General features: G+C 62.9%; 53 protein-coding genes and 1 pseudogene (1 of these 54 only partly in view). 25 read left to right on the top strand and 29 right to left on the bottom strand.

Annotated features, from left to right (window positions below):
* Positions 1–18, bottom strand: partial view of a GntR family transcriptional regulator gene (locus tag ACQ5BM_RS03430; protein ID WP_057250651.1) — the start only. The gene continues 651 nt to the left of window position 1, outside the view; 18 of the gene's 669 nt are visible here — the first part of the coding sequence; its start codon is at positions 16–18; its stop codon lies beyond the left edge, outside the window.
* 180 nt (positions 19–198) lie between these two features.
* Between ACQ5BM_RS03430 and ACQ5BM_RS03425 the strand changes: the two genes are divergently transcribed.
* On the top strand, positions 199–894 hold the full coding sequence (locus ACQ5BM_RS03425; RefSeq protein ID WP_429807810.1) for an HAD family hydrolase: 696 nt from the start codon (positions 199–201) through the stop codon (positions 892–894).
* Between the two features lie 326 nt (positions 895–1,220).
* Positions 1,221–2,327, top strand: a complete 1,107-nt coding sequence (locus tag ACQ5BM_RS03420) for an ABC transporter substrate-binding protein (RefSeq protein WP_429807807.1) — start codon at positions 1,221–1,223, stop codon at positions 2,325–2,327.
* 179 nt (positions 2,328–2,506) lie between these two features.
* Here ACQ5BM_RS03420 and ACQ5BM_RS03415 read toward each other — a convergent pair whose 3' ends face one another.
* Positions 2,507–3,058, bottom strand: a complete 552-nt coding sequence (locus tag ACQ5BM_RS03415) for a hypothetical protein (protein ID WP_429808912.1) — start codon at positions 3,056–3,058, stop codon at positions 2,507–2,509.
* 282 nt (positions 3,059–3,340) lie between these two features.
* On the opposite strand from ACQ5BM_RS03415, the gene thrC reads away from it, so the two are divergent.
* The 4 genes from thrC to ACQ5BM_RS03395 all read left to right on the top strand — a co-directional run bounded on the left by thrC (position 3,341) and on the right by ACQ5BM_RS03395 (position 9,970).
* Positions 3,341–4,741: a threonine synthase gene (gene thrC, locus ACQ5BM_RS03410; protein ID WP_429807804.1), complete on the top strand. Its 1,401-nt coding sequence runs from the start codon at positions 3,341–3,343 to the stop codon at positions 4,739–4,741.
* Between the two features lie 16 nt (positions 4,742–4,757).
* Entirely contained in the window at positions 4,758–6,059 is a 1,302-nt protein-coding gene (locus ACQ5BM_RS03405) for a M16 family metallopeptidase (RefSeq protein WP_429807802.1), read from the top strand.
* A 390-nt stretch (positions 6,060–6,449) separates the two neighbouring features.
* On the top strand, positions 6,450–7,061 hold the full coding sequence (locus tag ACQ5BM_RS03400) for a GNAT family N-acetyltransferase (RefSeq protein WP_429808910.1): 612 nt from the start codon (positions 6,450–6,452) through the stop codon (positions 7,059–7,061).
* On the top strand, positions 7,061–9,970 hold the full coding sequence (locus ACQ5BM_RS03395; protein ID WP_429807799.1) for an EAL domain-containing protein: 2,910 nt from the start codon (positions 7,061–7,063) through the stop codon (positions 9,968–9,970). Before ACQ5BM_RS03400 ends, ACQ5BM_RS03395 begins: the two co-directional genes overlap by 1 nt.
* 122 nt (positions 9,971–10,092) lie before the next feature.
* Here the strand turns inward: ACQ5BM_RS03395 and ACQ5BM_RS03390 are convergent, their stop codons facing one another.
* Positions 10,093–10,698 (bottom strand): YqgE/AlgH family protein, encoded by a 606-nt coding sequence (locus ACQ5BM_RS03390; protein WP_429808907.1) that lies wholly within the window; start codon positions 10,696–10,698, stop codon positions 10,093–10,095.
* A 169-nt stretch (positions 10,699–10,867) separates the two neighbouring features.
* Between ACQ5BM_RS03390 and ACQ5BM_RS03385 the strand changes: the two genes are divergently transcribed.
* Both ACQ5BM_RS03385 and ACQ5BM_RS03380 read left to right on the top strand, forming a co-directional pair.
* Positions 10,868–11,710: a protein-disulfide reductase DsbD domain-containing protein gene (locus ACQ5BM_RS03385; RefSeq protein ID WP_429807796.1), complete on the top strand. Its 843-nt coding sequence runs from the start codon at positions 10,868–10,870 to the stop codon at positions 11,708–11,710.
* A gap of 74 nt (positions 11,711–11,784) precedes the next feature.
* Positions 11,785–12,270 carry a peroxiredoxin gene (locus ACQ5BM_RS03380; RefSeq protein WP_057250664.1) on the top strand — a complete coding sequence of 162 codons (486 nt, stop codon included), beginning with the start codon at positions 11,785–11,787 and terminating at the stop codon, positions 12,268–12,270.
* Positions 12,271–12,316: 46 nt separating this feature from the next.
* Here ACQ5BM_RS03380 and rnhA read toward each other — a convergent pair whose 3' ends face one another.
* The 12 genes from rnhA to coxB form a co-directional block, all read right to left on the bottom strand.
* A complete protein-coding gene (gene rnhA, locus ACQ5BM_RS03375; protein WP_429807793.1) occupies positions 12,317–12,784 on the bottom strand; it encodes a ribonuclease HI in 468 nt (155 codons plus the stop codon).
* Positions 12,781–13,761: a homoserine kinase gene (locus ACQ5BM_RS03370; RefSeq protein ID WP_429807790.1), complete on the bottom strand. Its 981-nt coding sequence runs from the start codon at positions 13,759–13,761 to the stop codon at positions 12,781–12,783. The genes rnhA and ACQ5BM_RS03370 overlap by 4 nt, the downstream gene beginning before the upstream one ends.
* 39 nt (positions 13,762–13,800) lie before the next feature.
* Positions 13,801–14,811: a 4-hydroxy-3-methylbut-2-enyl diphosphate reductase gene (ispH, locus tag ACQ5BM_RS03365; protein ID WP_429807787.1), complete on the bottom strand. Its 1,011-nt coding sequence runs from the start codon at positions 14,809–14,811 to the stop codon at positions 13,801–13,803.
* A 3-nt stretch (positions 14,812–14,814) separates the two neighbouring features.
* Positions 14,815–15,126 (bottom strand): DUF1304 domain-containing protein, encoded by a 312-nt coding sequence (locus tag ACQ5BM_RS03360; RefSeq protein ID WP_429807784.1) that lies wholly within the window; start codon positions 15,124–15,126, stop codon positions 14,815–14,817.
* 57 nt (positions 15,127–15,183) lie between these two features.
* The gene (locus ACQ5BM_RS03355) at positions 15,184–15,951 is read right to left on the bottom strand and encodes an SURF1 family protein (protein ID WP_429807781.1); all 768 of its coding nucleotides are present in this window, start codon (positions 15,949–15,951) and stop codon (positions 15,184–15,186) included.
* Positions 15,920–16,303, bottom strand: a complete 384-nt coding sequence (locus tag ACQ5BM_RS03350; protein ID WP_429807779.1) for a DUF983 domain-containing protein — start codon at positions 16,301–16,303, stop codon at positions 15,920–15,922. The genes ACQ5BM_RS03355 and ACQ5BM_RS03350 overlap by 32 nt, the downstream gene beginning before the upstream one ends.
* Before the next feature lie 315 nt (positions 16,304–16,618).
* Positions 16,619–17,497: a cytochrome c oxidase subunit 3 gene (locus ACQ5BM_RS03345; RefSeq protein WP_429807776.1), complete on the bottom strand. Its 879-nt coding sequence runs from the start codon at positions 17,495–17,497 to the stop codon at positions 16,619–16,621.
* A 64-nt stretch (positions 17,498–17,561) separates the two neighbouring features.
* Positions 17,562–18,155, bottom strand: a complete 594-nt coding sequence (locus tag ACQ5BM_RS03340; RefSeq protein WP_429807773.1) for a cytochrome c oxidase assembly protein — start codon at positions 18,153–18,155, stop codon at positions 17,562–17,564.
* A gap of 11 nt (positions 18,156–18,166) precedes the next feature.
* Positions 18,167–18,307: a hypothetical protein gene (locus tag ACQ5BM_RS03335; protein WP_113537983.1), complete on the bottom strand. Its 141-nt coding sequence runs from the start codon at positions 18,305–18,307 to the stop codon at positions 18,167–18,169.
* Complete coding sequence (locus tag ACQ5BM_RS03330) at positions 18,307–19,263, bottom strand: heme o synthase (protein WP_429807770.1); 957 nt, start codon at positions 19,261–19,263, stop codon at positions 18,307–18,309. Before ACQ5BM_RS03330 ends, ACQ5BM_RS03335 begins: the two co-directional genes overlap by 1 nt.
* 98 nt (positions 19,264–19,361) lie before the next feature.
* Complete coding sequence (gene ctaD, locus ACQ5BM_RS03325; protein ID WP_429807768.1) at positions 19,362–21,050, bottom strand: cytochrome c oxidase subunit I; 1,689 nt, start codon at positions 21,048–21,050, stop codon at positions 19,362–19,364.
* A gap of 20 nt (positions 21,051–21,070) precedes the next feature.
* Complete coding sequence (gene coxB, locus ACQ5BM_RS03320) at positions 21,071–21,952, bottom strand: cytochrome c oxidase subunit II (protein ID WP_429807765.1); 882 nt, start codon at positions 21,950–21,952, stop codon at positions 21,071–21,073.
* Positions 21,953–22,294: 342 nt separating this feature from the next.
* Here coxB and ACQ5BM_RS03315 point away from each other — a divergent pair, with 342 nt between their 5' ends.
* Entirely contained in the window at positions 22,295–22,849 is a 555-nt protein-coding gene (locus ACQ5BM_RS03315; RefSeq protein ID WP_373419799.1) for an invasion associated locus B family protein, read from the top strand.
* Between the two features lie 129 nt (positions 22,850–22,978).
* Here ACQ5BM_RS03315 and ribB read toward each other — a convergent pair whose 3' ends face one another.
* The 3 genes from ribB to ACQ5BM_RS03300 form a co-directional block, all read right to left on the bottom strand.
* Positions 22,979–24,079, bottom strand: coding sequence for a 3,4-dihydroxy-2-butanone-4-phosphate synthase (gene ribB, locus ACQ5BM_RS03310; protein WP_429807761.1), 1,101 nt, complete (start codon positions 24,077–24,079; stop codon positions 22,979–22,981).
* A 133-nt stretch (positions 24,080–24,212) separates the two neighbouring features.
* Positions 24,213–25,319 carry a chorismate synthase gene (gene aroC / locus ACQ5BM_RS03305; RefSeq protein ID WP_429807758.1) on the bottom strand — a complete coding sequence of 369 codons (1,107 nt, stop codon included), beginning with the start codon at positions 25,317–25,319 and terminating at the stop codon, positions 24,213–24,215.
* Positions 25,320–25,433: 114 nt separating this feature from the next.
* On the bottom strand, positions 25,434–28,607 hold the full coding sequence (locus tag ACQ5BM_RS03300; RefSeq protein WP_429807755.1) for a bifunctional diguanylate cyclase/phosphodiesterase: 3,174 nt from the start codon (positions 28,605–28,607) through the stop codon (positions 25,434–25,436).
* A 296-nt stretch (positions 28,608–28,903) separates the two neighbouring features.
* On the opposite strand from ACQ5BM_RS03300, the gene ACQ5BM_RS03295 reads away from it, so the two are divergent.
* On the top strand, positions 28,904–29,164 hold the full coding sequence (locus tag ACQ5BM_RS03295; RefSeq protein WP_113538088.1) for a DUF1344 domain-containing protein: 261 nt from the start codon (positions 28,904–28,906) through the stop codon (positions 29,162–29,164).
* A 47-nt stretch (positions 29,165–29,211) separates the two neighbouring features.
* Here ACQ5BM_RS03295 and ACQ5BM_RS03290 read toward each other — a convergent pair whose 3' ends face one another.
* From ACQ5BM_RS03290 to ACQ5BM_RS03275, 4 genes are all read right to left on the bottom strand, one after another.
* A complete protein-coding gene (locus ACQ5BM_RS03290; RefSeq protein WP_429807752.1) occupies positions 29,212–29,796 on the bottom strand; it encodes a histidine phosphatase family protein in 585 nt (194 codons plus the stop codon).
* A 48-nt stretch (positions 29,797–29,844) separates the two neighbouring features.
* Positions 29,845–30,663 carry an enoyl-ACP reductase FabI gene (gene fabI, locus ACQ5BM_RS03285; RefSeq protein WP_113537991.1) on the bottom strand — a complete coding sequence of 273 codons (819 nt, stop codon included), beginning with the start codon at positions 30,661–30,663 and terminating at the stop codon, positions 29,845–29,847.
* Positions 30,664–30,870: 207 nt separating this feature from the next.
* Positions 30,871–31,977 (bottom strand): DnaJ C-terminal domain-containing protein, encoded by a 1,107-nt coding sequence (locus ACQ5BM_RS03280; RefSeq protein WP_429807748.1) that lies wholly within the window; start codon positions 31,975–31,977, stop codon positions 30,871–30,873.
* A gap of 208 nt (positions 31,978–32,185) precedes the next feature.
* A complete protein-coding gene (locus tag ACQ5BM_RS03275) occupies positions 32,186–32,638 on the bottom strand; it encodes an RT0821/Lpp0805 family surface protein (protein ID WP_173515824.1) in 453 nt (150 codons plus the stop codon).
* 71 nt (positions 32,639–32,709) lie between these two features.
* Between ACQ5BM_RS03275 and pdxH the strand changes: the two genes are divergently transcribed.
* Entirely contained in the window at positions 32,710–33,399 is a 690-nt protein-coding gene (pdxH, locus tag ACQ5BM_RS03270) for a pyridoxamine 5'-phosphate oxidase (protein ID WP_429807745.1), read from the top strand.
* A gap of 104 nt (positions 33,400–33,503) precedes the next feature.
* On the opposite strand, the gene ACQ5BM_RS03265 is transcribed toward pdxH, so the two are convergent.
* Positions 33,504–34,562: a polysaccharide deacetylase family protein gene (locus ACQ5BM_RS03265; RefSeq protein WP_429807743.1), complete on the bottom strand. Its 1,059-nt coding sequence runs from the start codon at positions 34,560–34,562 to the stop codon at positions 33,504–33,506.
* A gap of 237 nt (positions 34,563–34,799) precedes the next feature.
* On the opposite strand from ACQ5BM_RS03265, the gene ACQ5BM_RS03260 reads away from it, so the two are divergent.
* Positions 34,800–36,074, top strand: a complete 1,275-nt coding sequence (locus tag ACQ5BM_RS03260; protein ID WP_429807740.1) for a serine hydrolase — start codon at positions 34,800–34,802, stop codon at positions 36,072–36,074.
* Between the two features lie 193 nt (positions 36,075–36,267).
* Here the strand turns inward: ACQ5BM_RS03260 and tldD are convergent, their stop codons facing one another.
* Together tldD and ACQ5BM_RS03250 are read right to left on the bottom strand one after the other, a co-directional pair.
* Entirely contained in the window at positions 36,268–37,683 is a 1,416-nt protein-coding gene (gene tldD / locus ACQ5BM_RS03255) for a metalloprotease TldD (RefSeq protein WP_429807736.1), read from the bottom strand.
* A gap of 186 nt (positions 37,684–37,869) precedes the next feature.
* The gene (locus ACQ5BM_RS03250; RefSeq protein WP_429807733.1) at positions 37,870–39,066 is read right to left on the bottom strand and encodes a winged helix-turn-helix domain-containing protein; all 1,197 of its coding nucleotides are present in this window, start codon (positions 39,064–39,066) and stop codon (positions 37,870–37,872) included.
* Between the two features lie 173 nt (positions 39,067–39,239).
* On the opposite strand from ACQ5BM_RS03250, the gene ACQ5BM_RS03245 reads away from it, so the two are divergent.
* The 5 genes from ACQ5BM_RS03245 to ACQ5BM_RS03225 are packed head-to-tail and all read left to right on the top strand — an operon-like array spanning position 39,240 to position 43,783.
* A complete protein-coding gene (locus ACQ5BM_RS03245; RefSeq protein ID WP_247957981.1) occupies positions 39,240–39,920 on the top strand; it encodes an energy-coupling factor ABC transporter ATP-binding protein in 681 nt (226 codons plus the stop codon).
* A complete protein-coding gene (locus tag ACQ5BM_RS03240; protein ID WP_429807729.1) occupies positions 39,914–40,516 on the top strand; it encodes a CbiQ family ECF transporter T component in 603 nt (200 codons plus the stop codon). Before ACQ5BM_RS03245 ends, ACQ5BM_RS03240 begins: the two co-directional genes overlap by 7 nt.
* A 37-nt stretch (positions 40,517–40,553) precedes the next feature.
* Positions 40,554–41,117, top strand: coding sequence for a biotin transporter BioY (locus tag ACQ5BM_RS03235; protein ID WP_429807726.1), 564 nt, complete (start codon positions 40,554–40,556; stop codon positions 41,115–41,117).
* A 4-nt stretch (positions 41,118–41,121) separates the two neighbouring features.
* Entirely contained in the window at positions 41,122–42,624 is a 1,503-nt protein-coding gene (locus ACQ5BM_RS03230; protein ID WP_429807723.1) for a class I adenylate-forming enzyme family protein, read from the top strand.
* A complete protein-coding gene (locus ACQ5BM_RS03225) occupies positions 42,602–43,783 on the top strand; it encodes a thiolase family protein (protein WP_429807720.1) in 1,182 nt (393 codons plus the stop codon). Before ACQ5BM_RS03230 ends, ACQ5BM_RS03225 begins: the two co-directional genes overlap by 23 nt.
* Positions 43,784–43,837: 54 nt before the next feature.
* On the opposite strand, the gene ACQ5BM_RS03220 is transcribed toward ACQ5BM_RS03225, so the two are convergent.
* Entirely contained in the window at positions 43,838–44,239 is a 402-nt protein-coding gene (locus ACQ5BM_RS03220; RefSeq protein ID WP_429807717.1) for an acyl-CoA thioesterase, read from the bottom strand.
* A gap of 16 nt (positions 44,240–44,255) precedes the next feature.
* Here ACQ5BM_RS03220 and ACQ5BM_RS03215 point away from each other — a divergent pair, with 16 nt between their 5' ends.
* The 5 genes from ACQ5BM_RS03215 (at position 44,256) to dxs (ending at position 49,719) form a co-directional block, all read left to right on the top strand.
* On the top strand, positions 44,256–45,227 hold the full coding sequence (locus ACQ5BM_RS03215) for a zinc-dependent alcohol dehydrogenase family protein (RefSeq protein ID WP_429807714.1): 972 nt from the start codon (positions 44,256–44,258) through the stop codon (positions 45,225–45,227).
* A 62-nt stretch (positions 45,228–45,289) separates the two neighbouring features.
* Positions 45,290–46,219 (top strand): histone deacetylase family protein, encoded by a 930-nt coding sequence (locus ACQ5BM_RS03210; RefSeq protein WP_429807712.1) that lies wholly within the window; start codon positions 45,290–45,292, stop codon positions 46,217–46,219.
* A 2-nt stretch (positions 46,220–46,221) separates the two neighbouring features.
* A complete protein-coding gene (locus ACQ5BM_RS03205; RefSeq protein WP_429807709.1) occupies positions 46,222–46,473 on the top strand; it encodes an exodeoxyribonuclease VII small subunit in 252 nt (83 codons plus the stop codon).
* Positions 46,474–46,636: 163 nt separating this feature from the next.
* On the top strand, positions 46,637–47,560 hold the full coding sequence (locus ACQ5BM_RS03200) for a pirin family protein (RefSeq protein ID WP_429807706.1): 924 nt from the start codon (positions 46,637–46,639) through the stop codon (positions 47,558–47,560).
* 245 nt (positions 47,561–47,805) lie between these two features.
* On the top strand, positions 47,806–49,719 hold the full coding sequence (dxs, locus tag ACQ5BM_RS03195; RefSeq protein WP_429808904.1) for a 1-deoxy-D-xylulose-5-phosphate synthase: 1,914 nt from the start codon (positions 47,806–47,808) through the stop codon (positions 49,717–49,719).
* 21 nt (positions 49,720–49,740) lie between these two features.
* Here dxs and ACQ5BM_RS03190 read toward each other — a convergent pair whose 3' ends face one another.
* Complete coding sequence (locus tag ACQ5BM_RS03190; RefSeq protein ID WP_429808901.1) at positions 49,741–50,031, bottom strand: DUF3175 domain-containing protein; 291 nt, start codon at positions 50,029–50,031, stop codon at positions 49,741–49,743.
* A 165-nt stretch (positions 50,032–50,196) separates the two neighbouring features.
* Here ACQ5BM_RS03190 and ACQ5BM_RS03185 point away from each other — a divergent pair, with 165 nt between their 5' ends.
* Both ACQ5BM_RS03185 and ACQ5BM_RS03180 read left to right on the top strand, forming a co-directional pair.
* Positions 50,197–50,967: a TlyA family RNA methyltransferase gene (locus tag ACQ5BM_RS03185; protein WP_429807703.1), complete on the top strand. Its 771-nt coding sequence runs from the start codon at positions 50,197–50,199 to the stop codon at positions 50,965–50,967.
* Positions 50,964–52,214, top strand: a complete 1,251-nt coding sequence (locus ACQ5BM_RS03180; RefSeq protein WP_429807700.1) for a class I SAM-dependent RNA methyltransferase — start codon at positions 50,964–50,966, stop codon at positions 52,212–52,214. Before ACQ5BM_RS03185 ends, ACQ5BM_RS03180 begins: the two co-directional genes overlap by 4 nt.
* 231 nt (positions 52,215–52,445) lie before the next feature.
* Here ACQ5BM_RS03180 and mcpU read toward each other — a convergent pair whose 3' ends face one another.
* Entirely contained in the window at positions 52,446–54,521 is a 2,076-nt protein-coding gene (gene mcpU, locus ACQ5BM_RS03175; RefSeq protein ID WP_429808898.1) for a methyl-accepting chemotaxis protein McpU, read from the bottom strand.
* 526 nt (positions 54,522–55,047) lie between these two features.
* Here mcpU and ACQ5BM_RS03170 point away from each other — a divergent pair.
* On the top strand, positions 55,048–55,734 hold the full coding sequence (locus tag ACQ5BM_RS03170; protein ID WP_429807697.1) for a hypothetical protein: 687 nt from the start codon (positions 55,048–55,050) through the stop codon (positions 55,732–55,734).
* A gap of 162 nt (positions 55,735–55,896) precedes the next feature.
* On the opposite strand, the pseudogene ACQ5BM_RS03165 reads toward ACQ5BM_RS03170, so the two are convergent.
* Positions 55,897–56,028: pseudogene (locus tag ACQ5BM_RS03165) on the bottom strand (IS481 family transposase); the annotation flags it as partial.

Genomic DNA, 56,028 nt, shown 5'->3' with positions numbered 1-56,028 from the left:
GTCCTGTTGCTTTTCCATCGTCTACAGATAGAGCCGCGAAACAATGCTGTCGAGCAAGCGGAGCAGCGGTTTCGATGATTTCCAAAGGTTGAGCTTTCGGCCGCCTTCGTATAAAGCTCTGGCGTACGAAAGCCCCGCGCCGCGCAAGCTATCCTCCCCCTGCCTGTGGCGCCTTCTCCTCCCAGGGAACTGTTTCAAATGACCGGTATCGATCTCATCATTTTTGATTGCGACGGCGTTCTCGTCGATTCCGAAATCATCGCCTCGGAAGTCGAAGCCGCGCTGCTTACCGAAGCGGGCTACCCGATCAGCGTCGAAGAGATGGCCGAGCGCTTTGCCGGCATGACCTGGCACAACACGCTGCTGCAGATCGAGAAGGAAGCGAGCATCCCGCTTTCCGCATCGCTGATCGGCAAGGTCGACACCATTCTCGACGAGCGTCTGGAACGCGACGTCAAGATCATCGATGGCGTCAAGCCGATGCTGCTGCAGCTCACCCTGCCCCATTGCATCTGCTCGAATTCCACCTCGGCGCGCCTGGCGATGATGCTCGGCAAGGTCGGCATCAAGGACCACTTCGGCCCGCACATCTACTCAGCGCGCGACCTCGGACCCGATCGGGTCAAGCCTAAGCCGGATATCTTCCTGCACGGTGCCAAGCAGATGGGCGTCGACCCGTCGCGGGTGCTGGTCATCGAGGATTCGGTGCATGGCATCCACGGCGCCCGCGCCGCTGGCATGCGCGTCGTCGGCTTCACCGGCGGCTCCCACACCTTCCCGTCGCACGCCGACAAGCTGACGGAAGCGGGCGCCGAAACCGTGATCTCGCGGATGACGGCCCTTCCCGGCGTGATCGCAGCGCTTTCCGAATGGTCGGAGTCCATGACGGCCTAACGCCGAAAGGGCCACGTCCGGCCGCCACCCCTTTCGCCCCGGCTTTCGGCCGGAGCGGAAAAAAGCCTTCGGCCACCACGGCAGGCGTCCGATTAGGCGCCGAGGGACACGATGACACATTGAAGTGGCGCCGCGTCCCTCCGAAAATCTCTATGGCGACCCACCTCCTGTCAGAGGCGCAACGGTCGCTGTAGCACCCTGAAATGCTGCATGTTTTCGTCCATTGACCGGTTACGGTTCAAGGACACGTACAGTAGGTTTTCGAAGCCGCGCACGAAGGCCATATCAAGCAAGCCCCATCAGGGGTATTTCTAGGAGGAAACACTATGCGTCTTTCAATGTTGACCGGCCTGACCCTGGCGGCCAGCGTCGCCTTCGGCCCGCTCGCCTTCGCCGATATCACCGTTGGCGTCATCACGCCGCTCACCGGCCCGGTCGCGGCCTATGGCGAGCAAGTGAAGAACGGGGCGGAAACGGCCGCCGAAGAGATCAACAAGGCTGGCGGCATCAACGGCGAAAAGATCGTTCTGAAGCTGCTCGACGACGCCGGTGACCCGAAGCAGGCCGTTTCGGTTGCCAACCAGGCGGCCGGCGAAGGCATCCGCTACGTCGTCGGCCCGGTGCTCTCGGGCACCTCCATGGCGGCTTCCGACGTTCTCGCCGAAAACGGCATCCTGATGGTGACACCGACGGCAACGACGCCCGACCTCACCACCCGTGGTCTCTGGAACGTGCTGCGCACCTGCGGCCGCGACGACCAGCAGGCCGAAGTCGCCGCTGCCTATGTGGTCAAGAACCTCAAGGACAAGAAGGTCGCCGTCCTGCACGACAAGGCTCCTTACGGCAAGGGCCTCGCTGACGGCTTCAAGAAGGCGATCAATGCAGGCGGCATCACCGAAGTCGTCTACGAAGGCCTGAATCCGGGCGACAAGGACTTCAGCGCCATCGTCACCCGCCTGAAGTCCGAGAACGTCGATGTCGTCTACTTCGGCGGTTACCATCCGGAAGGCGGCCTGCTCGCACGCCAGATGCACGACCAGGGCGTGAAGGCACAGATCTTCGGCGGTGACGGCCTGTCGAACACCGAGTTCTGGGCGATCGGCGGCGAAGCGGCGTCCGGCACGATCTACACCAATGCCAGCGACGCGACCCGCAATCCGGCATCGGCTCCGGCCGTCGAAGCGCTGAAGGCGAAGAACATTCCGGCCGAGGCCTTCACCCTCAACGCCTATGCCGCCGTGCAGGTGCTGAAGGCCGGCATCGAAAAGGCCGGCTCCGCCGAAGACGCGACTGCGGTTGCCACTGCGATCAAGTCCGGTGAAGCGATCGACACCGTGCTCGGCAAGCTGACCTATGGCGAAGCCGGCGACCTGACCTCGCAGGCTTTCTCGCTCTACAAGTGGGAAGGCGGCAAGAGCGTTCCGGCTGAGTAAGCTAGATGCGGGATGAGGAAAAGTGCGTGCGGTTTTCCGCCCGCATCCCGCTCCAACGTTGAGAATCGATCACGTTGATGATTTTGGGTCGATCCGACCCAAAATCGAGATCTGAACGTGATGGAAATGGGAACGCCGGGGCAAGCCCCGGCGTTTTTTTGTGCGGTGTGCGCCGCTGCTTACTTCTTCTTGCCCTTGGCCGGCGGACCCTCGTCGAAGCCGACATAGACGGTGACGTTGGATCCGGCGCCGGCCGGCAGCGTCACGTTCGCCTTGGTGAAGACGAATTGTGCCGAGCCGGTCGAGGGAATTTCGACCGCTTGTTGCGTCAACTCGGAGTAAAGCGTCTTATCTTCGTCTGTCGCAGCGACACGGATCGGCATGGTGATCTTGCCGGGGCCACCCGCCGGGCCGCTGACGACGCGTCCCTGCGCCACCACGGTCATCGTCAATGCGCCTTCGCTCTGCACGCACTGGCGCGTGGTGTCGGCGAGCGAGGCCTGGTAGACGACCTTCGTCGGGTCGTTTTTGGCACCCTTGGCGTAGCTGGTGAACACCGACGTGCCATCGCGCAGGACGACCTGCGGGCACGCGGCCTGGACGACGGCTGGCGTCGGAGCGGTGGCACTGCCGCCCGCATCGATCGCTCCGCCGGATTGCGTCTTGTTACAGCCGGCGAGAATCGCGAGAAAAGATATTGCGAGAACAGGCCGGGATACTTTGCCAAACACGTTGAACAACCTCTGCTGGACCGGTTGAAACTCCTTGACCGAAATCTCGGCCGGAAGACCTTTCATGGCCTTCGGGCATCGTCTATAGCAGCGACAAACTGAAAAATCGATCGGGTCGGCGTGTCCCTTCCGAATTTTCCGAAGCCTGATCTACAGTCGGAAATTGCGTCGGTGACAAGAATAGATGCAGACTTTGTCAAGGACTGACGCAATAAGACGGGCATGCCGCGGCGCCGTTTTCCTAGGGTCGCGGCAATCCTGGACGTGGGACGAAGGACAATCATGGTGAAGTATATCTCGACGCGCGGCGAAGCCGCTCCTCTCGGCTTCTGCGACGCGCTGCTTGCCGGTCTGGCGCGCGACGGCGGTCTCTATCTCCCCAAGGAATGGCCGAAGTTTTCCAAGAAGGAAATCCGGGGCTTGCGCGGCAAATCCTATCAGGAAATCGCGTTCACCGTGCTCGAACCCTTCACCAATGGCGAGATCCCCGCGGCCAAGTTCCGCGAAATGATCGACGAAGCCTACGCCACCTTCCGCCATCCGGCGGTGGCACCGCTGGTGCAGACCGGACCGAACGCCTTCGTCATGGAACTCTTCCACGGCTCGACGCTCGCCTTCAAGGACGTGGCGATGCAACTGCTTGCGCGGTTGATGGACTATGTGCTGGCCGAGCGCGGCGAGCGCGCCACGATCGTCGGCGCGACCTCGGGCGACACCGGGGGCGCCGCGATCGACGCCTTCGCCGGCCGCGAACGCACCGACATCTTCATCCTCTTCCCGCACGGCAAGGTTTCGCCGGTGCAGCAGCGGCAGATGACGACATCGAAGGCATCGAACGTTCACGCCATCGCCGTCAAGGGCAACTTCGACGACTGCCAGAACCTCGTCAAAGGCATGTTCAACGACGCCGCCTTCCGTGACCGCGTCAAGCTTTCGGGCGTCAACTCGATCAACTGGGCGCGCATCATGGCCCAGATCGTCTACTACTTCACCACGGCGGTCGCACTCGGCGGGCCGGACCGCAAGATCTCCTTCACGGTCCCGACCGGCAATTTCGGCGACATCTTCGCCGGGTACGTCGCCAAGCGGATGGGCCTGCCGATCGACAAGCTGGTGATCGCCACCAACGAAAACGACATCCTTGCCCGCACGCTGAAGACCGGGCGCTACGAGATGCGCGACGTCAAGGCGACGACCGCGCCGTCGATGGACATCCAGATCTCGTCGAACTTCGAGCGGCTGCTGTTCGAGGCGAACGACCGCGACCCGGGCGAAGTGCGCTCGGCCATGGACGGCCTCAAGCAGTCCGGTTCCTTCACCATACGCGAAAAGGCGCTGAAGGCCATCCGCAAGGAGTTCCGCGCCGGCCGCGCCTCGGAGAAGGAGGTGGCCAAGACGATCGCCAAGACGCTGGAAAAAACCGGCTATCTGCTCGATCCGCACAGCGCCGTCGGCGTCTTTGTCGCCGCCAAGCACGAGAAGCCGTCCGCCCCCATGGTGACGCTCGCCACCGCCCATCCGGCGAAATTCCCGGACGCGGTAAAATCGGCCAGTGGTATTGACCCGGCGCTTCCGACGTGGCTTGCTGACCTGATGAACAGGGAGGAGCGTTTCGATATCCTGGATCCGGACCTGAAGAGCGTCGAGACCTTTATCGGCGAGCGCACCCGTCTCCGGGGGTAAGAACGAGAAGAAACGTATGATGAAAGTTGAGTGCACCCGGCTCCCTTCCGGGTTGACGGTGGTAACCGAGCAGATGCCGCATCTCGAAAGCGTGGCGCTCGGGGTGTGGATCAAATCCGGTTCGCGCAATGAAACCTTGGGTGAACATGGCATAGCCCACCTGCTGGAGCACATGGCTTTCAAGGGCACCGCGCGACGCACCGCCCGCCAGATTGCCGAAGAAATCGAAAATGTCGGTGGCGAAGTCAATGCCGCCACGTCGACCGAGACGACCTCCTACTATGCACGCGTCCTCAAGGATCACGTGCCGCTGGCGGTCGACATTCTCGCCGACATCCTCACCGAATCCACCTTCGACGACGAGGAATTGCGGCGCGAGAAGCAGGTGATCCTGCAGGAGATCGGCGCCGCCGACGACACGCCCGACGACGTCGTCTTCGACCGTTTCGCCGAAACCGCCTATCGCAACCAGACCGTCGGACGGCCGATCCTCGGCACCCCTGATACGGTCATGTCGTTTTCTGCCGATCAGATCCGCCAGTATCTCGGCCGCAACTACACCACCGACCGCATGTTCGTGGTCGCGGCCGGTGCCGTCGAGCACGAGGCCTTCGTGCGCCAGGTGGAGGAGCGCTTCTCGGCGCTTCCGCGCACGCCGATTGCGACGCCGGTGCTCGAAGTCGCCCGCTACACGGGCGGCGACAGCCGCGAGACGCGCGATCTGATGGACGCGCAGGTCCTGCTCGGCTTCGAGGGCAAGGCCTACCATGCCCGCGACTTCTACTGTTCGCAGATCCTCGCCAACATCCTCGGCGGCGGCATGTCCTCACGCCTCTTCCAGGAAGTGCGCGAGCATCGCGGCCTCTGTTATTCGGTCTACGCCTTCCATTGGGGCTTTTCCGATACCGGTATCTTCGGGGTGCACGCGGCCACCGGCGGCGAGAACCTGCCGGAATTGATGCCCGTCATCGTCGACGAACTGCGCAAATCCTCGATGAACATCGAGCAGCAGGAAATCGAGCGTGCCCGCGCCCAAATCCGCGCGCAGTTGCTGATGGGCCAGGAAAGCCCGGCGGCCCGGGCCGGCCAGATTGCCCGCCAGATGATGCTCTATGGCCGCCCGATCCCGAACGAAGAACTGATGGAGCGCCTCTCCGGCATCACCATCGAGCGTCTGACCGACCTTGCCGGCCGGCTGTTCTTCGACACGACGCCGACGCTTTCGGCCATCGGCCCGCTGGAGCAGCTTGCCCCGATGGGCGATATCCTGTCGTCCTTGACCGGCAAGGCTGCCGTTCCGCACGCCGTCGCCAGCTAAACAGGCCCTATTGCATGTCTCGTCCTCACGACCGCGACTTGAGGACAGACACGCAGCAAATCAAAGTGCTACAGCGTCCTTTGCGCGTCTGATAAGACGCGCGGCGCTGTAGGTCATTTCATGGATCGAAACCGTGACATGATCTTGCTTTTTTACGTCTGGGCGAATCTTGGCGGAAAGGCGTTCGCCACTTTTCCTGGAATCGCTCTCAGCCACCGAGGACGCAAGCACCGTGTTGGAAATGGTGAAGTCTTTGCGTCTTTTCGCAAAATCGGATTCGATTTGCGCGCAAAGTTGTGCAACGTTTCGGTTTGTGACAGCGCAAAGGCGCGCTGCCGGGCGGACGATAGAGCATCCCCGCGCGCAAACTGGACGGCCTCGGAGGCAGCTATGACACGATCGGTTTTTCGGTTCCTGTCGCGGCAGCCGGAGACGATCGAAATCGCCGATCAGAACTACCTGCTGCGGCTCCCGCGCTATGCCGATTATCGCCAGTGGTATCAGCTGAGAAGCGAGAGCCGCGGTTTCCTCGAACCTTGGGAGCCAACCTGGCGCCCCGACGAGATGACCGAGAGCGCCTTTCGCAGCCGGGTCATCCGCAACGAGCAGGAATATTCCTCCGGCCAGGCCGTGCCGCTCTTTCTTTTCCACAAGCCAGACGAGATGTTGCTCGGGGGGCTGACCATCGGCCACATCCGCCGCGGCGCCGGGCAAAACTGCATGATCGGCTATTGGATGGGCGAACGCCACGCCGGCAAGGGCCATATGTACGCGGCCCTGAGGCTCGCCATTCCCTACATCTTTTCGACCCTTGAGTTGCACCGTATTGAAGCAGCCTGTATTCCGGACAACTCAAGAAGCATCCGGCTCCTTGAAAAGGCCGGTTTTGAGCGTGAAGGCTACTTAAGACAGTACTTGAGAATCAATGGCCAGTGGCGGGACCACGTGCTCTTTTCTCTCCTGTCCGACGATGCCCTACCGAACAGGAATATGCCCCTTTGATGCCTCTAACCCGCTCGCCCTTCGCCTGGTCAGCTTCGAAGCTGGCAGCGTTTCTGATTACGCTCACGACGTTTTTCTGCGCGCTCGGCGGTGCGGCCCAAGCTCTGGAGCCGGTGAAGATCTCGCGCGAGGACACCGCGCTCGACCTCACGGCGACGACAGAAATCTACAGCGGCCGCAATGAAGCCTTCCAGGTCTCGACGGCGCCTGGAACCGACGGCATCGTGCGCCGCATCGAGGTGCGCTCCAGCAGCGAGGACCATCAGGGCGACTGGGCCGTGTTCGCGCTCGCCAACGTTTCGGCCGAACCGCTCGACCGCGTGATCGTCGCACCGCATTTCCGACTGGTGAATTCCAAGCTCTTCTGGCCGGATCTCGGCTCTAAACGCATCCTTTCGATCACTCCCAGCGAAGGTTTTGCGCTCAGCCGCGAACCGAGCGACGAGGCGGACGTCTTCCGCATCACGCTGGCGCCGGGCGTCATCATCACCTTCGTCGCGGAACTGGCGACGCCGGAACTGCCGCAGATCTACCTGTGGGAACCGGATTCCTACAAGGATACGGTCAACGCCTTCACGCTCTATCGCGGCATCGTGCTCGGCATTGCCGGCCTGCTCGCGGTGTTCCTGACGATCCTCTTCGTCGTCAAGGGAACCTCTATGCTGCCGGCGACGGCGGCACTCGCCTGGGCGGTTCTCGCCTATATCTGCGTCGATTTCGGCTTCCTGTCGAAGCTCATCAGCGTCACGGCCGGCGACGAGCGAATATGGCGAGCGGGCACCGAGGTCTTCCTGGCGGCGGGCCTCGTGATCTTCCTGTTCACCTATCTTAATCTTAACCGCTGGCATCAGCATCTCGGTTACGCCACGCTCGCCTGGATCCTGGGTCTCGGCCTGCTCTTCGGCGTCGCCGTCTATGATCCGGCGATCGCGTCCGGCATTGCCCGCCTCTCCTTCGCTTTGACCGGAACGGTCGGGATCGTGCTGATCGCCTATCTCGGCTTCAACCGCTACGACCGTGCAATCCTTCTGGTGCCTGCCTGGCTGCTCATCCTCGTCTGGCTCTTCGGCGCCTGGCTGACCGTCACCGGCCAGCTTGCCAACGACATCGTGCAGCCGGCGCTCGGCGGCGGTCTCGTGCTCATCGTGCTGCTGATCGGCTTCACCGTCATGCAGCATGCGGTTGCCGGCAGCGGCTACCAGCAGGGCCTGTTCTCCGATCTCGAGCGCCAGTCGCTGGCGCTTACCGGCTCCGGCGACACCGTCTGGGACTGGGATGTCGCCCGCGATCGGGTGGTGACCATGCCCGATATTTCGACCCAGCTCGGACTGTCGCTCGGCAGCATGCACGGCCCCTTGCGCAATTGGTTGCCGCGCCTGCATCCCGACGACCGCGACCGCTTCCGGGCGACCCTCGACGTGCTTCTCGAGCGCCGCCGCGGCAAGCTCAACCACGAATTTCGCGTGCGCGCCGAGGACGGCCATTACCACTGGCTCGCCATCCGCGCCCGGCCGGTGCTCGGCGCCAACGGCGAAATCATCCGCTGTGTCGGCACGATCATCGACATCACCGAGCAGCGCAATTCCGTCGAGCGGCTGCTGCACAATGCGCTGCTCGACAATCTGACCGGCCTTCCGAACCGCCAGGTCTTCCTCGACCGGCTGCAGGCGATCCTGCTGATGGCCGACGGCAGCAATTCGGTTCGCCCGACGGTGCTCGCAATCGACATCGACCGCTACAAGCAGGTCAATGACCTCCTGGGCATCGCCGCGGGCGACAACATCCTGATCGCCTTGACCCGGCGCTTGCGCCGGCTCCTGCGCCCGCAAGACACGCTTGCCCGCCTCGGCGGCGACCAGTTCGGGCTGATCCTGATGTCCGAGCGCGACCCCGCCAAGGTCGCGGATTTCGCCGACGCGGTGAGCAAGGCGATCATGGTGCCGCTCAACTACGGCAACCGCGAAATCAACCTGACGGCATCGATCGGCCTCGTTTCCTGGCTCGACCAGGAGCAAAGCGCTGCGGGCCTGCTCGACGACGCCGAGCTCGCCATGTTCCGGGCGAAGAAGGAAGGCGGCAACCGCGTCGAACCCTTCCGCCCCGCCTTCCGCACATCAGGGTCGGACCGGCTCCAGCTCGAAGCCGACCTCAAGCGGGCGATCGAACGCAGGGAGCTCTCGCTGGTCTACCAGCCGATCGTTCGATTGAACGACGCGGAGATCGCCGGCTTCGAGGCGCTGATGCGCTGGGATCATCCGAAGCGCGGCAATATCTCGCCGACCGAGTTCATTCCGATTGCCGAAAATTCAGACCTCATCAGCCAGCTCGGAATGTTCGCTTTCGACAAGGCGACGAGCGATCTGACGGAATGGCAGCTCCAGACCGGCGACCTGCCGATCTTCGTCTCGATCAACCTTTCGAGCGCGCAGCTTCTCAACAACGAGCTCTATGACGATGTCCGCGCCATCCTCACCAAGAACCGCTGCGATCCGGGCAAGGTGAAGATGGAACTGACGGAATCACTCGTGATGGAAAACCCCGAGCAGGCCCGTCTCGTCCTTGAAAAGCTGAAGGAAGCAGGCCTGAAGCTGGCGCTCGACGATTTCGGTACCGGCCATTCGTCGCTCTCCTACCTCACGCGTTTCCCCTTCGACACGATCAAGATCGACAAGGCACTGGTGCGTGACCCGAGCGACAAGCGCGGCATTCTCCTGCGCTCGGTGATCACCATGGCGCGTGAACTCGATATGCAGGTGGTGGCCGAGGGTATCGAATCCGAGGACGATGCAATCCAGCTCTCGCAGATGGGCTGCGACTACGGCCAGAGCTTCCTCTTCGGACCGCCGATCGGCTCGGAATCGATCCAGCGGCTGCTGAAGGAACGCTTTCCGCTGATGAAGCGGGCGTGATTTCGGCAAGGCGACGCCGCTCAGCGAGAAACACACCATCGTCCAAAGCCCGTCAGGCAATAGTCCGACGGGCTTTGCTTTTCAGCATGAATGTTCTGAAGAAAGCGGGCTCATCCGACAAATCAGGCGTGGCCCGCATCCGCGGAGAGCATCGCGGCCGACACGCCCATCAGGGCCAACGCCCGGTCGTATTTGTCGTCCAGAGCCTTGTCGAAGATCAGTTCCTCACGCGCCGGGCATGTGAGCCAGCCGTTCTGGGTGATTTCCGCTTCGAGTTGCCCCGGTCCCCACCCGGCATAGCCGAGCATCATCGTCGCCTTGACCGGCCCCTCCCCGCGCGAAATAGCGCGGACGATATCGAGTGTCGCGGTCAGGCAGATGTCATCGCTGACGGGGATGCTGGAATCGCTCAGGTAGTCGTCGGAATGCAGCACGAAGCCGCGCCCGGTCTCGACCGGTCCGCCGGCCTGAATCTGGAAATCCCGTGTCATCTGCGGAAGGCGGATCGCCTCTTCCTCGTCGAGAATATCGAGATGGAGCAGCACGTCCGGAAAGGTCAGTTGCTGAGGCCGATTGAGCACGAAGCCCATCGCGCCATCGTCCGAATGGGCGCAGATGAAGATGACCGTCCGGGCGAAATTCGCATCAAACATCCCCGGCATGGCGATCAGGAACTGACCGTCAAGGAAACCTCGCTCCCGTCTCTTCTGCGCCATCGGAGTCGACATCATGGGAACAGCCTACCAATTCGCCGCGAAATGAAAAGCGCCTCAGCGTCGCGGTCCGGAAATATTGCACGCACGACGTTCACTTCGCCGTGTCCGATCAAGCGATTATGATCGTCGCTCTGTTTCGAGCGTCTGGAGCCCCGCCGGCAAAAGCGATATTGCTTCCGGCATGATCCAGCGCTCCACATACCAGAACATGGCCCAGTTCATTGGCGCGGCAAGCCTCATCGCCGCTTTTTTTCTTCCGCTGGCGACACAGGCGGCCACCAGCGAGTGGGTCACCTCCCCGGGCGGCATGGTCCGCCTGGTCGCGGCCCAGCCCAAGCAGGACGGCACGATCCCGGCAACGCTTGAGGTCAAGCTCAATGCGGGCTGGAAGACCTATTGGCGGGAACCTGGCGCAAGCGGCATCCCTCCGCAGGTGACGATCGACCCGACGAGCGGCGTCGTGCTCGAGAAGATCGGCTTCCCGGTGCCGAAGACCTTCGACGACGGCGTGGTGCGCTATGTCGGTTACGACAAGCCGGTCGCATTCCCGCTGACGCTGAGGCGCGTCCAAGGCACGGGCGATGTCAACATTCGCGCCTCGGTGTTTCTCGGCATCTGCGAGGATATCTGTATCCCGGTCCAGGGCGAGTTGACGCTGGCGCTGAATGAGGGCGATCTGGACAATCCGCTCGACGGCGCGCGCATCGATGACGCGATCGCCGCATTGCCGGAAGCACCTTCCAGGGACTTTGCCGTCACGGCGAGCCATTACGACGCGGACAAGGCCGTGCTGCACCTTTCCCTTCACTTGCCCGACGGCAAGGACCATCCTGAAGTGTTCCTGGCCGGCCCATCCGGTGTTTCCTTCGGCAAGCCCGAGATCACGACAGAGGGCGAGACCGGCCTCGGCGCGACCGTGCCGGTCCGGCTCCCCGGCAAGGACAAGGAACTCAAGGGCAAGCCGATCGTTGTCACCATACGCGCGAAGGGCCGCAGCATGGAGACGACCCTTGCCTTTGATTAGGCCGCATCTATAGTCCCGCAGGTTCTCCGACACGAGCGGAGAAGCGAAGACGCAAGCAACGCAAGGAGAGTGCCGTGACCATTGCCGTCGGAGACAAACTACCAGCCGCAACCTTCAAGGAAAAAACCGCCGATGGTCCGGTGGAGGTCACTACCGATCAGCTCTTCGCGGGCAAGCGCGTCGTGCTCTTCGCCGTTCCGGGTGCCTTCACGCCCACCTGCTCCCTCAACCATCTGCCCGGTTACCTCGAGAACCGCGACGCGATCCTTGCCCGCGGCATCGACGATATCGCCGTGGTCTCCGTCAACGACCTGCATGTGATGGGCGCCTGGGCAACCGCGTCTGGCGGCATGGGCAAGATCCACTTCCTCTCCGACTGGAACGCCGCCTTCACCAAGGCGCTCGGCATGGATATCGATCTCTCGGCCGGCACGCTCGGCGTCCGCTCGAAGCGCTATTCGATGCTGGTGGAAGATGGCGTGGTGAAGTCGCTCAATCTCGAAGAAAGCCCGGGCCAGGCGACCGTTTCCGGCGCTGCCGCGATGCTCGAACAGCTCTGAGCGCAGAAGTAAGTGCAAATGGAAACGGGCCTCTACGGCCCGTTTTTCATTTCACGAGGAGAGAGTCCGAACGCCGCGGCTTCTTGTAGGGTTCCATGCCCTTGCGGGCGAGCTCGTCGGCGCGCTCGTTTTCAGGATGGCCGGCATGGCCCTTGACCCAGTGCCAGGTCACCTTGTGGCGGCGATTGGCTTCATCCAGCCGCTGCCAGAGCTCGCCGTTTTTCACCGGCTTCTTGTCCGCGGTCTTCCAGCCGTTCTTCTTCCAGCCGTGGATCCACTTGGAAATGCCGTCCATCACATATTTGCTGTCGGTATGGAGATCGACCTCGCAGGCGCTCTTCAGCGCATCGAGCGCCGAGATCGCCGCCAACAGTTCCATGCGGTTGTTGGTGGTCTCGGCCTCGCCGCCGGAGAGTTCCTTTTCCACCTCGCCGTAGCGCAGCACCGCGCCCCAACCGCCCGGCCCCGGATTGCCGGAGCAGGCACCGTCCGTGAAGATGTCGACATGCTTCATGCCAGGCCCTCTTCGCGTTTCAGGCCGTATTCCGCGCTCGAAGCGATGGCGCGGTGAAAGCGGATCTTCGTCAGGTATTCGAGCGGGTCTTTCTTGACCACGAGCGCCCCGGCAGGCGTCATCAGCCAATCGTAGAGCCGCGTCAGGAAGAAGCGCAGTGCCGACCCGCGGCAGAGCAGCGGCAGCGCGTCGACCTCGGCGGGCGTCAGCTTGCGCACGCTCTCATATCCCGAAAGCATCGCCATGCCCTTGGTGATGTTGTAGGAGCCGTTCTTTTCGAAGCACCAGGAATTGAGGCACACGGCGACGTCATAGGCGAGGTAGTCGTTGCAGGCGAAATAGAAATCGATCAGGCCGGACAGCCGGTCTCCGAGGAAGAAGACGTTGTCCGGGAAGAGATCGGCGTGGATGACGCCTTCCGGCAGGGATTTCGGCCAGTGGCTCTCGAGGTATTCGAGCTCCGCCGATATCTCGTTCTTGAGACCCGCCTGCACCTCGTCCGCACGCGCCTCGGAATTGACCCAGAGCGGCCGCCAGCCGGTGACGGAAAGCGCATTGGTGCGCTTCAGCGCGAAGCCTTCGCCGGCAAGATGCATGGCGGCAAGAGCCCTGCCGACTTCGTGGCAGTGCTTTGCCTCGGGCTTTCTCAGCCACATGCCCTCGAGGAAGGAGATGACGGCGGCCGGACGACCGGAGAGCTCACCGAGCAGCTTGCCGTCAGCCCGCGGCAGCGGCAGCGGGCAGGACAGGCCGCGCTCTGCCAGATGATGCATCAACCCGAGGAAGAACGGCAGGTCGTCGGCGTTCACGCGCTTTTCATAAAGCGTGAGAATGTAGGAGCCCTTGGTCGTGTGCAGCAGGAAATTGGAATTCTCGACGCCTTCGGCAATCCCCTTATAGGAGGTTAGCTGGCCGACGTCATAGGCGGTGAGAAAGCGGGAGAGATCGTCTTCCGTGATATCGGTGTAAACTGCCAAGGTCTTCCACTCTCAAGAAAATGTGGCAAGAAGTGCGGGTTATTCGCCGTTGACGAAGGCCATGTCGGCGGCGGTCAGCGGCACGTGGCGGATCTCGCGGTTGACGAGGAAATTCTCGTTCTCCTCGACCGTGTCGGCAAGTTCCACCCTCGCATCGTAGCGCTCGCGGAATGCCTCGATGATCTCGTTGACGATCACTTCGGGCGCCGAGGCGCCAGCCGAGAGGCCCACCGTCGAGATATCGCCCATCTCGGCCCAGTCGATTTCCGACGCGCGCTGGACCAGCACGGATTTCTTCGCGCCCGCCCTCAGCGCCACTTCGACAAGCCGCTTGGAATTGGAAGAGTTGGGCGCGCCGACGATGAGGAACAGATCGCAGCCGGGGGCTGCCTGTTTCACCGCCTCCTGGCGGTTGGTGGTGGCGTAGCAGATCGAATCGGCTGCTGGCGCCGTCAGGTTCGGGAAGCGCTCGTGCAGCCGCTTGATGACGCCGGCCGTGTCGTCGACCGACAGCGTGGTCTGGGTGACGAAGCCGAGATTGTCCGGATCCGGCGGCTGGTAGACGTCGGCATCCTCGACCGTCTCGACCAGCGACACTGCGCCTTCAGGCAATTGCCCCATGGTGCCGATCACCTCCGGGTGGCCGGCATGGCCAATCAGTACGACGTGGCGGCCGAGACGGTGATGGCGCATCGCCTGCTTGTGGACCTTGGAGACCAGCGGGCAGGTGGCGTCGAGATAGAAGAGATTGCGAGCATCCGCATCCGCGGGCACTGATTTCGGCACGCCATGCGCAGAAAAGACGACCGGCTGCTTGCGGTGCTCCGGCGGGATCTCGTCGAGTTCTTCGACGAAGATCGCGCCCTTGGCCTCGAGGCCTTCGACGACATAGCGGTTGTGCACGATCTCGTGGCGGACATAGACGGGCGCGCCGAACTCCTTCAGCGCCAGGACGACGATCTGGATCGCCCGGTCGACGCCGGCGCAGAAGCCGCGCGGCCCGCAAAGGCGAATGGTGATCGGGGATTTTACTGCCGCTGATGATGCCATGGATCAGGATGCCATTAGAACGAAAAGGAGCGCTGTGATCGCCGGGCCGCCCTGGATCAGGAGGATGCGCGGCTTGACCGACCACGCGCCATATATAGCGGCAACGATCACGCACACAAGGAAGAACACCTTCAGCTCGAAGGCAAAGGCCGGCCCCTGGTTCGCGGCCAGGACCCGCGTTGTCTCGGCCTGCTGGGGTGTCATGCGGAAGACGGCCCTTCCCCGAGGCCCGGTCCACAGAAACATCTCGAACACGAGAAAGCCGACATGCAGCAATCCCGTCAAGGCAATCAGAGAGTTTGCGATGATCGCCATCAATTGTTCCCCGCCGTCGATCCGGTCAACAGGGTTAGCACGGCGACGGTTACGGGGCTATCGCCCGCGGCGTACCAGGTAGAAACCGCTGACGAGCACCAGCGCTGCCGCCAATCCATACCAGGTCAGCGCGTATTGGAGATGGTTGTTGGGCAGATCGAACTGGGTAACGCCGCCGATCGGCAGGCCACCGGGATTGGGTGTCGCATCGGCATCGACGAATAGCGGCAGCACCTTGTCCGCGGGAAGCCCGACGGACGACGCCATCGTGTCGAGATCCTTCCAGTAGAAGATGTTCTTGGCGAGGTCGTTTTCCGGAACGAGCGACGACGGCTTCTGGTCAAGCTTCGGTCGTGCGAGGCCATGAATGCCGACGAAGGCCGGAAGCTCGCCGGCAAGGCGGGTCGACGAATCCTTCTGTTCGAAGGGAACGAAACCACGATTGACGAAGAGGAAGCGGCCATCGTCCAATGTCAGCGGCGTGAAGACATAATAGCCGGTGCGGCCATTGTAGGTCGCGAAGAAGTGCCGCTCCTTGGTGTGATCGAAGGTGCCCGTAACCGTGACGGTGCGGTAGTCGATGTCGCCCCCCTCTGCGAGCATCTTCTCGATTTCGCCGAGCGATACCGGAGGTGCCGACCGGCGCTCCTGGATCGCCGTCAGCAGGCCTTCCTTCCAGTGCAGCCGCTGCATCTGCCAGGTGCCGAGCGAGATAAGACTGGCGAAGGCGGCGGCGAGCAAAACGAATGCGCCGAGGCGTCCGAAAAGGCCCCGCTTCCTTCTGCTCTCGAGCTCAACCACGGTCGATCTCGCCCGAGCGCGCATTGTTGCGGTACTGCAGATTGATCAAGACACCCTTCAGCATGCGCGTCAGCCCAAGGCTGAGGATGGTCGCAAGCGGGATCCACAACAGAAAATGCAGCCAGAGCGGCGGGCTGAAGTTGACCTCCGCCCAAAGCGCCGCGCCGACGACGACGAAGCCGACGATCAGGATGACGAAGACCACAGGGCCATCGCCGGAATCGGCGAAGCGATAGTCGAGGTCACAGCTCGTGCAGGCCGGCTTGACCTTGAGGAAACCGTCGAGGAGCTTGCCCTGGCCGCAACGCGGGCAAAGCCCCTTGATGCCGGTCATTACCGGATCCACCGGCGGGAAATGTGCTTTGTCTTCGCTCACGGCTTGATCTCGATCGGTGTGTTGTTGGGCGCATCGCCCAGATATCATTCATTTCGGCATTGGTAACGGCAATGCAGCCGTCCGTCCAATCGAACTGCTGCGTCAAAACGCCAACCAGTCGAAATAATTGGACTGGCGGTGGATCATGATCACGCCGCCCGGATCGGCTCCGCTTGCGGCAGCGGCACTGACACCGGCCGGAGCAATCCGCATTTCGCATCCCCCATCGCGTTTCAATCGCCACGAACCAACAAAAGAACAAGGCGGCTGCATGGCTGCAACCGCCTTGTTCGAAACAGTCAGATGCTCGCGGAATTAGCCGTTAGCGATCGGTGCGCCCCAGCTACCCCAGATGTAGATGGAGAAGAAGAGGAAGAGCCAGACGACGTCAACGAAATGCCAGTACCAGGCCGCCGCTTCGAAGCCGAAGTGCTGCTTCGGGGTGAAGTCGCCGCGGAGCGCACGGAACAGGCAGACGAGCAGGAAGATCGTGCCGACCAGAACGTGGAAGCCGTGGAAGCCGGTCGCCATGAAGAAGGTCGCGCCGTAGATCGAGTCCTTGAAGGCAAACGGAGCGTGGGCATATTCGTAGCCCTGGACGAAGGAGAACAGCACGCCGAGCATGACCGTCAGCGTCAGGCCGGAGACCAGGCCCTTGCGGTCGTTGTGCAGCAGAGCATGATGCGCCCAGGTGACCGTCGTGCCCGAAAGCAGCAGGATGACGGTGTTGTAAAGCGGCAGGTGCCAAGGGTCGAGCACTTCGATGCCCTTCGGCGGCCAGACGCCGCCGGTGAACGTGGCGCGGGTTGCCTGGATGGCTTCGCCCGGGAACAGGCTGGCATCAAAGAAGGCCCAGAACCAGGCCACGAAGAACATCACTTCCGAAGCGATGAACATGAGCATGCCGTAGCGCAGGTGCAGCGACACGACACGGGTGTGGTGGCCCTCATGCGCTTCCTTTACCGTGTCCGACCACCAGCCGAACATGGTGTAAAGAACGATGATCAGACCGGCGAGCAGGATCCAGACGTTGGCGAGCTCGAAACCGAAAATCTTCAGCGAGCTGCCCGCGAGGTAGCGCATGTAGCAAATGCCGCCGAACGCCATGACGAAGGCGCCGATCGAGGCAAGCAACGGCCAGGGGCTCGGGTCGATGATGTGGTAGTCGTGATTCTTCTGATGCGCACCGGCCATGTCAGTAATCCCCGATAAGTCTCTCTCTTGTCGCCTTTCCGGCATAGCCGAAAAGGACCTCCAGTCAAAGTTTGTTCTCTTTCGTCTTCACCTGCGCCACCGGTTTCGACGGTTCGCGCGGGTAGAAGGTGTAGGAAAGCGTCAACGTCTTGATGTCCTTGGTCTCCACCGCCTTGACGATGTCCGGATCGACGAAGAATACCACCGGCATCTCCATCTCCTCTCCCGGCTGCAGCGTCGTCTCGGTGAAGCAGAAGCACTGTACCTTGTTGAAATAGGCACCGGCCTGCATCGGCGTGACGTTGAATGTCGCCTGGCCTGTCGTCGGCTTCGACGACAGGTTCTTCGCCCGGTACATCACCTGCACCGTTTCACCGATTCGGATATCGATGTCGCGCTGGACCGGCTTGAACTCCCAGGGCAGACCGCCCGAAGTGTTCGCGTCGAAAGTGACCTTCACCTTCTCGTCCAGGATCACATCGGAAGCCTGCTCGACACGCTGCGTCGTACCGTTATAGCCGGTGACGCGGCAGAACATGTCGTAGAGCGGCACGGCCGCATAGGCCATGCCGACCATGCCGGCGACGAAGGCGAGGCAGGTGCCGACGACGACGCGGTTCGAGCGCTGCCTGGGCGTGGATTCCGGTGAATTGGTCATACCCGCCTGCCTCAGTTGACCATGCCGTTGCCGAACTTGATCAGCGTGACGATGTAGAAGAGGACGACGAGTCCGGCGAGAACGAAGCCGAGCGCAATATTGCGGCCGCGGCGCGACTTCTTCTGGGCTTCAGTGAGCTTGACGGTTTCCATCAGGCAATACTCCCGGCATTCAGCCAGATATTGACGATCAGATGATCCGCCATGAGGGCGGAAAAGATCACGAACAGATACATGATCGAGAAGGCGAACAGCTTCTTGGCCGGCAGCATGCGCTCATCCGCTTCCGGCATGCGCAGCACGCCGATCGAATACCAGATGAAGCCGAGGCCGAGTGCCGTTGCCACGAGGCCGTAACCGATGCTCGCGAAGCCGAGCAAGGTGGGACAGATCCCGATGAGCGCGGTCAGCACGGCATAGATGACGATCTGCTTCTTGGTCGTCGCTTGACCGCAGACATTCGGCATCATCGGCACGCCGACGGCGCCGTAGTCGCCCATCTTGAAGAGGGCAAGCGCCCAGAAATGCGCCGGCGTCCACAGGAAGGTGATCAGGAAGAGAACGATGCTCTCGATTGACACGGCGCCGGTGACGCAAGCCCAGCCGATCATCGGCGGGAAAGCACCGGCGGCACCGCCGATGACGATGTTCTGGGGCGTCGAGCGCTTCAGCCACATCGTGTAGATGACCACGTAGAAGAAGATCGTGAAGGCGAGCAACCCGGCTGCGAGCCAATTGACGGCGAGCCCAAGGATGATCACGGAAAAGGCGGAGAGCGTCAGACCGAAAGCCAGCGCTTCCCGCGGCAGGATCTTGCCTGCCGGGATCGGGCGCTTGGCGGTACGGCTCATGACCGCATCGATATCGGCGTCATACCACATGTTCAGCGCACCGGACGCACCTGCGCCGACGGCGATGCAGAGAATGGCGATGAAACCGATGAAGGGATTGATATGGCCCGGCGCGAGTACCAAGCCGGCGAGCGCCGTGAAGACGACGAGGGACATGACACGCGGCTTCAGAAGCTCGAAATAATCGCGCGCAGAGGCTTCGGACAGGCGCGGTGCGCCTTCCATGCCGACTGCTTCGTGATTGTCGATGACCGTCATGTCCTGTCCCTGCATTGGTCCCGGCCGCAAGGGCCGTGTATCGCCGGTTTCCCGGCGGGGTGAAGCCGCCGGAACCGGCGGCTTCTGTTCGTTGCCCGTCACTTGATGCGCGGGAGCTGCTCCCACTGGTGGAACGGCGGCGGCGAAGACAGCTGCCATTCCAGAGTGTTCGCACCCTCGCCCCACGGGTTGTCGCCAGCGACGCGCTTCTTGGCGAAGGCTTCCAGGACGCCGAAGAGGAAGATCAGCACGCCGACGGCTGCGACATAGGAGCCGTAGGACGAAACCATGTTCCATCCGGCAAAGGCATCCGGGTAGTCGATGTAGCGGCGCGGCATGCCGGCGAGGCCCAGGAAGTGCTGCGGGAAGAAGATCAGGTTCACGCCGATGAACATGACCCAGAAGTGCAGCTTGCCGATGAACTCGGAGTACATGTAGCCCGACATCTTCGGGAACCAGTAGTACCAGGCAGCGAAGATCGCGAAGACGGCGCCGAGCGACAGAACGTAGTGGAAGTGAGCAACCACGTAGTAGGTGTCGTGCAGCGAGCGGTCGAGGCCGGCATTGGCGAGCTGAACGCCCGTGACGCCACCGACGGTGAACAGGAAGATGAAGCCGATCGCCCAGACCATCGGGGTCGTGAAGCGGATCGAACCGCCCCACATCGTCGCGATCCACGAGAAGATCTTAACGCCGGTCGGAACAGCGATCACCATCGTCGCGAAGACGAAGTAGCGCTGCGTGTCGAGCGACATGCCGACGGTGTACATGTGGTGCGCCCACACGATGAAGCCGACGGCGCCGATCGCGACCATGGCGTAGGCCATGCCGAGGTAGCCGAAGATCGGCTTGCGCGAGAAGGTGGAGACGATGTGGCTGATGATGCCGAAGCCCGGCAGGATCAGGATGTACACTTCCGGGTGACCGAAGAACCAGAACAGGTGCTGGAACAGGATCGGGTCGCCGCCGCCCTCAGGCGCGAAGAAGGCCGTGCCGAAGTTGCGGTCGGTGAGCAGCATGGTGATGCCGCCTGCCAGAACCGGCAGCGAGAGCAGCAGCAGGAAGGCGGTGATCAGGACCGACCAGGCAAACAGCGGCATCTTGTGCAGCGTCATGCCCGGAGCGCGCATGTTCAGGATCGTGGTGATGAAGTTGATCGCACCGAGGATCGAGGATGCACCGGCGATGTGCAGGCCGAGGATCACGAAATCCATGGCCGGCCCGGGCATGCCCGCTGTCGAGAATGGCGGATAGATCGTCCACCCGCCGCCGGCGCCGTAGGCACCGGCTGGCCCCTCGACGAACATCGACAGGAGCACGAGCAGGAAGGCCGGAACGATCAGCCAGAAGGAGATGTTGTTCATGCGCGGGAACGCCATGTCCGGCGCACCGATCATGATCGGCACCATCCAGTTGGCGAAACCGCCGATCAGCGCCGGCATGACCATGAAGAAGATCATGATGAGCGCGTGCGCGGTCGTGAACACGTTGAACATGTGCTTGCCGCCGTCGATGGCAGCATCGCCCTCGAAGCCGTAGACCATCTGCGCCAGACCGTGGAAGATCTGGATGCCGGGCTCCTGCAGTTCGGCGCGCATGAACACCGAAAGCGTGCCACCGATGATGCCCGCGATGATCGCGAAGATCAGGTACAGCGTGCCGATGTCCTTGTGGTTGGTCGACAGGAACCAGCGCTGGAAGAAGCTCAGCGGCTTGTGCGCATGGTCTGCGTGGCCATGATCGGAGTGATCATGGCGTTGATCGTGATGAACGGCTGTTCCAGCCATGGGTCGGGCTCCCCTTCCGATTACTGTGCGGCGTTAGCGGCGACGTCGACGGTCTTGGCCGAGTCGATGGACGCCATGAGCGCCTTGTTCGCATCGCCGATATTCGTGGCGGCGGCTGCGAGCCAGGTGTCGTATTTTTCCTGCGAAACCACGCGGATGGCGATCGGCATGTAGGCGTGGTCCTTGCCGCAGAGCTCGGAACACTGGCCGTAATAGAGACCTTCACGGTCAGCCTTGAACCAGGTTTCGTTCAGGCGACCGGGAACGGCATCGATCTTCACGCCGAAGGCAGGCATTGCGAAGGCATGGATCACGTCGGCGGCGGTGACGAGGACACGAACCGTCTTGCCGACCGGGATGACAACTTCGTTGTCGACGGCGAGCAGGCGCGGATATTCCTTCTTGTCTTCCTTGCCGAGTGCGGCGCGGTCTTCTTCCTTCATCAGCAGGCTGTCGAAGGAGAGCGGGCTTTCGCCGACCTCATATTCATAGGACCAGTACCACTGGTTGCCGGTCGCCTTGACCGTCAGATCCGGATTGGCCGGCGGCGTGAGCTGCGCGGTCAGGAGCTGGAAGGACGGAATGGCAAGGAAAAGAAGCACGATAACCGGACCGACGGTCCAGACGACTTCGATCGCGGTGTTGTGGCTGGTCTTCGAGGGAACCGGGTTGGCGCCTTCACGGAACTTGACCACGACGATGATCAACAGGAGGAGAACGAAGAGGGTGATCGGAATGATGAACCACAGGGTGTAATGCTCAAACCACGTGATTTCTTCCATGATGCCCGTAGCGGCCGGCTGAAGATTCGTCTGCCATTCGACAGGCTTGTCAGCAAAGGCGCTAGAAGCAAAAAGCAGACAGGCAAGCGCTGCCAGAACTGCATAAGCCTTGTTTTTCACAATGTGTCTCCCCAATGCGCTTGATCAGGATCAAACCGGAACGCAGAATCCCTGCGATACTGCTGCGCTTCAAACCACAGTTTGTCCGATGCCGCAACATCTGACCAATCAACCCCATGCGGCATTTTTGCACAAACGCATCTTTTCACACAGGCACCCCTTAGAAGCCGTCACGAATCGACTTATATGACGTCTTCCGCGCCTAAAGCGGCGCGATTGCACGCGGTTGGCGCGGCAACACACAGGATAGGGGCGTCTACCCGCCCAATTTCCGCCATATGGCGCTGGAATGTGCCCCGCAGGGCTTTTCATTTATTCGCGCGCGCTTCAAGAATAGCCCTGATGATTCGACGTTTTGAGGTTTACATGGGCCTGCCCCTCTTTTCGCGACTGTCGGCCTTCGCCGCCTTCGGCCTTGCCGTTCTCGCACTCCCCGCTCAGAGCCTGGCCCAGCAGCCCGCCGGAACCCCCGGCACAGTCAAGTCCAATCACGGCGCATGGTCGATCGTTTGCGATCAGCCGGCCGGCGCATCGACCGACCAGTGTGCACTGATGCAGAACGTCATTGCCGAAGACCGGCCGGAAGTCGGCCTGTCGGTCGTCGTGCTGAAGACGGCGGACCGCAAGGCGAAGATCCTGCGCGTGCTCGCCCCGCTCGGCGTCCTGCTGCCGAACGGCCTCGGCCTCAATGTTGACGGCAAGGATATCGGCCGCGCCTACTTCGTGCGCTGCTTCTCCGATGGCTGCTATGCCGAAGTCGTGCTCGAAGATGAATTGCTGAAGACCTTCCGTTCCGGCGCCACCGCCACTTTCATCGTCTTCCAGTCGCCAGAGGAAGGCATCGGCATCCCGGTCGATCTCAAGGGCTTCGGCGAAGGCTACGACGCCCTGCCCTGAGCGGGCCCCGGAACTCTCACGAAGAAGACAGAACGCCGCGCGTCGAGCGCGGTTTTTTGTTGGCATCGGCATAAACGACAAAGCCCGGATCGAGGATCCGGGCTTTGTCGTATTCAGAAGCGTCGTGCTTCAGATGATGTCGGTTCCGGCAATCTTGATGCCGAAGCCTTCGAGGCCGACATAGTGGCGCTCGCGCGAGGCAAGAAGGCGGATCGAGCTGATGCCAAGATCCTTGAGGATCTGCGCGCCGAGGCCGATTTCCAGCCATTCGTTCTCGCGCGCCTGCGCCTCGTCATGCGCTTCGCGATCGTGTTTGCCCTTGCGGGCCGTCTTCGACACGCCGACGCCGACCGATCCTTCGCGCAGATAGACGACGACACCCCTGCCCTCTTCGGCGATGCGCTTCATGATGCGGTCGATCTGGCATTCCTTGCCGAAGACGTCGGCGCCGACATTTTCGAGATGCAGCCGGACCGGGATGTCGACGCCGTCGCGGATATCGCCGAAGACGACGGCGAGATGCTGCATCGGATCCCAGGGCAGCGAATAGGAATGCCCCTTGGCCGGACCGTAAGGCGTTTCGATGTCGAAGGAACCGCCCTGCTCGATCAGCGTTTCCTTGCGCTGGCGATAGGCGATGAGGTCTGCGACCGAAACCTGCTTCAGGCCGTTGGTTTCGGCAAAGCTCGCGACCTGCGGCCCGCGCATCACGGTGCCGTCGTCGTTGACGAGTTCGCAGATCACGCCGATCGGCGGCAGGCTTGCGAGCTTGCAGAGATCGACGGCAGCTTCCGTGTGACCGGAACGCATGAGAACGCCGCCTTCGCGCGCGACCAGCGGGAAGATGTGGCCGGGGCGAACGAAGTCCGTCGGCCCGACATTGGGATTGGCGAGATTGCGCACCGTCAGCGTGCGGTCGTCGGCGGAAATGCCGGTCGTCGTGCCGTGTTTGAAATCGACCGAAACGGTGAAGGCCGTCGTGTGGGCGGAATCATTTTCAGCGACCATGGCATTGAGGTTGAGGCGTTTCGCCTCCTCGCGCGGCATCGGGGTGCAGACGATGCCCGAGGTATGGCGCACGATGAAGGCCATCTTCTCCGGCGTGCAATGCACCGCGGCGACGATCAGGTCGCCCTCGTTCTCGCGGCCGTCGTCATCGGTCACGACGACGATTTCGCCGGCCTCGAAGGCGCGGATGGCGTCGACGACACGCTTCTGATCATAGGACATGGTGCTCTTCCCAACTTGCTTGGCCGAATTGTTGAGGCCGAATTCCTCACAGCGCCGCGCGTCTACTAGACGCGCAAAGGTCGCTGTAACACTTTAAGTTGCTGCATAATTTTGTCCTTAAATCGTTTCCGATTTAAGGAATTGTGCAGTGACGGCCGGTCTGGCCGCGGTCACGCAGATAGTGATCGGCGATCGTGCAGGCAAGCATCGCCTCGCCGATCGGCACGGCGCGAATGCCGACGCAAGGGTCGTGACGGCCCTTGGTGCGGACATCGACTTCGTTGCCATCGCTGTCGACCGAACGGCGCTCGGTGAGGATCGACGAGGTCGGCTTGATGGCAAAACGCGCGATCACCGGTTCGCCGGTTGCTATACCGCCGAGAATACCGCCGGCATGGTTGGAGAGGAAGACCGGTTTGCCGTCGGCGCCGATGCGCATCTCGTCGGCGTTCTCCTCGCCGGTGATCTCGGCGGCACCGAAGCCGTTGCCGATCTCGACGCCCTTGACGGCGTTGATCGACATCAGGTTGGAGGCAATGTCCTGATCGAGCTTGGCATAGATCGGCGCGCCGATGCCGGCGGGCACGCCCTCGGCGACCACTTCCACCACGGCGCCGATCGAGGAGCCGGCCTTGCGGATTCCGTCGAGATACTCTTCCCACACCGGCACGATCTCCGGGTCCGGAGCAAAGAAGGGATTGTTGTTGACCTCGGCCCAGTCCCAGTTGGCCCGGTTGATCTTGTGCTTGCCGATCTGCACGAGCGCGCCGCGCACGATCAGACCCGGAACGACCTTGCGGGCGATGCCGCCGGCAGCAACGCGCGCCGCGGTTTCGCGCGCCGACGAACGGCCGCCGCCGCGATAGTCGCGAATGCCGTATTTCAGGTCGTAGGTGTAGTCGGCGTGGCCCGGGCGGTAACGCTTGGCGATCTCGGAATAGTCCTTCGAACGCTGGTCGGTGTTTTCGATCAGCATGGAGATCGGCGTACCGGTCGAGATCATCGTCTCGCCGTCCTCGTCGAACATCACGCCTGACAGTACCTTGACGAGATCGTCCTCGCGGCGCTGCGTCACGAAGCGCGACTGACCGGGCTTGCGTTTGTCGAGCCAGGCCTGGAGTTCGGCAAGCGTGAAGCGGATGCCGGGCGGGCAGCCGTCCACCACGCAGCCAAGCGCCGGCCCGTGGCTTTCGCCCCAGGTGGTAACGCGGAAGAGATGACCGAAAGTATTATGCGACATGAAGACTACCGGACCTTAAGCAAGCAACGGCCGTACGTTTCGTACGCGGATGCCCTCTCTTAGTGGAAAGCCGGGGACGGGGAAAGACTTTTGCGCCTGCTGCCGTCGCCTTCGTCACGAAGCCAGGCGCAGGCCACGCTCGGTGGCAAAGGCGAGGAACTTCTCCGAGCTCAACGGCCTGGCGAAGGCATAGCCCTGCAGAACGTCGCAGCCGAGGATGCCGAGCATTTCGGCGTGCGCCATGGTCTCCACGCCCTCGGCCACGGTCTCGATGTTGAGCGAGCGGGCAATGTCGATGATCGAACGGACCAACGCCTGCTCCCTGCGCGCGCTCAAGACCGGAACGACGAGCTGCCGATCGATCTTCAGCCGCTTCGGCTTGATCTTCAGCAGGCTGACGATCGAGGTGTGGCCGGTACCGAAGTCGTCGAGTTCGATATCGATGCCAAGCTTCTTGATGCCTTCGATATTGGTGGCAACGATGTCGTCGCTCTCGTCGAGGAAGATTGATTCCACCAGTTCGAAGCAGATCTTGCCGGGCGCGATGCTCAGGCCCTCGAGAGAGGACAGGAGGTCGTCATCCTGAAGCCGCTTGGCCGAGACATTGACCGAGATCTTCGGCACCCGCACACCGGCAGCGGCCCACCGCATCTGGTCGGCCAGCGATTTTTCGAGCACGAGGCGGTCCAGCGCCGCCGTGACGTTCAACTCCTCGGCAATGCCGAGAAAACGATCCGGCGTCAGGATGCCCTCACGCGGATGGTTCCAGCGCACCAGCGCTTCCACCCCGCAAAGCGCGAGCGTGGTTGCGTCGAACTGCGGCTGGTACCAGGGCTCGAACTCGTCGCGCTCGATGCCTTCGAGGATTTCGTCCGCGATCCGCTTGGCGGTCACCACTTCCGCCTGCAGCACTTCGGTGAAGAACTGATAGCGGTTACGGCCCGCCTCCTTGGCGCGGTAGAGGGCGATGTCGGCATTGACGAGCAGCTTGCGCGCATCGATCTCCGCGCCGCGGCCGACCGCAACACCGATGCTGACGCCGAAGCGGCAGGGAAAGCCGTTGTAATCGACCGGCTGGCGCATCGCGGCAATGATCCGGTCGCAGCGCGCCGCCAATACCGCCTCGCCCGGCGCGCCGATGGCGGCGACCACGAACTCGTCGCCGCCGATGCGGGCGATGATGTCGCCGGGCGACGTGTTTGCCCGGAGGATTTCGGAGGCGTGGATCAGCATGGCGTCGCCGGCGGCATGGCCAAGTGTGTCATTGATCTGCTTGAAACGGTCGAGATCGATATGAAGGATAGCGATATCCTCGCGATCACCGACCCTTGCCAGGCGCTCCAGCGTCTTGTCGAGCATGCGGCGGTTTCCGAGGCCGGTCAGGGGATCGTGAAGGGCGTTGTGCTCGATCCGCACCCGTGCCTGTTCCAGCTCGGCGTTCTTCGCATCCGCCATCGCCTTGGCCGCGCGCAACTGTTCGGTCATCAGCACGTCTTCGGTGACATCGAGCGCCATGCCGACAAACTTGCGCGCGCCATCCGGCGCCACATGCAGCTTGCCGACCGACCGGATGTGGCGAACGCCGCCGGCCGGCAGAACCACGCGCGCCTGGTGCACGTAGGTCTCGTCCGCCGCAATGGCGCGGTTGACCGCGTCCAGCGCCGGCGCCCGATCTTCGGGATGAAGCGCGGTGAGCCACGTCTCCTCATTGGTGATCCCATCGGTATAGACGAGACCGTAGAGCTGGTGCATGCGGTCGTCCCAATAGGTCAGTCCGCTATCGAGATCGGCCTCCCACATGCCGCATCGATAGGAATCGAGCGCCAGGTCGAGGCGGCGCGAGAGCAGTTCAAGGTCCTGCTCGCGCTCGTAAAGACCCTTCAGGGCCTGCTCGAGTTCGAGATTCTGCTGATCGACCTGGGCCTTGGCCGCAGTCAGCCGCTCGGTCTTCATGACATCGTCTGTGACATCCCAGCTAATGCCGGTGACCTTTGCACGGCCGTCGGCACCGCGATGGCCGGAGCCGACGTTGCGGATATGGCGCACCGCACCGTCAGGTAGGACGACCCGGTATTGCGAGCGGTATTCCAATCCGTCGTCCAGACTGCGGAACAGCGCGTTGGCGGCGATGCAGATATCCTCCGGGTGCACCGTTGCGCGCCATTCCTCATAGGTCGGTTCCTCCAGGTGGACCTCAAGCCCATGCAGATGGAACATGCGATCGTCCCAGGAGCGCTGCTGCGTTTCGACGTCGATCTCCCAGATACCGATCTTGGAAGCGTCAAGCGCGAGGTTCAGCCGGTGAGACAGCGTCATCAGCTCCCCTTCCCGCGCCTTCAGTTTGGCAATGTTGCGCTGCCGCTCGTTGACGAGCCCACCGGTCAAAAGGATCGGGATCACCACGATGGCGACCGCGGCGGCGATCGCCAGGCGAATGCTCTCTATGTTTTCGGGAAGCTGATCCCAGCCCCCGATCGGCATGGCCGCGAGCTCCCAGGCGCCGCCGGCCAGATCGAGCCGGCGCGTCACCGGCGCCTTGCGGAAAAGCGCGTCGTCGCCGAAGAACGCATCCTGGATCCGCTCCTGCTCGGAGATATCCCTGATCGCGAGGTGAACGTCGATGTGCCGATGATCCTTCATCAGTTCCGGTGCTTCGCTGCCGGCCTCCAGGAGGCGCGCCGCGTGATAGAGCACCTTCTCATCGATGATGGCCTCGACATAGCCCCAGCGCTCCATGCGCCCCTGGATCTTGGAAAAGACCGGCAGGAAAAGTTCGAAACCGTTGCGTCCACTCGGCAGGCGAATGGGGCCGATCATCACCGGCCTCACCGTCGACGACGCCCGCTCGATGGCGTGTCTCGTCGCGCCGAACCTGTTGAAATCGGTGCCAACGAACCACTGCTGGCTCTCACGGGGAAAGGCGATCCACACCACGGCGCCGGGCGCGGCCGAAGCGCGCACCATCTGCGGGTTCTGCAGCAGGAGCTTCGTTGCCATGACGGTAAAATCGTCAGGCGTCATCGCCGGGTGCACGCCGATGCTGTTGGCGAAGCCGTTCAGCGCCGCAATGTTGGTGTTTATCGCCGATTGCAACCGATTGGCGATAAGGTTCAGTTCATTCTCGACGTCGATCCGGAGATCATTCTGGAAATTTTCGCGATTTTGCCGCTCGTAGACGTAGCCGCCGGCAAAGACGACGAGGCCGGCGATCACCGCTGGTATCAGCGATGGTTTCGCAAATCTGGCGGCCGCCCGAACGCGCTGGCGCAGAACGTCGATGATCTTCAATCTCTTCCCCTCGAATCCCCAACCAAAGGTAGCGAGCGAGTCTTAAGATTGGCTTTCGTCACAAATCCTTGGAAAACCCCATGATTCATGGGGAAATCGGCGCTCCGCCTCCCCGGCTTCGGCGCCCACCCGCTTGAAAAAAGCGGTGTCGCCGTCCAGTCTTCCGGCGTCGGACGGCCCGTCAAAAAACCGGGGCCTGACGGCCAAAAGCCAAGCTACAAGGCAATTTTTGCCACAATCGGGGGCCAAGGGTGATGACAGGGATGTTCGCAGAATCGTTGAAGAGGGCAAGAAAGATGCGTTTTGTCATTGCCGCGCTCATGGCCACCGCCGGCTTGCTTTCGCCTTTATCCGCTCTTGCGGAAAGCGCCGATGTGGAAGCTACCATTACGGGTGTCGATACCGAGCGTCTCAGCCTCCAGCTCGATGACGGCAAGAGCTACCAGGCGCCTGAAGAGTTCAATTTCGAGGGCCTGAAGGCAGGCGTGAAGGTTCTGGTCTTCTACACGGAAGTCGATGGCAAACGGGTCATCAACGACCTCGAAATCGTGCAGTAAAGCAGCGATCCGCCCTTCTCTCCGGGGCGGCTCCTTCATTTCAGCGGTCAGATCCAGCCAATGGTCCCGCCGGAAATACGCAGAAGGCGATCCTGCGGGATCGCCGCAGACGCGGCCTCCTCGGCCTCCATTTCTCCAAAGAGCTTGAAAAGCGATCGGATGACACCGCCATGGCTGACGCACACGGTCGGCTTGGTCACATCCTTGAGCCAGGCGGCAACACGCCAGGACAGAATCTCATAACTCTCGGCATCGGGTCCCGGCGGGATGAAGTCCCATTTCACCGCGCGCCGTTCGGCGATTCTTTGCGGCGCCGAACGCTTGAGTTCTGGAAGCGTGTGCCCTTCCCAGTCGCCGAAGGAAACTTCCTTCAGCCGTTCGTCCGTCCGGTAGACGGTGGGATCGAGCCCCATCGCCAGCCTCACGCGCTCCATGGTCTCGCGCGTGCGGCCAAGCGGGCTCGCGACGAAGTCGAAATGCGCGGCGTCGGTGCCGAGGATAGCGGCAAGCGCTGCGCCATTGCCGGTCGCCTGCTGGCGACCGAAATCATTGAGCGGGATGTCCTTCTGCCCCTGGAGCCGGCTTTCGGCATTCCAGTCGGTCTGTCCGTGACGGATCATATAGATCAGCACAACATGTCTCCGGGCAGCAGGCCGTCGACCGAACCCGTGCAGGTTCGGTCAGTCCTTGATCACGGAGATATCGGGCGCGTCCACGGCCTTCATGCCGACGACATGGTAACCGCTGTCGGCATGGTGGACTTCACCGGTAACCGAACGCGACAGGTCGGAGAGCATGTAGAGGCCGACATCACCGACTTCTTCGATCGTTACGGTCCGGCGCAGCGGCGCGTTGTACTCGTTCCACTTGAGGATATAGCGGAAGTCGCCGATGCCGGAGGCAGCCAGCGTCTTGATCGGGCCGGCCGAAATCGCGTTGACGCGGATGTTCTTCGGGCCGAGGTCGACCGCGAGGTACTTCACGCTGGCTTCGAGCGCAGCCTTGGCGACACCCATGACGTTGTAGTTCGGCATGACCTTTTCGGCGCCGTAGTAGGTCAGGGTCAGCATCGAGCCGCCATCGGTCATCAGCTTTTCAGCGCGACGGGCGACCGAGGTGAACGAGTAGACCGAGATCTGCATCGTCTTGGCGAAGTTCTCGGGCGATGTGTCGACGTAGCGGCCGGTCAGTTCGTCCTTGTCGGAGAAACCGATCGCGTGAACGACGAAATCGATCTTGCCCCAGTGCTTTTCGAGCGTGTCGAAGACGGCGTCGATGCTGGCCTCGTCGCTGACGTCGCAATGACCGGCCATGAAGCCGTCGATCTCGGCGAGCAGCGGCTCGACGCGCTTCTTGAGTGCGTCGCCCTGATAGGTCAACGCAACTTCACCACCCTGCGCGTGGATGGCCTTGGCAATGCCCCATGCGATGGAACGGTTGTTTGCAACGCCCATGATGACGCCGCGTTTGCCCTTCATCAGACCGGATGCCTGAGCCATGGTAAGTCCCCAATACTATTTCCAGCAACTGCCGGCGCCGTTGCCGATTCACAAATGTCGCAGACGCACCGCCGGAACGGGTGCGGCAAAATGTCGAGAATTGCCTATGGCATAGCCGCCGGAGTGGTTCAAGCGCGGCCGACATCAGGAACTGTTAGTCCCCGTAATATTGGTTCAAAGTGTCAGAGAACTGTCACAAATGGACCGTCACAAATAGAGTCCGTCGCGTTGCGACTTCATCAGATCGGTCACCTTCTCATCCGGCGTGTCATTCAGAACCAGGCGCAACTCGACCAGGAGATCGCCGTGGGTGCCGTAGCTTCCGGGCAGGCCTTGGCCCGTGAGGCGGATGGTCTTGTCCGACCCGGACCAGGCGGGGACGACGACGGTCACCGGGCCGACCGGCGTCTCGATGCGCTCCTCGCAGCCGAGGACGGCGCCCTGAAGATCGATCGACAAGGTCGTCAGCAGATCAAGACCGCGGGTGCGGAAAGCGCCACCCTGATTGACCCGAAGCGTAACGACCACGTCGCCACGACTCATGCCGGTGACGCGATAGCCCTGTTCAGCAAGGCGAATGGTCTGGCCGTCGACGGCACCCGGGGGGATTTGAACCTTCAGGCTCTCGCCATCCGGAAGTTCGACTGTCAGGCGCTGGCGATTGATCAGATCCTCGATGCTGACGGCCAGATCGAGGGCCAGGTCGGGCACCTTCTCGGCGGTCTTCGCGGCGCGACCGCGGATGCGCCGGACGATGGCTGCGACGAGTTCGGCTGCGGGCGCTGCGGCGCGCTGCATGAACGGCGATTCCGCCTTGGCGGTGGCTTCTTGCGGCGCCTCGGCCGCGGGTTGAGGCTTTGCCTCGGTTGTCTGAGTAGGCCGCTCCGGTTCCTTCGCCGCTGCCGGTTTCGGCGCTGGCTTGGGCGACGGGTTTGACGTGGGCTTCGGTGACGGCCGGGCCGACTTGGCCCGCGCCTCCGCACCAAAAATCTGCGAGATGGCGTCCTCGGCGGTCTCCGCGTCGACAGGCGCCTCCTCCTGCACGTTACCGCGCATCTTTGCCTTCATCGCCTCCATGCGACGTAGCTCGGCCTCACGGCGCGCATAATCGTAGCGGCTCCTGAGCTTCGGATCACGCAGAAGTTCGTAGGCCTTGCCTGCCTCGGCAAAGCGCTCGGCCGCCGTGGGATCGTCCTGATTATGGTCCGGATGCACGGCCTTTGCCAGCGAACGCCAGGCCGCCTTGATTTCGTCTTGGCCGGCATTGCGCCGGACACCGAGGATCACATAGGGATCACGCATGGCTTCTACCATCTTCTCTGATCGGCGGCCTCTCCCTGACGCCCGCCTTATGCCCCGATTGAAGGCGTCCTTGCCGCCCGTCCACTGAGCACCGATGATCCGGAGAACTTGCTAAATAGTGGTTAGCCGCAGCGGCGCTGCGCGCCCTGGAATGAGCGCCAAGGACGATCGTTCGCACCTTTAGAGAATTGTGGTTAATCGCCGATTTCCGAGCCTTGACTCAATCGCGCGGACCGAAGCTCGTCAGATACCAGGCGCCATCGCCGCCCTGGCACGTGCTGCCGTCGAACTTTGCGATACCCTCATAGGAATGGCGCGTCGTGGTGAAGCGGCGGCAGAGCATGCCGCTCGCGCGGTCTTCCTGAATGCTGCTGATGACACCGGCACTGCCCGAAGTCGCATTGGCCCAGGGGATCGGGTTGATCATGCCGCCGCCTAGTTCCGCCGAAGTCACGGCATTGCGAACCATCACGGCGTCGGAGAGACCATCGGACGTCTTGGCAACGGGAACGGTACCGGTGGAGACCGTGCGGTCGACGCTGCTGCCGAAGAGGTCGAGCCCCGCGCCCATGCAGCCGGAAAGCGCCAGGACCGGCAGGCAAATTGCCGCGCTACGCAGCAAGGCGAAGGAATACCCCTTCTTGGCGTCGATCCACTTTGCTATGTCTTGCACGGCAATCCTGTCAGACTCGCTGGAGCCGCACGTTTCTCGACAAGGTCAACATACAGGCTCCGACATTTTCGATGCGGAAATACCGGTCGGGCTCATCCCGAAGCATTTCCGCGCCAGACATCACGGCATTGGAACGCAATATGGCGGCGAATGAGTTAACAAGCGGTGACTTCACCGAATCAAATGAACCCTTTTCCCTGTTTGGCACATGGCTGAAGGACGCGGAAGGCAGCGAAATCAACGACCCGAATGCGGTCGCTCTCGCCACCGTCGACAGCGACGGATTGCCGAATGTCCGCATGGTCCTGCTGAAGGGCTTCGACGAGCGCGGCTTCGTTTTCTACACGAATTTCGAGAGCCAGAAGGGCCAGGAAATCCTTGGCGCCCGCAAGGCGGCCATGTGCTTCCACTGGAAATCCCTGAGGCGGCAGGTGCGCGTGCGCGGTCCGGTCGAGATCGTCACCGACGAAGAGGCGGACGAATATTTCAAGAGCCGGCCGCGCGGCAGCCGCATCGGCGCCTGGGCATCGAAACAGTCGCGCCCGCTTGAAGGCCGCTTTGCGCTGGAAAAGGCCGTCGCCGAATACACCGCCCGCTACGCGCTCGGCGAAATTCCGCGCCCGAGCTACTGGTCCGGTTTCCGCATCCGCCCGACATCGATCGAATTCTGGCACGATCGTCCGTTTCGGCTGCATGATCGGTTGGAATTCCGCCGGGCAACACCCGAGGGCGGTTGGGAAAAGGTACGGATGTATCCGTGATTGGCCGCCGTTCAGGCGTCCGCTGCTGCATGTTTCCTTTGATCGTAGCCCATTGAAGGACGAAAAATGCAGCACTTCGAAATGCTGCAGCGACCATTGTGCGTCTAAAGCGCGCGGCGCTGCAGGCGGAAAGGGATGCCCGAGGCCAGTGCCGAGACGTAACGGGCCCGCTGGAAATGACCATTCAGCGAAATGCGCGGCAGCGCGTGAAGCCGGGAGTGGCCCCGTGCGGCCAGCGTACCGGGTTGGGTCGTGACCGCGAGAGTAAAACCGAGATCGGCGACGATCCGATGGTCGCGCCGCGAGACCGCCGGTGCGTCGCCATAGGGATAAGCGAAGGTTAGGGGCCGGCGACCGGTGATGGCCTCGATACGCTCCGCCGACTCGCGGATCTCTCGTCTGGCATCCGCGTCGCTCAGGCGTGCAACGGAGCGATGGCTGATCGTGTGGGCGCCGAGGCTTGCCAGCGGGCTTTCGATCAGCCGCCGCAACCCCGTCTCATCCAAAGTCAGCCGTTCGGTGATCGCCAGCGGATCGATGCCGTGTTCGATCGCTGCGGCGTTCAGCAATGCAATGGCCGTCGCCTCATCGCGGCCATGAAGGAACGCCGCGACACGATGGAAAGCTGCCTGCTTTTCCGCTGCCGCGCGCGTCTGCAGTGTCTCGACACCGCGGCCGAAGTCGAAGCGCATCGTCTCGTTCGTCGCGAGCAGGTCGGCGAGCGTTTCCCACCAGAGCGTATGGGTGCGGTCGATGAAGCCGCCGGTGACGAAGACGGTGAAGGGCACCTGGTGGCGCTCGAACACGGGCAGCGCATGCTCGATATTGTTCCGGTAGCCGTCATCGAGCGTGAAACAGGCGATCGGCCCGCCCCCCGCGGCCAGCGCATCCGGCAACTGTTCGAGCGCGACGAAACGATTGCCGTCGCGCTTCAGCGTCGTCAGCGTCGCGTCGAGGAATTCCGGGGTGATCTCCAGATGGCCATTGGGATCGAAGGCACGCACGAGCTTCGGCCGGACGTGGTGCAGCGTGAAGATGGCGCCCTGCCCGCGCGCACCAGCCATCAGCCCGGCGCGGCTCAGCCCTCCGGCGACCTCCAGCCCGCCGGCGATCGCGGCGCGGCGAACAATCGTTCTGATCGTGTTCCTGATGGTCGGCCCCATGTTTCCCCGTGCGGCGCCAGAGCGTCCTTCGTACCGCGCTCTGCAGGCTCCAAGGTTAACGAGGAGGGCGTTAAACCTTGTTGAACGAGAGAACATTTATCGCCCATTTACCACAACCTCGAAAACAGGGTAGGACTGTCACATTCAGCCCTAAAGTTGCAGCAAAGACACGGATCTTGTCACAAAACGAAACAGCATCGCGCCTGTGACCGATGGCGCTTTTCGACGGGGATAGACATGAGAGCTTTGCGCTGCCTCCTGCTGGCGACCTTCGCATTCGCACTTGGGTCGGCGACAGCGGTCGCCGGGACCGCCTCGCTGGTGCTCGACGCGCGCACGGGCAAGGTTCTGTCGGCAGAAAATCCTGACGTCCTCAACCACCCGGCGTCGCTGACCAAGATGATGACGGTCTATTTGGCCTTCGAGGCGCTCAAGCGTGGAGAACTCTCCTGGGACAGCAAGATCAGGGTCTCGAAGGCTGCGGCGGCCAAACCGCCGATGCGCCTCGGCCTCAAGCCCGGCATGACCATCACGGTCCGCGAGGCGGTGCTCGGCATGATCGTGCGCTCGGGCAACGATGCGGCTGCGGCCATGGCGGAAAAACTCGGAGGTTCAGAAGCGAATTTCGCACGGATGATGACCGCCAAGGCGCGGCAGCTCGGCATGGGCAAGACGGTCTTCATCAACGCCTCGGGCCTGCCGGCGAGCAAGCAGGTGACGACGGCACGGGAAATGTCGACGCTGGCGGTCGCGCTGATGCGCGACTTCCCGAAAGAGTATCAGCTCTTCGCGACCGAGAGCTTCAATTTCCGCGGCCGCAAGGTTCGCGGCCACAACAACCTGATGTATCGCTACGATGGCATGGACGGCATCAAGACCGGCTATACCAACGCTTCCGGCTTCAACATCGTCAGCGCCGTCAAGGACGGCAATCGCCGGGTGGTCGGCGTCGTGCTTGGCGGCAGAACGGCACGCAGCCGCGATGCCAAGATGGCGGCGCTTCTCGATCGCCATGTCGGCAAGGCGGCAAAGGGCGGACGGCAGCTCGTGGCGTCGACGCGCGGTGGCAAACCGGCCGAAAGTGCAGTGGAAGTGGCATCCGTAGCAACGGCCGAAGCTCCGATGCCCTACGCCGCGCCGCAGCGCGCCAAGCAGGATTCCGTTGCGGCGCTGATCGCAGCGACATCCGCGACGACGATCCCCGCGGAACGGCCGACCGAGGTCACCGAGATCGAAAATACCGCGGCGACGCCCGTACCCGGCGGCTGGCAGATCCAGATTTCGGCGGCACCTTCGGCTGAGGCGGCGCGCATGCTGCTTGCCCAGGCGCGCTCCGAAGCGGGCGCTCCGCTCGCCGGAGCCACGCCCTATACCGAAGCTGTCGGCAAGGGCGCAAATGCGGTCTATCGCGCCCGCTTCGTCGGCTTTTCGAGCCGGGACGCGGCGGCGGCCGCCTGCAACGCGCTCAAGCAGCGCTCCTATGATTGCATGATGCTGCCGTCACGAGGCTGACGGCGGCGGCTCGACCGCGCCGCTATTCGATTGCGGTATTGCGGAAGCGATTGGCAAGCCACCAGTCGCATTGCTGCTCCGTGTCCAAGGAGCAGTCCTTCCTCGCCAGCATCCCCTTCGAACCGTCGTTCGTGGCCAGGCGTTGCGGTCTTCGGCGACAGAAAGGACAGCACGAAGACCGCCATCGCTATTCCTATGCCTGCGTGCCGCCGACTGTGATCTGGTCCATGCGCAGGTGCGGCTGGCCAACGCCGACGGGCACCCATTGGCCGGCCTTGCCGCAATTGCCGATGCCGGTGTCGAGTTTGGTATCGTTGCCGACCATGGTCACCCGCTTCATCGCGTCCGGACCGTTGCCGATCAGCATGGCGCCCTTCACCGGCGCGCCGATCTTGCCGTTCTCGATCAGGTAGGCCTCGGTGCAGCCGAAGACGAACTTGCCGGAGGTGATGTCCACCTGGCCGCCGCCGAAGGAGACGGCATAGATCCCCTTCTTGACCGAGGCGATGATTTCCTCGGGCGTGCGGTCGCCGGAGAGCATGTAGGTGTTGGTCATGCGCGGCATCGGTACATGGGCGTAGCCCTGGCGGCGGCCGTTGCCGGTGGGCTGCATGCCCATCAGCCGGGCGTTTTGGCGGTCCTGCATATAGCCGACGAGCTTGCCGTCCTCGATCAGCACGTTGTAGCCGGACGGCGTACCTTCGTCGTCGATGGAAATGGAGCCACGACGCGCCTCGATGGTCCCGTCGTCGACGACGGTCACGCCCTTGGCCGCAACCTGTTCACCCATAAGGCCGGCAAAGGCCGAGGTCTTCTTGCGGTTGAAATCACCTTCGAGGCCATGGCCGACCGCTTCATGCAGCATGACGCCCGGCCAGCCGGATGCCAGCACCACGTCCATGGTGCCGGCCGGCGCGTCGATCGCCTCGAGATTGACCAATGCCTGGCGCAGCGCCTCATCGGCGCCCGTCTTCCAGTTTTCCTCCGTGACGAAATCGCCGAAGCCACGGCGTCCGCCGGTGCCGTAGGAGCCGCTCTCCTGCCGGTCGCCGTCGCCGGCGACGACGGAAATATTGATGCGCGTCATCGGCCTGACGTCGTGGACGCGATGACCATCGGCCCGGAGGATATCGACGACCTGCCAGCTCGCCGCGATCGAGGCGGTGACCTGGCGGACCTTCGGATCCTTGGCGCGCAGATAGGCGTCGATCTCCTGCAACAGCGCAACCTTCGCCTCGAAGCTCGGCTCGCCGATCGGGTTTTCGTCGCCGTAGAGCTTCTTGTTGGTACGTTGTGGCGCTGCGGCATAGGAGCCGGCGTAACCACGCGTTACCTGCGCCACCGCGTCGGAGGCTCGGCGGAGGGCCGACAGGGAAAGCTCGCCGGAATGGGCATAGCCCACCGCCTCGCCGGCGACGGCGCGCAGACCGAAGCCCTGGTCGGTATTGAAGCTTCCGCCCTTGAGGCGACCGTTGTCGAAGGACAGCACCTCGGCCTGGGCATGTTCGAGGAACAGTTCGCCGTCGTCGGCAGCGGCGAGCGTCTCCGAGAGAACCTTGCGGATCGTTGCCTCGTCGGCATCGAAGAGGCTCATCAGATCGGTGTTCATGTGCTGCGCTCCCGCATCAAGATATCTATGGCCTCCATTTAGGAAGGCCGCGGGTTCAAGCCAAGGAAAATCTCACTTAGAGCGGGATGAGGAAAAGTATATGCGGTTGCCCGCCCGCATCCGGCCCTAACCCACGAGAGACGATCTCGATGACTTTTTGGTCGATGAGACCAAAATCATCGTGATCTAAAGCGCCGCGTTCCAGCCTTCGAGGCGCTCGACTCGATCGACGCCAGCGAAACGGGCGACACGGTCGAGCTCCGCATCGATGCGTTCCAGGCGGCCCGCCGACGCCCGGACGCCTTTCTCGAGCCAGAGCTTGCGGACGTCGAGGCTGCCGCGCTTGCGGTCCGCCTTCATGTCGATGCGGCCGATCATCCGATCGCCTTCGATCAGGGGAAAGACGTAGTAGCCATATTCGCGCTTGGCCTCGGGTACGAAGATCTCGATGCGATAGAAGAAGCCGAACAGGCGCTCCGTGCGGCTGCGGTCGCGCAGCAGTGGATCGAAGGGGCTGAGTACCCGGACACGGCCCGGCGGTTCGGGAATATCACCCAGCGTTTCCGGAAAACCGGTGAAAGCAAAGGCGGCGCGCGGACGCCCACCATCGATCGCCTCGATCGCGACTTCATCGAGCTCGTCGCGATGCTCGGCAACCCAGGCCTTGGCTTCATCGGGAGACACCAGATCCCAGAAGGCGGCGATCTCGCCGTGGGTGGCAAAGCCCAGGCGCTCGAGCGCGCTGCGGCAGGCCCAGTCGATGAACTCCTGATGACTGACGTCGCCATCCTGATGATGCGGCGGGATCACCCGCTCGGTCAGATCATAGACCTTCTGGAAATTCTCGCGCCTTGCGATCGCCAGCTTGCCCGTGCGCCAGAGCACTTCGAGCGCCGTCTTCGAGGGATGCCAGTTCCACCAGCCGCCGGACTCGTGTTCGGCTTCCTTGAGGTCGCGGGCGAGCACCGGGCCGCCCTCGGCGATGCGCTGATAGGTCTCGTCGCAGCCCTTTTCGAAGCCTTCGCCGCGCCATTTCCGCCAGCGCTCGACAATCGTCTCGCCCTCCCATTTGAAGCGATGCTTCCAATAGCGGAAGAAGCTGCTCGGAATGATCGAGGCATCGTGGGTCCAGTGTTCGAACAGATCGCGGTCGTCTTCCAGCAGCGCGGTCAGATGCTCGCGCCGATAGGTCTGGTTGCGGGCAAACAGGATCTGATGATGGGCGCGCTCGACCGTGGCGATGCTGTCCACCTGCACAAAACCGATGTCGTGGATGAGTTTGAGCAGCCCCTCCTTGTTGAGCGCACGGTTCGGCGCACCGGAAAGGCCCTGCTTGGCGAGGAAGATGCGACGGGCGTCGCTGTTGGAAAGGCGAATCGTCATGGCGACAAGAATAGGCTTTTATTCCCATAATTCAAATTGGAACAGGCTGAGGAAACGTGCGCCGTATTCCTTCCGCATCCCGCTCCTGCTCCAGACACCGCATTGCCCTTGTTGTCGGACTTGGCCTATAGAGCAACCCGAAAACGGCGCGAGCCGAAGACAGCGAGGACGGAATGGACATCCGCTTTACCGATTGCGCGGTCCGCTTCGGCGAGCGGGTGGCGTTGCACCCCCTGACCCTCACGCTCGGCGAGAGACGCGTCGGCATCATCGGCCTCAACGGTTCCGGCAAGACCACGTTCGCCCGGCTGATCAATGGCCTGGTCAAGCCTTCCGCGGGCCGAGTCACGGTCAACGGGCTGAATACCGTCGAAGATGATCGCGCCGTGCTTTCCGAAGCCGGCTTTATCTTCCAGAACCCGCAGCACCAGCTCATCATGCCCATCGTTGCCGAGGATATTGCCTTTGGCTTGAAGAACCGCGGCCTTTCGCGCGAGGAAATCGATCGCCGCATGCAAGGCGCGCTGTCGCGCTTCGGCATCGAACATCTGGCGCGACGGCGCGTGCATGAGCTTTCGGGCGGCGAAACCCAGCTTGTCGCCATGGCGAGCGTCGTCGTCACCGACCCCAAGATCCTCATCCTCGACGAGCCGACGAACCAGCTCGACCTCAGGAACCGGCGCCGGGTGGCCGCGGCAATCGATGAATTGCCGGAAGATACGGTAGTGATCACCCACGATCTCGCGCTCGTCGAGAACGTTGACCGGCTGCTGCTCTTCCACGAGGGTCGGCTTGCCGCCGACGGCAACCCACACGAAACGATCCGCCACTACCACGAGATCGCCGGATGCTGACGAGCCTGCACATCGAGGGCGATAGCCTGCTGCACCGCCTGCCGGTGAGGTTGAAGCTCATTGCGCTCCTGATACTCAGCATCGTGCTTTTCCTCAGCGCGTCTCTTGCGCTTCAGGCAATCGCCTTCGCCATTGCCGCCGGCCTCTATCTGTCGGTCGGGCTCTCCTGGAAGGAGGCGTTCAAACGCGTCGGCTTCGTCTTCCTGACGATCTTCCTGGCTGCCGTCAACCTCTTTCTCCTGCCGGTTGCCGAGGTCGCGGCTTTGACATTGCGCCTGATGGCGCTGGTGCTGTTCGCCGCCGCAGTCACGGCAACGACGACGATCAGCGCCTTCATGGACGAAGTCACCATCCTGCTGACGCCGCTCGAACGGCTGGGCTTGGTGCGGGCGGCGGATGTCAGCCTGGCGCTGGGGCTCGTGCTGCGCTTCGTCCCGGATATCTTTGCGCGCTACGAGGCGATCCGCGAGGCCCATCGCGCCCGCGGCCTGCCCGTCAGGCCGTTGACGATCATCGGCCCGCTCATCATCCTGACGCTTAAGGATGCCGATACGATTGCCGCGGCAATTGACGCGCGCGGCTTTCGCCGTCAATAAATTCGCACCCACTAATACACAAGGGAACCGGACCCGCATGAATACCAGAGACCTCGTCCTCATCGCCCTCTTCGCCGCGATCGTCGTCGTGCTCGGCCTCATCCCGCCGATTACACTCGGCTTCATTCCCGTGCCGATCACCGCACAGTCGATGGGCGTTATGCTCGCCGGCTGCATTCTCGGCGCCAAGCGCGGCGCGCTTGCCTTCCTGTTGTTCCTGCTTCTGGTCGTCATCGGCCTGCCGGTGCTTTCGGGTGGGCGCGGTGGCCTGGCGGTGATCGCCGGACCGTCCGGCGGCTTCATCATCGGCTGGGCCGTCGCTGCTTTCGTTACCGGCCTCATTGCCGAGCGCATGGTGCGCGAGGGCCAGGCGGAGATGCGCCAGTTCATCGGCTTCTTCCTCGCCTCGGTCCTCGGCGGCATCGTCGTGCTCTATGCGATCGGCATGCCCTGGGTTTCGGCGGTTACCGGCACGCCGCTCCTGGCGGTCGCCACCGGTTCGCTCGCCTTCATTCCAGGTGACCTCTTGAAGGCCGCGATCGCGACGCTTGCCGCGCGCGCGGTCTATGCCGGCTACCCGTTGCTGCCGGTTCGCACCTGAGCCGATGCCGTTTGCCGCCGCGGTCAATCGCCACGCGGATGAACATCCGCATACCCCGGCCTTCCAAATCGAGGGCCGGGTCTTCGCTTTTGGCGAATTGCAACGCCTGGCCGGACAGCTTGTTGCAACATTCGACGAACTAACCGAAAGCACCTTGCACCGCAGCGTACTTGGCAATCGCTCGCGCCTGATCGCGCTGGAAGCCGGCAATCATCCGCTTTTCGCTGCCGCCTTTCTCGCCGCCACCAGTGCCGGCCACTGTGTCGCGCTGATCGATCCGCATCTGCCGGCCTCAACCCGGGAGGCCATGCGCGATCGTCTGTCTCCCGATCTCGTCATCAGCGCCAATGGCGCCGACCTGTCTCTGCAGGCTCCGGCAAGCGGCGAGGCGCGATCCTTCCGCGAGACCGATGGCAAAGAGCGAGCGCCACTGGCAGCCGGCGCCGATACCGAGCCATTTCTGATCGTCTTCACATCCGGAACGACGGGCACGCCGAAAGCGATCATCCGCGATCGCGATTCATGGCGGCGGAGCCTCGCGACCGGTGAACGTTTCTTCGGAATAGACAGCGAGACCCGCACATTCGCCCCCGGCCCGCTGGCACACGGGTTGACGCTCTATGCGCTGGCCGAAACGCTCGTCGCCGGCGCCGAATTCATCGGCACCGCCCACTTCGACGCGGTGCGATCGCAGCGCCTCATCGAAGCGGGGGCGGTGAAGCGCCTCGTTCTCGTACCGACGATGCTGCGGCGGCTTTGCGCCGCCGCCGGCGGCAATCAATACCCGTCCGTCACACAGATCACGGTCGCCGGTTCAAAGCTGACGACCAGCGATCGCGCCGATGCCACCATTGCCTTTCCGGAGGCTGCCGTCATCGAATATTATGGCGCCTCGGAACTGGGTTTTATCAGCGTCGCCTCGCAAAACGACACCGCTTCGGCCACCGCCGTCGGCCGCGCTTTTCCCGGCGTCACGCTCAGCATTCGCAATAACATGGGGAACGAAGTGCCTACAGGCGAAACGGGGACGATCTTCGTCGACAGTACGCTCGTCTCCGACGGCTATGTCGGCGACGCCGACGGTGCCGGTTTTCGCCGCCTTGGTCGGCTTGCGACGGTCGGCGACCTCGGCTTTCTCGACGAAGACGGCACGCTTCATCTGCTCGGCCGCGCCGGCGGCATGGTGCTTTCAGGCGGCAACAACATCTATCCGCAAGAGGTGGAAGCGACGCTGACCGCCCATCCCGGCGTACACGCCGCCCTCGTCCTCGGGCTGGATCATCCGGATCTCGGCAGCGAACTCGTTGCCGTCATCGAGCCGGAAGGCAGCGCGTTTGACCGGGAAGCGCTTGATCGCCATCTTGCCGCCCACCTGCCCCGCTATAAACATCCGCGTCGCCTCTGGCTCTGCCGGAAGATGCCGATGACGCGCTCGGGCAAGGTGGCGGCCGGCCTACTCAGACAATGGATCGCGGACGAAAACGATGGCCTCGAACACATCGACTGATCCATCGCGCGTGCCGGTGATAATCGCGGCACTCAGAACGCCGATCGGCCGCGTCAATGGCACGCTTCGCGACGTCGAGCCATCGCGGCTGGCGGCGGCGCTGATTACCCGCCTCGTTGCGGATGTCGGGCTGGCAGCGACCGATATCGATGACGTCATTCTCGGCAACGCCGCCAACAGCGCCGGCAATCTCGCACGGCTCGCAGCGCTCGAAGCAGGCCTGCCGGTTTCGACCCCGGGCGTCACCGTCGATCGCCAATGCGGATCAGGGCTGGAGGCGATCACGCTTGCGGCGCGCATGATCCAGGCCGGCGCGGGTCGATTTTATCTCGCCGGCGGCACCGAGAGCGCCAGCCGCGCGCATATCCGTCTGCGGCCGCCGCTGGAGCGCGGCGGCGAACTTGCTCCGGTCAAGCGCGCCCGCATGGCGCCGGACGAGATCGGCGATCCGGACATGGGCGTCGCCGCCGAGAATGTTGCTGTAGCCTGCGGCATTTCTCGGGAACGGCAGGATGGCTTTGCGCTTCAAAGCCATCGCCGCGCCGTCGAAGCCGAACTTGCTAGCCGTTTCCTCCGCGAAATCGTGCCGATCGAGACGGCGACTGGTGTCGTGTCACGGGACGAATGCCCACGCCCCAATGCGTCGATGGAAACGCTGCAGCGGCTGAAGCCGGTCTTCGTCGAGGGCGGCACGGTGACGGCCGGCAATGCCTGCCCGATCAACGACGGCGCCGCCGTGGCGCTGGTGACGAGCCTTGCCGAAGCGCAGCGGCTTGGCGCGCCCTTCGCGCTCGAATTCGTCGATGCGGCGACGGCAGGCGTCGATCCCAACCTGCTCGGTCTCGGCCCGGTTCCGGCAATGCAGAAGCTCAAGATGCGACAGCCTGCGCTCGAGCCGGCAAAGGTCGATTTCATGGAATTCAACGAAGCCTTCGCTTCGCAGGTGCTCGGCAGCCTCGACCAGCTCGACATTCCGGCAGAGAGGATCAACCTCGATGGCGGCGCCATCGCGCTTGGCCATCCCTATGGCGCCTCGGGCGCAATCCTCACCGTTCGGCTCTTCTCGCAGATGTTGACGGCGCCATCGGGTGCGGAGGGGCTGGCGATGATGGGCGTTGGCGGCGGGATGGGTATCGTCGCGCTGTTTCGCGCGGTTTGAATGCACGCGATCGCGGGCGACAATTGCCTCGCACCTTTCGCGGAATGGCGGTGGCTAGACAGAAAAGGCCGTCAGCCATTCCCGCGTCGCGGTCGGCAGCGGCAGCGGCGTGTGCCGTTGCGGATCCACCGCGACCCAGACGACCTCGACTTCCGCCACGAGCTGACCGCGTGCTTCGACCTTGACGGCAAAGCTGATCGAGCTGCCGCCGATCTTCGCCACGTTGACCGTGAAGCGCGCCGGCTCGTCGTAGCGCAGGCCGCGGTGATAGACGCAAGCGGAGCGGCGCACGAGATAGCTCGGTTCGTTCACCACATGCGGGCGATGGCGCCACAAACTGGACAGAGCGGCTTCGGCGTGGGCGTAGTAGGCGGCATTGTGCATATGGCCGTGCATGTCTATATCGCGAAACGGAATACGAATTTCCGTGACGTTCTCCAGTTCCCTGCCGTCCATGCGAGGCTCCCTGACGATGCGCTCCACCCTCGTTAGACAGTTCGGCGACCCCCGGCAAGTAATTGCGCTTGTCGATGCTGAACGTATGGCCCCGGCCGCCGGTGAAGTCGAGGTGGCGCTTTCGCTTGCCGCCATCAACCCGTCAGATCTCATCCCGGTGAGCGGCGCCTATAGCGCTCGCACCAGCCTGCCCTTCGTGCCGGGCTTTGAAGGCTTCGGCACGGTGACGCGCGTCGGCGCGGGCGTCACGTCGCTGAAACCCGGCGACCAGGTGGTCCCGATCGGCGCCAGCGGTCTTTGGCAGGAGTATCTGATCAGGCCGGCCGAATGGTGCTTCGCCCTGCCCGACGACATCAGCGAGACCGACGCGGCGACCTGCTACGTCAACCCGCTGACGGCGCTGCAATTGATCGCGGCGCTGCGCGGACATTTCGGCTCACTTGACCGGCGCCGCATCGGCGTCACAGCCGCCGGATCCGCAATTGGCGGCATGCTGATGAAGCTGCTTGCCGGCGAAGGGGCGGAGGCCGCCGGCATCGTCCGCAGCCAGCGCAGCGCCGAGCGGCTCGCGCGTGAAATTCCCGGCCAGATCGCGCTTGGAGACGAACAGCGCCTGCCGGATCTCCGCTTCGACGCGATCATCGATGCCGTCGGCGGTCCTTTTGCCGGCAACCTTATCCTGCGAACGCTCGAACCCGGCGGCGCCTTCATCCAGTATGGCGCGCTGAGCAACGTCCCGGTCCCGCAGGCGGCGATCCAGGCCCGGCCGGACATCCGCTTCTCCTTCCTGTGGCTGCGCGCCTGGGTGCATTCGGCCGGGCGTGCGGCGATCGAAGCCGCTTTTGCGAAGAGTTTCGAAGGCTTGCGGAGCGGCCTCTTCAGGAGCCGCATCGCCGAGATCTATCCGCTGAGCAGGCTCGATGCGGCACTGGCGCATCAGGCGGATTCCGGCCGCGACGGGAAGCTGCTGCTTGATCCGCGCTGTTGAAAATTCCGCCTTTCCGCCGCCTTGCCATGGACCTGGACAGATTACAGCACTAGTTTCCCGGCATGACCACGTTCCTCTATGAAAACCCAGTCTTCCTGGAACACGAGGTTCCGGAGGGACATCCAGAGCGGCCGGACCGGCTGAAGGCGCTGAACATTGCGCTCGAACATCCGAACTTCGCCGATCTCAAGCGGATCGAGGCGAAGAAGGCGAGCGAAGACCTCGTCCTGCTCGCCCACCCGGAAGAGCATCTGACCGCCATCCGGCGCGCTATTCCGGAGGAAGGCCTCAATCATTTCGAGGCGGACACCTATGCGAGCCCCTCAAGCCTCGACGCGGCGCTGACCGGCATCGGCGGCGCGGTGGCGGCGGTTGACGCCGTCTTTGCCGGCGAGACCGACAACGCCTTTGTGGCAGCGCGGCCACCGGGACACCACGCCGAGAAGAACAAGGCGATGGGCTTCTGTCTTTTCAACACGGTGGCGATTGCCGCCCGATATGCCCAAAAGGTTCACGGCGCCGAGCGCGTCGCGATCGTCGACTGGGACGTGCACCACGGCAACGGCACCCAGGACATCTTCTGGAACGATCCGTCGGTGCTCTTCTGCTCGACGCACCAGATGCCACTTTATCCCGGAACCGGCGCCAAGGACGAGACAGGCGTCAAAGGCAACATCGTCAACGCGCCACTCTCGCCAAACAACGGCAGCGAGCACTTCCGCGAGGCGTTCCGCACCCGCGTGCTTTCGGCACTCACCAATTTCCGGCCGGACTTCATCCTGATCTCGGCCGGCTTCGATGCGCATCACCGCGATCCGCTGGCGCAGATCAACCTCGTCGCCGAGGATTTCGATTGGGCCACCGGACGGCTGCACGAGATCGCCGATCGCAGCGCCAGCAACCGCATGGTCAGCCTGCTCGAAGGCGGTTATGACCTTCAGGGCCTGGCCGAATCGGCCGGCCTGCACATTCTGAGACTGATGAGAGGGTAACCATGAACACCACCACGCAACCGGACGTTTCCGCCCTCTCCTTCGAGCATGCCGTCGAGGAACTGGAGCGGATCGTCTCGGCGCTGGAACGCGGCGACGTGGCGCTCGACAAGTCGATCGAGATCTACGAGCGCGGCGAGGCGCTGAAGAAGCATTGCGAGGCGCTCTTGAAGGCCGCTGAAGACCGCATCGAAAAAATCCGGCTCGACCGCGCCGGCAAGCCGCAGGGCGTGGAGCCGCTCGACGCCGACTAAGCCATCAATCTTCCTGGAGCGTCCTTCACGCGCTCATCTGAATGCATGGCGCTCCAGCAGGATTGACCGCCCCGCGGAAACGCTGCGTATCGGCCTGGTCTCTAGCCGCCTCAGAGTGCAGGCGTTAGTTATTGAGGCGACAGCAAAAAACGGGAGCACGCGCATGTCCTTCTTTCCAGGCCCCGATCCATTGGCCGGCGACAAGCCCGCCTGCGACGCCATCGAACACCTGATCGTTCCGCGCACCAGCGATATCGGCGGGCTGCAGGTTCGGCGCGCGCTGCCGACTGCGAAGCGGCGCCTCGTCGGACCCTTCATCTTCTTCGACCGCATGGGACCGGCGCTGTTGCGGGCCGGCGAAGCGATCGATGTGCGCCCGCACCCGCATATCGGCCTTTCGACCGTCACCTATCTCTTCGACGGCGAGATCAAGCACCGCGACAGCCTCGGCACCGAGATGGTCATCCGCCCCGGCGACGTCAACCTGATGACCGCGGGCCGCGGCATCGTACATTCCGAGCGTTCTCCTGAAAACCAGCGCGGCCACGCACGCTCGATCTCGGGCCTGCAGACCTGGCTGGCGCTGCCCGACCACAAGGAAGAGATCGACCCGATCTTCAGCCACACCGAGGAGCGGGCGCTGCCGCACATGAGCGACGACGGCATCAAGGCGCGGGTGGTGATCGGCAATTTCGAGGGCGCCAAGTCGCCCGTCTCGGTCTTCACCGACACCATCTACGTCGATCTCAACATCGCGCCAGGCAAAAGCGCCCCCTTCGCCGCGCAGTGGGAAGAGCGTGCGCTCTATATTCTCTCCGGCGAGGCGATCATCGCCGGCGACCATTTCGCCGAAAACCAGTTGCTCGTCTTCCGCCCGGGTGACGAGATCACCGTGACCGCCGGGCCGCAGGGCTGTCACGTCATGCTCTTCGGTGGTGCCGCGCTCGGTTCGGCCCGCCACATCTGGTGGAACTTCGTCTCCTCGTCCAAGGAGCGCATCGACAAGGCGAAGGAAGAGTGGCGCACCGGCCGCTTCGACATCGTGCCCGGAGACGAGGAAGAATTCATTCCGCTGCCCGAAGGCTGAGTTCGACCAAAAGTAGAGGCGGGAGGAGTGCATAAAACCGCGCAACATTGCCTCATCCCGCTTGAATCGATTTCGATTCACAGAATCATGCGCTAGTCTCTTGGTCGACGACGCAGGAACGCCTAATTTTGCATTCAGCAACGATTGCGTCTAAAGAGCCGCTTCGACGGTACCACTAACTATCGCGCGCCTGATCCCGCGGCGCGCATGAGGCATGCAGCGTGACACAACTGCCAACCAATCCGATGCCGGCTACTCCCTTGCTCGACAAGGTGACCTTCCCCGACGATCTGAAGAAGATCGACGACAAGGACCTGCCGCAGCTTGCCGGAGAAGTCCGGGCGGAGATGATCGACGCGGTGTCGCGGACCGGCGGCCACCTCGGCGCGGGCCTGGGCGTCGTCGAACTGACGATCGCCATCCACAAGGTGTTCAACACGCCGCATGACCGACTGATCTTCGATGTCGGCCACCAGTGCTATCCGCACAAGATCCTGACCGGCCGCCGTGACCGCATCCGCACGCTTCGCCAGGAAGGCGGCCTTTCCGGCTTCACGCGTCGCGCCGAGAGCGAATACGATCCCTTCGGCGCCGCCCATTCCTCGACGTCGATTTCCGCCGGCCTCGGCATGGCGGTCGCCGCCGATCTCGACGGCAAGAACCGCAACGTCATCGCCGTCATCGGCGACGGCGCGCTTTCGGCCGGCATGGCCTATGAGGCGCTGAACAATGCCGGCGCGCTCGACGCGCGGCTGATCGTCATCCTCAACGACAACGACATGTCGATCGCACCGCCGACCGGCGCGATGAGCGCCTATCTGGCGCGCCTTGCCTCCGGCCGCACCTATATGGGCATCCGCGAGGTCGGCAAGAAGCTGACCGCCTATCTCGGCAAGACCGTCGACCGGGCGATCACACGCGCGGTGGAACACGCCCGCGGCTACGTCACCGGCGGCACGCTCTTCGAAGAGATGGGCTTCTACCATATCGGCCCGATCGACGGGCATTCCTTCGACCATCTGCTGCCGGTGCTGCGCAACGTGCGCGACAATGCCAAGGGTCCGGTGCTGATCCATGTGGTGACGCAGAAGGGCAAGGGCTATCCGCCAGCGGAAGCCGCCGCCGACAAGTATCACGGCGTCAACAAATTCGACATCATTACCGGGGCCCAGGCAAAAGCCAAGCCGAATGCCCCCGCCTATACCTCCGTCTTTGCCGATGCGCTGACGCAGGAAGCGAGCCTCGACGACAAGATCGTCGCCGTCACTGCCGCCATGCCCTCCGGCACCGGTCTCGACAGGTTCGCCAAGGTCCATCCGTCGCGGTGCTTCGACGTCGGCATTGCCGAACAGCATGCGGTGACCTTCGCCGCCGGCCTCGCCGCCGAGGGATACAAGCCGTTCGCGGCCCTCTACTCGACCTTCCTGCAACGCGGCTATGACCAGGTGGTGCATGATGTGGCGATCCAGGGCCTGCCGGTGCGCTTCCCGATCGACCGCGCCGGCTTCGTCGGCGCCGACGGACCGACCCATGCGGGTTCGTTCGACACGACCTATCTCGCGACGCTTCCCGGTTTCGTGGTGATGGCAGCCGCCGACGAGGCGGAATTGAAGCACATGGTGCGCACCGCCGTCGCCTATGACGCCGGTCCGATCTCCTTCCGCTACCCGCGCGGCGAAGGCGTCGGTGTCGAAATGCCGGAACGCGGCCAGATCCTCGAGATCGGCAAGGGCCGCATCGTCAAGCAGGGATCGAAGGTGGCGCTGCTCTCCTTCGGCACCCGTCTTGCCGACTGTCTGATGGCGGCCGAAGATCTCGATGCCGCCGGCCTCTCGACCACGGTCGCCGATGCGCGCTTCGCCAAGCCGCTCGACCATGACCTCATCCGCCAGCTTGCCCGCCACCACGAGGTGCTGATCACCATCGAGGAAGGCGCCGTTGGCGGATTCGCCAGCCATGTGCTGCAGTTCCTCGCCGAGGACGGCCTGCTTGATGGTGGCCTCAAGGTGCGCCCCATGGTCATGCCCGATATCTGGATGGAACAGGCCAAGCCCGAGGCGATGTACGCCGCCGCCGGCCTCGACCGCGCCGGCATCGTCTCGACCGTTTTCAAGGCGCTCGGCCAGAAGCAGGATATCGGCATCGGCGCTGCCGGCTAATCCTCCAACACGAAGGTCACCTCACGCCTTGGGGCGCCGGCCGTAAGCGCGACGCAGTTCATCCTTCGCGTCTTCCAGAATTTTCTTCCTGTCGTCCGGCAGGTTTTTGCCCGCGCGATTGACATAGAAGGTCAGCATCGACATGGCAGACCGAAAGGGCTCGGCCTTTCGCCTGCTGCTTCTGTCGGCAGAACGCTTCAGCGACGCTGCGATCTCCTTCGCATCCTCCTTTTCGAACACATGAGGCTCGAGTTCGAGAGCGTTGCTGTGGCGCGTGACGTCTCGGGACCACTGTTTCTGGCTGCGGGTCATCGCTTCTTCCCGTTTGCTGGCTCGGCTGCCTCGCAACCTGCAGGCAACTTGGAGCGAACTCAAAATCAGCGGCAATGTTCCAAACCACGCTTATCCGTGATCTGGAGCCGGCGCTCCGAGCGCGGGGGGCTTGCCATTACAGCGGCAAATCGCCATGAGAAATGCATGTCAGAAGAACGCCAGAACGAAGAACACAGAAACCGGGTCCGCCTCGACCAGTTGCTGCTCAATACAGGATTGGTCGCCAGCCGCGCCCGCGCCCGCGACGCGATCCAGCGCGGCACCGTCAAGGTTGACGGCCGCACGGTCAACAAGCCGTCGTCGATGTTTGCCGAAAGCGTGACGATCACCATCGATGATCCGGCGCAGGACTATGTCTCCCGCGCGGCGCTGAAGCTCGTCGCAGCGCTCGATCACTTTGCGCTCGATCCCGCCGGCGAAAGCTGTCTCGACATCGGCGCCTCCACGGGCGGCTTCACCGAAGTCCTCTTGAAGCGCGGCGCCGAGCATGTCGTGGCGGTCGATGTCGGCCATGGGCAAATCCACCCACGCATCGCCGACGACGAGCGTGTCACCAGCATAGAGGGTCTCAATGCGCGCGCGATGACGCCCGAAGACATTGACGATCGCGAGGTCACCTTCGTCGTCTCGGATGTCTCGTTCATCTCGCTGAAGCTTGCCCTGCCTCCGGCGCTCGACATGGCGCTTCCCGGCGCACGCTGCATCCTGCTGGTAAAGCCGCAATTCGAGGCGGGTCGCGACGCGATCAGCAAGGCTGGCCTGCTCAAGGATCCCGACAGCGCTCCGGCCGTTGCTGCCGAACTTGAGCGCTGGCTCGTCGAGGACATGGGCTGGCAGAGCCTCGGCCTCATCCCCTCGCCCATTGCCGGCGGCGACGGCAATGTCGAGTTTCTGCTGGCGGGGAAAAAGCCATGAGCACCGAGACCGTCAGAATCAACCGCCTTGGCGCCCAGGGCGACGGCATTGCCGAAGGCCCCGATGGGCCGATCTATGCGCCTTTCACGCTGCCCGGCGAGAGCGTGGCGCTGGCGGTCAACAAGTCGCACGGGACGCTGATCGCGCTGAAGGAGCCTTCCGCCGAGCGCGTCGAGCCGCGCTGTCGGCACTTCGGGCCTGACGGTGTCAACGGCACCTGTGGCGGCTGCACGATGCAGCACGCCTCGGATACGCTCTATCAAGAGTTCAAGCGCGATCTCGTGATCGCTGCCTTGAAGTCGAAAGGGCTGAAGCCGGAGGTGGCGCCACTGATCGTCGCCCATCCCGGCCAGCGCCGCCGTGCGGTCTTCACCGCCCGCAAGACCGAGAAGGAACTGCTTCTCGGCTTCAACCAGGCGGAAAGCCATCACATCGTCGCGATCTCCGAATGTCCGATCGCGAGCCCGGGCATCGTCACGAAGCTCGCAACGATCGCCAGGATCGGCGCCGCCATGGCCGTCAACGCCGAGCCGTTTCGTATCACCGTGCTCGAGACCCTTTCGGGCCTCGACCTTGCCGTCGAAGGCATCAAGAAGCTCGATGACCGCGAACGCCGCCGCACGGTCGAGGCCGTCCTCGGCGAGCGCGGCATCGCCCGCGTCAGCCTGAATGGCGAGATCATCGTCGAACCGGTGAAGCCGTTGATCGATTTCGGCGGCGTTTCCGTTTCGCCGCCGCCGGGTAGCTTTACGCAGGCAACGGCCGAGGCCGAGGAGGCGATGGCGAAGCTGGTGCTCGATCACCTCGGCAAGGCCAAGCGCGTCGCCGATCTCTTTGCCGGCTGCGGCACCTTCGCACTGCGCATCGCACGCAAGGCGCGCGTGCACGCGGTCGAAGGCGAGGACAAGGCGCTGAAGGCGCTCGACTTCGCTGCGCGCAACACGCAGGGGCTGAAGCCGGTGACCGTCGAGAAGCGTGACCTGATCCGCCGTCCGGTCATGGCGCAGGAGTTGAAGGTCTACGACGCGATCGTCTTCGATCCGCCACGCGCCGGCGCCGAGGCGCAGTGTCATGAGATCGCCCGCTCCGGTGTCAAGAAGATCGTGGCCGTGTCCTGCAATCCGGTCACGCTGGCACGCGATCTTTCCATCCTTACGGCTGCAGGCTACCGGATCATTTCGGTGACGCCGATCGACCAGTTCCTCTGGTCGGCCCATGTCGAGGCGGTCGCGACGCTCGAGAAATGAGAGCCGGCCGGGAGACCGGTCTGCTGTATGGCCGCTGTCCGGCAACATTGCTCATCTTCTCCGCCACGGGTTGAGCCCGATGAGGACAGGAGCGGAGCACAAAAACATCAATGAGAAAGGCCCGGTTTCCCGGGCCTTTCTCATATCGGGCTTGAAGCAATTGCCATAGTGATTCACGGCAATGACCTATCCCTTTGTTGTTCCGGCGTTCTGCCCCCGGGGGCGCGGACGTCAGGCCGCGCGACGACGGGCACTGCTTCCGACGTAAACAGCTTGCGTTTCGCCGAGGTTGAACTGGGCGAGCAGTGCATTGAGCGAGGCGGCCTCGGAGGCAAGACCGTGGCTTGCCGCCGTCTGCTCTTCCACCATCGCCGCATTCTGCTGCGTGCCCTGGTCCATGGTGTTGACCGCCGTGTTGATCTCCTGGAGACCCGTCGACTGTTCGCGCGTCGCCGTGACGATCGCGCTCACATGCTTGTTGATCTCCTGGACCTCGGCAACGATCGTCTCCAGCGCCTTGCCGGTGTCGCCGACCAGCGTCACCCCGTTCCTGACCTGATTGCCCGAGGTGGTGATCAGTGCCTTGATCTCCTTGGCCGCATTGGCCGAACGCTGGGCGAGTTCGCGCACTTCCTGGGCAACGACGGCAAAACCCTTGCCGGCTTCACCGGCACGGGCCGCCTCGACGCCGGCGTTCAGCGCAAGCAGGTTCGTCTGGAAGGCGATGTCGTCGATGACGCCGATGATGTTGGAGATCTCCCCCGAGGACTTCTCGATCGCGTGCATCGCTTCGACGGCGTTGGCAACGACTTCGCCGGACTTTTCCGCACCGGCACGGGTGCGGGCGACGAGCGCACCGACTTCCTCGGCCCGGCGGGCGGAATCTTTGACCGTCGTGGTGATCTCTTCGAGTGCGGCTGCAGTCTCTTCAACCGAAGCCGCCTGCTGCTCGGTGCGGCGGGCGAGATCGTCGGCGGCCGAGCGGATCTCGGAGGCGCCGGCGTCGATGCCACGGGCATTCGCACCGACGGCGCGCAGCGTGTCATGCAGCTTGGCGACGGAGTTGTTGAAGTCGGCGCGCAGACGGTCGAGGCGATCGGCGAAGGGGGTATCGATACGATAGGCGAGGTCGCCATCGGCCAACCGGCCGAGGCCGGTTGCCAAGCCATCGACGGCCTGCTGGATTTCGGCCGCATCCCGTGCCTTCTGCGCTTCGCGCTCCAGCCGCTCGCGTTCCGACAACGACCGGTTGGCATCCGCTTCGCTCTCGAGGCGGGCGCGTTCGACGGCGTTCGCCTTGAAGACGGCGACTGCCGCGGCCATTGAGCCGATCTGGTCGCGGCGCTCTTCGCCGGGGATTTCGACGTTGTGATTGCCGGCAGCAAGCTTTTCCATCGCACCGGTCATGTCCGTCACCGGACGGATCACGAGACGGCTGAGGAAGGTCGCGAGGAAGACGATCATCACGCCGACCGCAAGGATCGTGGCAATGGTTGCGGCAATACGGAACTTGTCGATCGCGGAATAGGCGGCATCGGCGTCGATGACGAAGCCGACATACCACTCGACCGAGGGAAGGCCCTGTACCGGAACGAAGCTCACCAGCATCGGCTTGCCGCCGAGCTCGGTGTTCATGATGCCGGAACCGATCGTCGGCGTGTCGATCGGGAAGGCATCGGCGAGCGACTTGGTGACGAGCTTGGCATCCGGATGCACGAGGATCTGGCCGTCCTTGCTGGCGAGGAAGGCAAAGCCTTCGCCGCCGACGTCGACGCCCTTGATCATCGATACCAGCGTATCGAGCGAAAAGTCGCTGGCAGCAACGCCATAGAGCTTGCCGTCACGCTTGACCGGCACCGCCGCACTGATGATGAGCGCACCGCTCGAAGCGTCGACATAGGGCTCGGTCAAAACCCGGGCATCAGCCTTGACTGCCTGCTGGTACCACGGGCGCTGGCGCGGGTCATAGCCGGCCGGCATCGGGTTGTCCGGCCAGGTGATGAACTTGCCGCTCTCGTTGCCGACATAGGTCGACATGAATTCGCTGGTCAGCACGTCGTTCTTCAGGATCGGCTGGATGGCGCCGTCATCGGCCGCGCGGCCGGTGGCATCGGCGACCATCGCGGTCAGCGTGACGCGGCCATTCAGCCACTTGGCAACGCTCTGCGCGGCCTGCGTGCCGGAGGAGGCAATGTTCTCCTCGACCGCCTTGGTGGTGGTGCTACGCTGCAGCGTGTCGATGTAAACGGAAAAGCCGGCAAAGGCGCCGACGACGACACAGGACGCGGCGACGAGGATGCGCGTCATGAGATTCGATCGCTTGGACAAGATGGGCTCCCAATGGATGCCGGCGACCGCCGCCGGACATGAGCTCTCGTTGATTTTCGCGCAGCATCCATCGTCCGCGGAGGGGCGGAGCGCTGACGTCTACGGGAAAACGTTGAACATGCCAGAAGGCGGAGCCAGCCATGCTTCATGCGGCTGGGGCCCCTCGAAACGAGGATAGGCCTATCGCGCCGCACGCTACCGATCGCTATTTAAGAAGCAATTAAAATTGATTTATGCAAGTTCGCGATGCCGGCGGCAACGGGATCTTTACCGTGCGGAGGCTCGTGGTGAAAATCTGACGCTTGGTACCGGAGCCGAAATACCGGTTTCGACCTATGCGGTCATCGGCATCCGGTACGATGAATGGCTCGGTTTGGCTCATCCTCGCAAGGGGCAAGAGCCTCACGCGATCGAGTAAGCTAGACGCGATCGTCGGGACTCGGCATAGTTCAACCAGTGGGAGAAATTGGGCACTTTGACGTCACGCGCGGGGGGATGTCGGTGGATGCAAGAACGAACGGCTTCATCACTTCGGTTAGGAGGCAAAGGAAATCTAGTTCTTCGACCTATCCGCTCGACACGACATCTTTTCCTTGGCCCGCTGGGCATCGCCGTTGGTGTGCTGATACTATGGGCAACCTTCACCTTGCCATCTCCTACGGTTCTGCTCGTTATGGCTGATATCCTTCAGTTGGCTATGGGAGCGTTATTCCTTCTCGGTGGCCTGCTGATGGTGTTGCTTCCTTGGATCAAATCCGCGCGCTTGGAGCTTTGTGGTCGCCGCCTGATTCTCAGCGGCCTCCTTCGTCAAACAATCCTCGACCTGAACGAGTGGGGAAAGGCGACTGTCGTACAAACATCGCACGGCATTTGGCTTGCCTTCTTCACGCTGGAAGAGGAGCGGGCACTGGCTGCCAAGGGCGATGACTCAAAACCAGGTGTGTTCAGTGCGACTAAGACCATCCTTGTGTCGCCATACATCGGCAACGATATTGCACGAGCCCAAGAGCTCGCTGACGAGGTCAATTCACGCCGGGACGTTCTGGCGGAAGAAGTTGCTGTCGCTGATTCTGATGCGGTAGTGGAGAGAATGAAGCGGAGGGGGAGACGCCGGCACTGGATCCTGTTTCTCATCATCATGGCCATGGCAATATTCGCCGCATTCGCCCGACGCGACATCCATGCGATCTGACTCGCTCCCGACTTTCGTGTCGACCGCAAGCGTTCGCCGGACGACAGGTAGAGGGAAGTCCCGACTTGGAGCTAACCAGACCTGAGGCGACAGGCTGTCGAATTTTTGCTCCCCACCCAAAACGGCAGCCCGTGTCGGGCACTAAGCGTCAGGTTTTCACCACTAGATGTTTAGTCCCGGCATTTGCTGGAGCGGATTGAGGGTGAAACGTTGGGGTTGTGAAGCCCATGCTTTGCAGATGAACTCGTAGGGCGTGAGGCCCTTGAGGGTCTTGAGCCTACGGCCGAAATTGTA

It is taken from the genome of Ensifer sp. B1-9, from assembly GCF_050474445.1.
Taxonomy (GTDB): Bacteria; Pseudomonadota; Alphaproteobacteria; order Rhizobiales; family Rhizobiaceae; genus Ensifer.
The sequence above is the reverse complement of the archived record's forward strand: the minus strand, read 5'-3'. Positions and strand labels throughout refer to the sequence as shown.

Coding starts and splice junctions, on each gene's coding strand:
- ACQ5BM_RS03425 (WP_429807810.1), top strand. CDS start 199: ATGACCGGTATCGATCTCATCATTTTTGATTGCGACGGCGTTCTCGTC.
- ACQ5BM_RS03405 (WP_429807802.1), top strand. CDS start 4,758: ATGATGAAAGTTGAGTGCACCCGGCTCCCTTCCGGGTTGACGGTGGTA.
- ACQ5BM_RS03215 (WP_429807714.1), top strand. CDS start 44,256: ATGCGCTCCACCCTCGTTAGACAGTTCGGCGACCCCCGGCAAGTAATT.
- ispH (WP_429807787.1), bottom strand. CDS start 14,811: ATGGCATCATCAGCGGCAGTAAAATCCCCGATCACCATTCGCCTTTGC.
- ACQ5BM_RS03205 (WP_429807709.1), top strand. CDS start 46,222: ATGAACACCACCACGCAACCGGACGTTTCCGCCCTCTCCTTCGAGCAT.
- fabI (WP_113537991.1), bottom strand. CDS start 30,663: ATGGCTCAGGCATCCGGTCTGATGAAGGGCAAACGCGGCGTCATCATG.
- ACQ5BM_RS03225 (WP_429807720.1), top strand. CDS start 42,602: ATGGCCTCGAACACATCGACTGATCCATCGCGCGTGCCGGTGATAATC.
- ACQ5BM_RS03355 (WP_429807781.1), bottom strand. CDS start 15,951: ATGCGCGCTCGGGCGAGATCGACCGTGGTTGAGCTCGAGAGCAGAAGG.
- ACQ5BM_RS03200 (WP_429807706.1), top strand. CDS start 46,637: ATGTCCTTCTTTCCAGGCCCCGATCCATTGGCCGGCGACAAGCCCGCC.
- ACQ5BM_RS03240 (WP_429807729.1), top strand. CDS start 39,914: ATGCTGACGAGCCTGCACATCGAGGGCGATAGCCTGCTGCACCGCCTG.
- ACQ5BM_RS03185 (WP_429807703.1), top strand. CDS start 50,197: ATGTCAGAAGAACGCCAGAACGAAGAACACAGAAACCGGGTCCGCCTC.
- pdxH (WP_429807745.1), top strand. CDS start 32,710: ATGCGGAAATACCGGTCGGGCTCATCCCGAAGCATTTCCGCGCCAGAC.
- rnhA (WP_429807793.1), bottom strand. CDS start 12,784: ATGAAGCATGTCGACATCTTCACGGACGGTGCCTGCTCCGGCAATCCG.
- ACQ5BM_RS03210 (WP_429807712.1), top strand. CDS start 45,290: ATGACCACGTTCCTCTATGAAAACCCAGTCTTCCTGGAACACGAGGTT.
- ACQ5BM_RS03385 (WP_429807796.1), top strand. CDS start 10,868: ATGATCCAGCGCTCCACATACCAGAACATGGCCCAGTTCATTGGCGCG.
- ACQ5BM_RS03400 (WP_429808910.1), top strand. CDS start 6,450: ATGACACGATCGGTTTTTCGGTTCCTGTCGCGGCAGCCGGAGACGATC.
- ACQ5BM_RS03360 (WP_429807784.1), bottom strand. CDS start 15,126: ATGGCGATCATCGCAAACTCTCTGATTGCCTTGACGGGATTGCTGCAT.
- ACQ5BM_RS03390 (WP_429808907.1), bottom strand. CDS start 10,698: ATGTCGACTCCGATGGCGCAGAAGAGACGGGAGCGAGGTTTCCTTGAC.
- ACQ5BM_RS03265 (WP_429807743.1), bottom strand. CDS start 34,562: ATGGGGCCGACCATCAGGAACACGATCAGAACGATTGTTCGCCGCGCC.
- dxs (WP_429808904.1), top strand. CDS start 47,806: ATGCCGGCTACTCCCTTGCTCGACAAGGTGACCTTCCCCGACGATCTG.
- ACQ5BM_RS03260 (WP_429807740.1), top strand. CDS start 34,800: ATGAGAGCTTTGCGCTGCCTCCTGCTGGCGACCTTCGCATTCGCACTT.
- ACQ5BM_RS03330 (WP_429807770.1), bottom strand. CDS start 19,263: ATGACGGTCATCGACAATCACGAAGCAGTCGGCATGGAAGGCGCACCG.
- ACQ5BM_RS03315 (WP_373419799.1), top strand. CDS start 22,295: ATGATTCGACGTTTTGAGGTTTACATGGGCCTGCCCCTCTTTTCGCGA.
- ACQ5BM_RS03420 (WP_429807807.1), top strand. CDS start 1,221: ATGCGTCTTTCAATGTTGACCGGCCTGACCCTGGCGGCCAGCGTCGCC.
- ACQ5BM_RS03250 (WP_429807733.1), bottom strand. CDS start 39,066: ATGACGATTCGCCTTTCCAACAGCGACGCCCGTCGCATCTTCCTCGCC.
- ACQ5BM_RS03340 (WP_429807773.1), bottom strand. CDS start 18,155: ATGACCAATTCACCGGAATCCACGCCCAGGCAGCGCTCGAACCGCGTC.
- thrC (WP_429807804.1), top strand. CDS start 3,341: ATGGTGAAGTATATCTCGACGCGCGGCGAAGCCGCTCCTCTCGGCTTC.
- ACQ5BM_RS03170 (WP_429807697.1), top strand. CDS start 55,048: ATGCAAGAACGAACGGCTTCATCACTTCGGTTAGGAGGCAAAGGAAAT.
- aroC (WP_429807758.1), bottom strand. CDS start 25,319: ATGTCGCATAATACTTTCGGTCATCTCTTCCGCGTTACCACCTGGGGC.
- ACQ5BM_RS03245 (WP_247957981.1), top strand. CDS start 39,240: ATGGACATCCGCTTTACCGATTGCGCGGTCCGCTTCGGCGAGCGGGTG.
- ACQ5BM_RS03395 (WP_429807799.1), top strand. CDS start 7,061: ATGCCTCTAACCCGCTCGCCCTTCGCCTGGTCAGCTTCGAAGCTGGCA.
- ACQ5BM_RS03345 (WP_429807776.1), bottom strand. CDS start 17,497: ATGGCCGGTGCGCATCAGAAGAATCACGACTACCACATCATCGACCCG.
- ACQ5BM_RS03220 (WP_429807717.1), bottom strand. CDS start 44,239: ATGGACGGCAGGGAACTGGAGAACGTCACGGAAATTCGTATTCCGTTT.
- ACQ5BM_RS03295 (WP_113538088.1), top strand. CDS start 28,904: ATGCGTTTTGTCATTGCCGCGCTCATGGCCACCGCCGGCTTGCTTTCG.
- ribB (WP_429807761.1), bottom strand. CDS start 24,079: ATGTCCTATGATCAGAAGCGTGTCGTCGACGCCATCCGCGCCTTCGAG.
- ACQ5BM_RS03280 (WP_429807748.1), bottom strand. CDS start 31,977: ATGGTAGAAGCCATGCGTGATCCCTATGTGATCCTCGGTGTCCGGCGC.
- ctaD (WP_429807768.1), bottom strand. CDS start 21,050: ATGGCTGGAACAGCCGTTCATCACGATCAACGCCATGATCACTCCGAT.
- ACQ5BM_RS03235 (WP_429807726.1), top strand. CDS start 40,554: ATGAATACCAGAGACCTCGTCCTCATCGCCCTCTTCGCCGCGATCGTC.
- ACQ5BM_RS03190 (WP_429808901.1), bottom strand. CDS start 50,031: ATGACCCGCAGCCAGAAACAGTGGTCCCGAGACGTCACGCGCCACAGC.
- tldD (WP_429807736.1), bottom strand. CDS start 37,683: ATGAACACCGATCTGATGAGCCTCTTCGATGCCGACGAGGCAACGATC.
- ACQ5BM_RS03335 (WP_113537983.1), bottom strand. CDS start 18,307: ATGGAAACCGTCAAGCTCACTGAAGCCCAGAAGAAGTCGCGCCGCGGC.
- mcpU (WP_429808898.1), bottom strand. CDS start 54,521: ATGACGCGCATCCTCGTCGCCGCGTCCTGTGTCGTCGTCGGCGCCTTT.
- ACQ5BM_RS03180 (WP_429807700.1), top strand. CDS start 50,964: ATGAGCACCGAGACCGTCAGAATCAACCGCCTTGGCGCCCAGGGCGAC.
- ACQ5BM_RS03230 (WP_429807723.1), top strand. CDS start 41,122: ATGCCGTTTGCCGCCGCGGTCAATCGCCACGCGGATGAACATCCGCAT.